This window comes from Rhizobium sp. 01L410 (assembly GCF_056400165.1).
This window is the reverse complement of the sequence record NZ_JBFTST010000011.1, coordinates 112,991-166,400: the sequence shown is the minus strand read 5'-3', so window position 1 is coordinate 166,400 and position 53,410 is coordinate 112,991. Positions and strand designations below refer to the sequence as shown.

Annotated in this window: 63 protein-coding genes and 1 riboswitch (2 of these 64 cut by a window edge); of the genes, 30 read left to right on the top strand and 33 right to left on the bottom strand. The window is 61.9% G+C overall.

What is annotated here, in order from left to right:
* Both AC1DV9_RS22845 and AC1DV9_RS22840 read right to left on the bottom strand, forming a co-directional pair.
* Positions 1-474: the 5' portion of a DUF488 domain-containing protein gene (locus AC1DV9_RS22845; RefSeq protein WP_477950147.1), read on the bottom strand. Its footprint begins 138 nt before the window's first position; only the first 474 of its 612 coding nucleotides appear in the window; its start codon is at positions 472-474; the stop codon falls past the left edge of the window.
* A 97-nt stretch (positions 475-571) separates the two neighbouring features.
* Positions 572-1,282 carry a dual OB domain-containing protein gene (locus tag AC1DV9_RS22840; RefSeq protein WP_477950146.1) on the bottom strand — a complete coding sequence of 237 codons (711 nt, stop codon included), beginning with the start codon at positions 1,280-1,282 and terminating at the stop codon, positions 572-574.
* Positions 1,283-1,470: 188 nt separating this feature from the next.
* On the opposite strand from AC1DV9_RS22840, the gene AC1DV9_RS22835 reads away from it, so the two are divergent.
* Positions 1,471-1,866, top strand: coding sequence for a DUF1236 domain-containing protein (locus AC1DV9_RS22835; protein ID WP_310294067.1), 396 nt, complete (start codon positions 1,471-1,473; stop codon positions 1,864-1,866).
* A 72-nt stretch (positions 1,867-1,938) separates the two neighbouring features.
* Here AC1DV9_RS22835 and AC1DV9_RS22830 read toward each other — a convergent pair whose 3' ends face one another.
* The 4 genes from AC1DV9_RS22830 to AC1DV9_RS22815 form a co-directional block, all read right to left on the bottom strand.
* Positions 1,939-2,982: a Gfo/Idh/MocA family protein gene (locus AC1DV9_RS22830; protein ID WP_112390115.1), complete on the bottom strand. Its 1,044-nt coding sequence runs from the start codon at positions 2,980-2,982 to the stop codon at positions 1,939-1,941.
* Positions 2,983-2,991: 9 nt separating this feature from the next.
* The gene (locus AC1DV9_RS22825; protein ID WP_112390114.1) at positions 2,992-3,777 is read right to left on the bottom strand and encodes a ThuA domain-containing protein; all 786 of its coding nucleotides are present in this window, start codon (positions 3,775-3,777) and stop codon (positions 2,992-2,994) included.
* A gap of 198 nt (positions 3,778-3,975) precedes the next feature.
* Complete coding sequence (locus tag AC1DV9_RS22820; RefSeq protein ID WP_112390113.1) at positions 3,976-4,317, bottom strand: SMR family transporter; 342 nt, start codon at positions 4,315-4,317, stop codon at positions 3,976-3,978.
* An 18-nt stretch (positions 4,318-4,335) separates the two neighbouring features.
* Entirely contained in the window at positions 4,336-4,899 is a 564-nt protein-coding gene (locus AC1DV9_RS22815; RefSeq protein WP_112390112.1) for a TetR/AcrR family transcriptional regulator, read from the bottom strand.
* Positions 4,900-5,058: 159 nt separating this feature from the next.
* Between AC1DV9_RS22815 and AC1DV9_RS22810 the strand changes: the two genes are divergently transcribed.
* The 3 genes from AC1DV9_RS22810 to AC1DV9_RS22800 are packed head-to-tail and all read left to right on the top strand — an operon-like array spanning position 5,059 to position 6,351.
* On the top strand, positions 5,059-5,448 hold the full coding sequence (locus tag AC1DV9_RS22810; protein ID WP_477950145.1) for a group II truncated hemoglobin: 390 nt from the start codon (positions 5,059-5,061) through the stop codon (positions 5,446-5,448).
* A gap of 7 nt (positions 5,449-5,455) precedes the next feature.
* Positions 5,456-5,830: a DUF423 domain-containing protein gene (locus AC1DV9_RS22805; protein ID WP_477950144.1), complete on the top strand. Its 375-nt coding sequence runs from the start codon at positions 5,456-5,458 to the stop codon at positions 5,828-5,830.
* Positions 5,827-6,351 (top strand): GNAT family N-acetyltransferase, encoded by a 525-nt coding sequence (locus AC1DV9_RS22800; RefSeq protein ID WP_477950143.1) that lies wholly within the window; start codon positions 5,827-5,829, stop codon positions 6,349-6,351. Before AC1DV9_RS22805 ends, AC1DV9_RS22800 begins: the two co-directional genes overlap by 4 nt.
* A 70-nt stretch (positions 6,352-6,421) precedes the next feature.
* Here AC1DV9_RS22800 and AC1DV9_RS22795 read toward each other — a convergent pair whose 3' ends face one another.
* The 8 genes from AC1DV9_RS22795 to AC1DV9_RS22760 all read right to left on the bottom strand — a co-directional run bounded on the left by AC1DV9_RS22795 (position 6,422) and on the right by AC1DV9_RS22760 (position 11,122).
* Positions 6,422-6,799 carry a pentapeptide repeat-containing protein gene (locus AC1DV9_RS22795; RefSeq protein ID WP_477950142.1) on the bottom strand — a complete coding sequence of 126 codons (378 nt, stop codon included), beginning with the start codon at positions 6,797-6,799 and terminating at the stop codon, positions 6,422-6,424.
* Positions 6,800-6,996: 197 nt separating this feature from the next.
* Positions 6,997-7,770, bottom strand: a complete 774-nt coding sequence (locus AC1DV9_RS22790) for a sugar phosphate isomerase/epimerase family protein (protein WP_477950141.1) — start codon at positions 7,768-7,770, stop codon at positions 6,997-6,999.
* Between the two features lie 83 nt (positions 7,771-7,853).
* A complete protein-coding gene (locus AC1DV9_RS22785; protein ID WP_477950140.1) occupies positions 7,854-8,213 on the bottom strand; it encodes a bleomycin resistance protein in 360 nt (119 codons plus the stop codon).
* 3 nt (positions 8,214-8,216) lie between these two features.
* Positions 8,217-8,531, bottom strand: a complete 315-nt coding sequence (hmuQ, locus tag AC1DV9_RS22780) for a heme-degrading protein HmuQ (RefSeq protein ID WP_477950139.1) — start codon at positions 8,529-8,531, stop codon at positions 8,217-8,219.
* Positions 8,532-8,541: 10 nt separating this feature from the next.
* Positions 8,542-8,802, bottom strand: a complete 261-nt coding sequence (locus AC1DV9_RS22775; protein WP_112390105.1) for a hypothetical protein — start codon at positions 8,800-8,802, stop codon at positions 8,542-8,544.
* Entirely contained in the window at positions 8,799-9,209 is a 411-nt protein-coding gene (locus tag AC1DV9_RS22770; RefSeq protein WP_112538962.1) for a DUF2325 domain-containing protein, read from the bottom strand. The genes AC1DV9_RS22775 and AC1DV9_RS22770 overlap by 4 nt, the downstream gene beginning before the upstream one ends.
* Positions 9,210-9,321: 112 nt before the next feature.
* On the bottom strand, positions 9,322-10,608 hold the full coding sequence (locus tag AC1DV9_RS22765; RefSeq protein ID WP_477950138.1) for an energy transducer TonB family protein: 1,287 nt from the start codon (positions 10,606-10,608) through the stop codon (positions 9,322-9,324).
* Between the two features lie 61 nt (positions 10,609-10,669).
* A complete protein-coding gene (locus AC1DV9_RS22760; RefSeq protein WP_477950137.1) occupies positions 10,670-11,122 on the bottom strand; it encodes a hypothetical protein in 453 nt (150 codons plus the stop codon).
* A gap of 144 nt (positions 11,123-11,266) precedes the next feature.
* Between AC1DV9_RS22760 and hemP the strand changes: the two genes are divergently transcribed.
* From hemP to AC1DV9_RS22725, 7 genes are all read left to right on the top strand, one after another.
* Positions 11,267-11,446, top strand: a complete 180-nt coding sequence (gene hemP / locus AC1DV9_RS22755; protein WP_112390101.1) for a hemin uptake protein HemP — start codon at positions 11,267-11,269, stop codon at positions 11,444-11,446.
* Positions 11,447-11,455: 9 nt separating this feature from the next.
* A complete protein-coding gene (locus AC1DV9_RS22750; protein WP_477950136.1) occupies positions 11,456-12,505 on the top strand; it encodes a hemin-degrading factor in 1,050 nt (349 codons plus the stop codon).
* Positions 12,506-12,515: 10 nt separating this feature from the next.
* Positions 12,516-13,448, top strand: a complete 933-nt coding sequence (locus tag AC1DV9_RS22745) for a heme/hemin ABC transporter substrate-binding protein (protein ID WP_477950135.1) — start codon at positions 12,516-12,518, stop codon at positions 13,446-13,448.
* Between the two features lies 1 nt (position 13,449).
* Positions 13,450-14,565 (top strand): FecCD family ABC transporter permease, encoded by a 1,116-nt coding sequence (locus AC1DV9_RS22740; protein WP_477950134.1) that lies wholly within the window; start codon positions 13,450-13,452, stop codon positions 14,563-14,565.
* 10 nt (positions 14,566-14,575) lie between these two features.
* Positions 14,576-15,361, top strand: coding sequence for a heme ABC transporter ATP-binding protein (locus AC1DV9_RS22735; RefSeq protein WP_477950133.1), 786 nt, complete (start codon positions 14,576-14,578; stop codon positions 15,359-15,361).
* Between the two features lie 148 nt (positions 15,362-15,509).
* Positions 15,510-15,860 (top strand): ElaB/YgaM/YqjD family protein, encoded by a 351-nt coding sequence (locus tag AC1DV9_RS22730; protein ID WP_112390096.1) that lies wholly within the window; start codon positions 15,510-15,512, stop codon positions 15,858-15,860.
* Positions 15,861-15,868: 8 nt separating this feature from the next.
* Complete coding sequence (locus AC1DV9_RS22725) at positions 15,869-16,270, top strand: hypothetical protein (protein WP_112390095.1); 402 nt, start codon at positions 15,869-15,871, stop codon at positions 16,268-16,270.
* Positions 16,271-16,502: 232 nt separating this feature from the next.
* On the opposite strand, the gene AC1DV9_RS22720 is transcribed toward AC1DV9_RS22725, so the two are convergent.
* Both AC1DV9_RS22720 and AC1DV9_RS22715 read right to left on the bottom strand, forming a co-directional pair.
* Positions 16,503-17,057 (bottom strand): RNA polymerase sigma factor, encoded by a 555-nt coding sequence (locus tag AC1DV9_RS22720; RefSeq protein WP_112390457.1) that lies wholly within the window; start codon positions 17,055-17,057, stop codon positions 16,503-16,505.
* A 9-nt stretch (positions 17,058-17,066) separates the two neighbouring features.
* Positions 17,067-17,270 carry a NepR family anti-sigma factor gene (locus AC1DV9_RS22715; protein WP_112390456.1) on the bottom strand — a complete coding sequence of 68 codons (204 nt, stop codon included), beginning with the start codon at positions 17,268-17,270 and terminating at the stop codon, positions 17,067-17,069.
* 265 nt (positions 17,271-17,535) lie between these two features.
* On the opposite strand from AC1DV9_RS22715, the gene AC1DV9_RS22710 reads away from it, so the two are divergent.
* The 4 genes from AC1DV9_RS22710 to preA all read left to right on the top strand — a co-directional run bounded on the left by AC1DV9_RS22710 (position 17,536) and on the right by preA (position 22,622).
* On the top strand, positions 17,536-18,330 hold the full coding sequence (locus AC1DV9_RS22710; protein WP_112390455.1) for a response regulator: 795 nt from the start codon (positions 17,536-17,538) through the stop codon (positions 18,328-18,330).
* A gap of 192 nt (positions 18,331-18,522) precedes the next feature.
* Positions 18,523-19,518, top strand: coding sequence for a sensor histidine kinase (locus tag AC1DV9_RS22705; protein WP_310294888.1), 996 nt, complete (start codon positions 18,523-18,525; stop codon positions 19,516-19,518).
* A 413-nt stretch (positions 19,519-19,931) separates the two neighbouring features.
* Positions 19,932-21,293: an NAD(P)-dependent oxidoreductase gene (locus AC1DV9_RS22700; protein WP_477950132.1), complete on the top strand. Its 1,362-nt coding sequence runs from the start codon at positions 19,932-19,934 to the stop codon at positions 21,291-21,293.
* Positions 21,294-21,308: 15 nt separating this feature from the next.
* Positions 21,309-22,622, top strand: a complete 1,314-nt coding sequence (gene preA / locus AC1DV9_RS22695) for an NAD-dependent dihydropyrimidine dehydrogenase subunit PreA (protein WP_477950131.1) — start codon at positions 21,309-21,311, stop codon at positions 22,620-22,622.
* A gap of 223 nt (positions 22,623-22,845) precedes the next feature.
* Here preA and ftrA read toward each other — a convergent pair whose 3' ends face one another.
* A complete protein-coding gene (gene ftrA, locus AC1DV9_RS22690; RefSeq protein WP_477950130.1) occupies positions 22,846-23,826 on the bottom strand; it encodes a transcriptional regulator FtrA in 981 nt (326 codons plus the stop codon).
* Between the two features lie 68 nt (positions 23,827-23,894).
* Here ftrA and AC1DV9_RS22685 point away from each other — a divergent pair, with 68 nt between their 5' ends.
* Positions 23,895-24,302 (top strand): rhodanese-like domain-containing protein, encoded by a 408-nt coding sequence (locus tag AC1DV9_RS22685; protein ID WP_477950129.1) that lies wholly within the window; start codon positions 23,895-23,897, stop codon positions 24,300-24,302.
* Positions 24,303-24,340: 38 nt separating this feature from the next.
* Here AC1DV9_RS22685 and AC1DV9_RS22680 read toward each other — a convergent pair whose 3' ends face one another.
* A complete protein-coding gene (locus AC1DV9_RS22680) occupies positions 24,341-25,354 on the bottom strand; it encodes a zinc-dependent alcohol dehydrogenase family protein (RefSeq protein WP_477950128.1) in 1,014 nt (337 codons plus the stop codon).
* 108 nt (positions 25,355-25,462) lie between these two features.
* Here AC1DV9_RS22680 and AC1DV9_RS22675 point away from each other — a divergent pair, with 108 nt between their 5' ends.
* The 3 genes from AC1DV9_RS22675 (at position 25,463) to AC1DV9_RS22665 (ending at position 29,606) form a co-directional block, all read left to right on the top strand.
* A complete protein-coding gene (locus tag AC1DV9_RS22675) occupies positions 25,463-26,362 on the top strand; it encodes a LysR family transcriptional regulator (RefSeq protein WP_477950127.1) in 900 nt (299 codons plus the stop codon).
* A gap of 143 nt (positions 26,363-26,505) precedes the next feature.
* Positions 26,506-27,042, top strand: coding sequence for a biliverdin-producing heme oxygenase (locus tag AC1DV9_RS22670; protein WP_477950126.1), 537 nt, complete (start codon positions 26,506-26,508; stop codon positions 27,040-27,042).
* Positions 27,039-29,606 (top strand): HWE histidine kinase domain-containing protein, encoded by a 2,568-nt coding sequence (locus tag AC1DV9_RS22665; protein ID WP_477950125.1) that lies wholly within the window; start codon positions 27,039-27,041, stop codon positions 29,604-29,606. Before AC1DV9_RS22670 ends, AC1DV9_RS22665 begins: the two co-directional genes overlap by 4 nt.
* A gap of 3 nt (positions 29,607-29,609) precedes the next feature.
* On the opposite strand, the gene AC1DV9_RS22660 is transcribed toward AC1DV9_RS22665, so the two are convergent.
* Positions 29,610-30,254, bottom strand: a complete 645-nt coding sequence (locus AC1DV9_RS22660; RefSeq protein ID WP_477950124.1) for a TetR family transcriptional regulator C-terminal domain-containing protein — start codon at positions 30,252-30,254, stop codon at positions 29,610-29,612.
* A 281-nt stretch (positions 30,255-30,535) separates the two neighbouring features.
* Between AC1DV9_RS22660 and AC1DV9_RS22655 the strand changes: the two genes are divergently transcribed.
* The 4 genes from AC1DV9_RS22655 (at position 30,536) to AC1DV9_RS22640 (ending at position 33,979) form a co-directional block, all read left to right on the top strand.
* Positions 30,536-31,789 carry a Zn-dependent hydrolase gene (locus tag AC1DV9_RS22655; protein ID WP_477950123.1) on the top strand — a complete coding sequence of 418 codons (1,254 nt, stop codon included), beginning with the start codon at positions 30,536-30,538 and terminating at the stop codon, positions 31,787-31,789.
* A 52-nt stretch (positions 31,790-31,841) separates the two neighbouring features.
* Positions 31,842-32,039: a hypothetical protein gene (locus tag AC1DV9_RS22650; RefSeq protein WP_112390444.1), complete on the top strand. Its 198-nt coding sequence runs from the start codon at positions 31,842-31,844 to the stop codon at positions 32,037-32,039.
* A gap of 102 nt (positions 32,040-32,141) precedes the next feature.
* A complete protein-coding gene (hydA, locus tag AC1DV9_RS22645) occupies positions 32,142-33,596 on the top strand; it encodes a dihydropyrimidinase (RefSeq protein ID WP_477950122.1) in 1,455 nt (484 codons plus the stop codon).
* Positions 33,597-33,601: 5 nt separating this feature from the next.
* Positions 33,602-33,979 (top strand): hypothetical protein, encoded by a 378-nt coding sequence (locus AC1DV9_RS22640; RefSeq protein WP_477950121.1) that lies wholly within the window; start codon positions 33,602-33,604, stop codon positions 33,977-33,979.
* Between the two features lie 2 nt (positions 33,980-33,981).
* On the opposite strand, the gene AC1DV9_RS22635 is transcribed toward AC1DV9_RS22640, so the two are convergent.
* Positions 33,982-34,395 carry a cupin domain-containing protein gene (locus tag AC1DV9_RS22635; RefSeq protein ID WP_477950120.1) on the bottom strand — a complete coding sequence of 138 codons (414 nt, stop codon included), beginning with the start codon at positions 34,393-34,395 and terminating at the stop codon, positions 33,982-33,984.
* A gap of 99 nt (positions 34,396-34,494) precedes the next feature.
* Between AC1DV9_RS22635 and AC1DV9_RS22630 the strand changes: the two genes are divergently transcribed.
* The 6 genes from AC1DV9_RS22630 to AC1DV9_RS22605 all read left to right on the top strand — a co-directional run bounded on the left by AC1DV9_RS22630 (position 34,495) and on the right by AC1DV9_RS22605 (position 43,447).
* Entirely contained in the window at positions 34,495-35,277 is a 783-nt protein-coding gene (locus tag AC1DV9_RS22630) for an ABC transporter ATP-binding protein (RefSeq protein WP_112516358.1), read from the top strand.
* 201 nt (positions 35,278-35,478) lie between these two features.
* Positions 35,479-36,363 (top strand): ABC transporter permease, encoded by an 885-nt coding sequence (locus tag AC1DV9_RS22625; RefSeq protein WP_112516356.1) that lies wholly within the window; start codon positions 35,479-35,481, stop codon positions 36,361-36,363.
* Positions 36,360-37,487 (top strand): ABC transporter permease, encoded by a 1,128-nt coding sequence (locus AC1DV9_RS22620; protein ID WP_477950119.1) that lies wholly within the window; start codon positions 36,360-36,362, stop codon positions 37,485-37,487. Before AC1DV9_RS22625 ends, AC1DV9_RS22620 begins: the two co-directional genes overlap by 4 nt.
* Before the next feature lie 57 nt (positions 37,488-37,544).
* Positions 37,545-38,516 (top strand): ABC transporter substrate-binding protein, encoded by a 972-nt coding sequence (locus AC1DV9_RS22615; RefSeq protein ID WP_477950118.1) that lies wholly within the window; start codon positions 37,545-37,547, stop codon positions 38,514-38,516.
* Between the two features lie 420 nt (positions 38,517-38,936).
* Positions 38,937-40,130 carry an efflux RND transporter periplasmic adaptor subunit gene (locus AC1DV9_RS22610; RefSeq protein WP_477950117.1) on the top strand — a complete coding sequence of 398 codons (1,194 nt, stop codon included), beginning with the start codon at positions 38,937-38,939 and terminating at the stop codon, positions 40,128-40,130.
* Positions 40,131-40,141: 11 nt separating this feature from the next.
* Entirely contained in the window at positions 40,142-43,447 is a 3,306-nt protein-coding gene (locus AC1DV9_RS22605; RefSeq protein ID WP_112445868.1) for an efflux RND transporter permease subunit, read from the top strand.
* Between the two features lie 216 nt (positions 43,448-43,663).
* Here AC1DV9_RS22605 and crcB read toward each other — a convergent pair whose 3' ends face one another.
* Together crcB and AC1DV9_RS22595 are read right to left on the bottom strand one after the other, a co-directional pair.
* Positions 43,664-44,095 carry a fluoride efflux transporter CrcB gene (gene crcB, locus AC1DV9_RS22600; protein WP_477950116.1) on the bottom strand — a complete coding sequence of 144 codons (432 nt, stop codon included), beginning with the start codon at positions 44,093-44,095 and terminating at the stop codon, positions 43,664-43,666.
* Positions 44,096-44,147: 52 nt separating this feature from the next.
* Positions 44,148-44,210, bottom strand: a riboswitch (Fluoride riboswitch).
* A gap of 104 nt (positions 44,211-44,314) precedes the next feature.
* On the bottom strand, positions 44,315-45,067 hold the full coding sequence (locus tag AC1DV9_RS22595; RefSeq protein WP_477950115.1) for an SDR family oxidoreductase: 753 nt from the start codon (positions 45,065-45,067) through the stop codon (positions 44,315-44,317).
* 111 nt (positions 45,068-45,178) lie between these two features.
* Here AC1DV9_RS22595 and AC1DV9_RS22590 point away from each other — a divergent pair, with 111 nt between their 5' ends.
* The gene (locus tag AC1DV9_RS22590; RefSeq protein ID WP_477950114.1) at positions 45,179-46,120 is read left to right on the top strand and encodes a LysR substrate-binding domain-containing protein; all 942 of its coding nucleotides are present in this window, start codon (positions 45,179-45,181) and stop codon (positions 46,118-46,120) included.
* Between the two features lie 10 nt (positions 46,121-46,130).
* Here the strand turns inward: AC1DV9_RS22590 and ureG are convergent, their stop codons facing one another.
* The 11 genes from ureG to AC1DV9_RS22535 all read right to left on the bottom strand — a co-directional run.
* Positions 46,131-46,742, bottom strand: a complete 612-nt coding sequence (ureG, locus tag AC1DV9_RS22585) for an urease accessory protein UreG (RefSeq protein WP_112390432.1) — start codon at positions 46,740-46,742, stop codon at positions 46,131-46,133.
* Positions 46,743-46,818: 76 nt separating this feature from the next.
* Positions 46,819-47,490 (bottom strand): urease accessory protein UreF, encoded by a 672-nt coding sequence (locus AC1DV9_RS22580; protein ID WP_477950113.1) that lies wholly within the window; start codon positions 47,488-47,490, stop codon positions 46,819-46,821.
* Between the two features lie 6 nt (positions 47,491-47,496).
* The gene (locus tag AC1DV9_RS22575; RefSeq protein ID WP_477950112.1) at positions 47,497-48,066 is read right to left on the bottom strand and encodes an urease accessory protein UreE; all 570 of its coding nucleotides are present in this window, start codon (positions 48,064-48,066) and stop codon (positions 47,497-47,499) included.
* An 81-nt stretch (positions 48,067-48,147) separates the two neighbouring features.
* Entirely contained in the window at positions 48,148-49,017 is an 870-nt protein-coding gene (locus tag AC1DV9_RS22570; RefSeq protein ID WP_112390429.1) for a GGDEF domain-containing protein, read from the bottom strand.
* Between the two features lie 314 nt (positions 49,018-49,331).
* Positions 49,332-51,041 carry an urease subunit alpha gene (ureC, locus tag AC1DV9_RS22565; RefSeq protein ID WP_310293988.1) on the bottom strand — a complete coding sequence of 570 codons (1,710 nt, stop codon included), beginning with the start codon at positions 51,039-51,041 and terminating at the stop codon, positions 49,332-49,334.
* 3 nt (positions 51,042-51,044) lie between these two features.
* Entirely contained in the window at positions 51,045-51,668 is a 624-nt protein-coding gene (locus AC1DV9_RS22560) for a Urease operon accessory protein (protein WP_477950168.1), read from the bottom strand.
* A gap of 16 nt (positions 51,669-51,684) precedes the next feature.
* Positions 51,685-52,101, bottom strand: coding sequence for a lysozyme inhibitor LprI family protein (locus tag AC1DV9_RS22555; protein ID WP_112390427.1), 417 nt, complete (start codon positions 52,099-52,101; stop codon positions 51,685-51,687).
* 33 nt (positions 52,102-52,134) lie between these two features.
* Positions 52,135-52,440, bottom strand: coding sequence for an urease subunit beta (locus AC1DV9_RS22550; RefSeq protein ID WP_477950111.1), 306 nt, complete (start codon positions 52,438-52,440; stop codon positions 52,135-52,137).
* A gap of 10 nt (positions 52,441-52,450) precedes the next feature.
* Positions 52,451-52,705 carry a DUF1272 domain-containing protein gene (locus AC1DV9_RS22545; RefSeq protein ID WP_310293984.1) on the bottom strand — a complete coding sequence of 85 codons (255 nt, stop codon included), beginning with the start codon at positions 52,703-52,705 and terminating at the stop codon, positions 52,451-52,453.
* 10 nt (positions 52,706-52,715) lie between these two features.
* A complete protein-coding gene (locus tag AC1DV9_RS22540; protein WP_112390424.1) occupies positions 52,716-53,018 on the bottom strand; it encodes an urease subunit gamma in 303 nt (100 codons plus the stop codon).
* Between the two features lie 21 nt (positions 53,019-53,039).
* A protein-coding gene (locus AC1DV9_RS22535) for an urease accessory protein UreD (protein ID WP_477950110.1) crosses the window boundary here: on the bottom strand, positions 53,040-53,410 show its final stretch. Its footprint extends 451 nt past the window's final position; only the last 371 of its 822 coding nucleotides appear in the window; its start codon lies off the right edge, out of view; it ends in the stop codon at positions 53,040-53,042.

The following is a 53,410-nucleotide window of genomic DNA, read 5'->3' as shown; positions in this document are numbered from 1 at the left end:
GCTCTCGACGTCGCTGTGGTCAAGGAACTCCCCCGTGCTCAGAATGTGCCTTACCGTGCTTCCCTTCTCGTGAAGCACGCGCCCGACCAGTAGGCAGCGATGACACTCGAGCGGATCATGCTCGGAACACATCATCGCAATTCTGTAACGCCGCGAACCCGAGATAACACGCTCCAAGCCCTGCGCGAATTCCGGCGTCCGTGCCATCTTCTCGTAGTCCGCAACGCCATCGCAGAAAAAGCTGCTGTCCTTGGGCCGGCCCCCAAGCTCATTTCCAAGATAGGCATAGGCTATCCCATCGGCTTTCAATTCCTCCTGAAGGTCCTCCCGATTGAAATGCGGATAGTATCGGGAATAAGGAGCCGTTCGAACGTCCGCGACAGCAGTAACTGACGCACCTCTCAAAAGAGACAGGAAATCTTCATAGGATAGGTTTGAATGACCAACAGTCAGGACTTCGCCAGCGGCGCTCATCGCCTCATCTCCCTGTCAAACGGGAATCGAGCATACTCATCGTTTTGCCAAGAAGATCACCATACATCCGTTCCAGGCACAACTAACGGCGCCGCTCCTAAAGACAATACACCCCGTTAATTTGCGTTGCACACGAATGCGGATCGCCGGTCATCGGCCTGCTCAGCCCAAGTCGGACATGCACCTTGGAGCTGTTCTTTGCGTCAGAATTCAAGCCGTCTGCCCCGCGGGCTTTGGCGGCCTCCGCCGGAACTGAAAAGTCATATTCAATGCCGTTCTGCTTGATCAGCGCGCGAAGTTTTCTCTTGTTGCCATCGATTTTCTCAAAGAAATGAATATCAGCAGGCAAGACTTCAATAGCATCCAGTGAGTTCGTCATCGCATTCGCTGGAACAAACGATTTCCCGTTCGTTTTCCGGACCAATTGCTCGCCGAAGGAAGCTTTAAGGTTGGCTGATATACCGGCCTTCACGGCAGCCGCCACATCTGCCAACGTGAGCTTTCCCGATCTGCCATGAGGCTGATCGACGAGAAACATCCGATCTTCTGTTGCATGAGGAAAAGGAAAATCTTTGGGTGGAAGGCCAAGCTCCACCTGAACCACGTTCCCTACCTCGAACAATTTCCCCGGGCCAACGTATTTCGAGTCCCAAAAACGGGAAAACTCAACCGAAGCGTTTGCCCCAGGCGGCTCGGGGCGAATCATCATGTTGCGATCGATGTCCCACCCTGCCACGCAATATCGGATGCCGTAGTATGTGTTTCCATACTGAGTCACATCGGTAATGATCAGATTGTACGTCGCCATTATGCCCTCATATAAGTTGCAATGAGATGAGCATCGCTCAGCGGACTTTCAAGTAGAGGAAATTGAAAATTCGCGGCATAGTAGTCTTCACGCCATATGACCACCGCACGGAAAGCGTGACTCCCTGCGCGGAACAACAAATAGGATGCACCGTTTCTCCCCCGCAAACCGAGCTAAGGAGAAATACAATGTACAAGGTTCTACTTGTCTCCAGCGCATTGGCGCTGTCGTCCCTGGCCACGAATGCGCTGGCTGATGGTGCGGTCACCGGGGCTGCCGGTGGTGCGGTAACGGGTGCGATTGTCGGCGGCCCGATCGGCGCTGCCGTGGGTGGTGTCGCAGGCGCCGTCGCCGGTGCCGTGATCGATCCGCCGCCGCGCGAAGTCGTGACCTATGTCGAGGCCCAGCCCGCTCCGCCGCAGGCCGTCATCGTTCAGCAGCCGATCGTCGTCGGCAAGCCGCTTCCGGCCGAGGTACAGGTCGTTCCGGTGCCGGAGAACCCGAAATATGCCTATACGGTGGTCAACAACCAGCGTGTGATCGTCGAGCCCGAGACGCACCGCGTCGTGCAGGTGATCCAGTAACGCGAAGACCAAAGCTGGAAACAGAAAAGCCGCCCTCAACCCGGGCGGCTTTTTTTGCTTGTGGCGCGGAAATCAGACCTTCAATTCCCGCCGCTCGCGCTCGGTGACGACTGACAGGTCGATCACCTTCTGCAGGTTGGCGGCATGGCGGAAGTTGGGATCGGGCTGAACGCCGGTCATCACCGCTTCTGCGAAACGCTGATAGTTGGTCGGAACCGCGGGAACCTCGATATCCTTCCAGGTCGCCGTCTCGACATCGTCTCCGAAGCAGCCGCGCAGCGACGAGCCGTTCGGATTGTGATTGACCTCGAGGCTGCCACGCTCGCCGTAGATACGCAGTTTCAGCTCATTCAGATGCCCGGTCGCCCAGCGGCTGGCATGCACGACCCCGAGCGCGCCATTGGCGAAATCGACCGACATGGTAAAACTGTCATTGGCATCGAGCATATATTCGCCGATCTGGCCGCCCGGCGCCTTGTTGAAGGTCTTCAGGCGGGCAAAGACGTGGTCGATATCGGTCGCCGCGCCATAGGCCGCGAAGTCGAGAATATGGATGCCGACATCGCCGAGCACGCCGTTCGAGCCGTGGCCGGTCGAAAGGCGCCAGAGCCAGGTCGATTCCGTGCGCCAGTCGCCCCAGGCCCGCGACACCAGCCAGCTCTGCAGATAGGACGCTTCCACATGCTTGATGGTGCCGAGCTCACCGGCCAGCACCATTTCGCGGGCGCGCTGCAGCGGCGCGACATTGCGGTAGGTGAGGTTCACCATGTTGATGACGCCGGCCGCTTCCGCAGCTTCGGTCATCTCCAGCGCCTTCGGATAATTCTCCGCCAGCGGCTTTTCGCAGAAGACGTGCTTTCCGGCGGCGATCAGCGCCATGGTCGTCGGGTGGTGGATTCTGTCAGGCGTCACATTGGTCGCCGCGTCGAATTCGCCCCAGGCGATCGCTTCGTCGAGGGTCAGGAAACGCTTTTCGATGTTGAACTTGTCGGCGAATGCCGCAAGGCGGACGGTGTCGGTGTCGACAGCACCGACCACCGTCACACCGTCAATGCGGGTGAAGTGGTCGAGCTGGTTCTTTGCCATCACGCCCGTTCCGAGAACGAGTAGTCGCATGGATGTTCCTCAGCGGTAACCGGCTTCGCCGGCCTGGTGCAGTCTCGGGCCGCGTTCTTCGATCGGCTCCAGGGCCTTCTCAACCGGCACATTTGGGGCATCGTGGATGGCAGTCAACGCGCCAGCCGGGTTATGCGCCCATTTTACGCCGTTGATCAGCACCTTCTTGACGTTGGCGTCGTGATAGGTCGGGTAGGTCTCGTGGCCCGGGCGGAAGTAGAAGATGTTGCCAGCGCCGCGGCGCCAGGTCATGCCGGAGCGGAACACTTCACCGCCCTGGAACCAGGAGATGAACACCGTTTCCAGCGGCTCCGGAACGGAGAACTGCTCGCCATACATTTCCTCGTTTTCGAGGACGAAATTCTCGTCGAGACCGGCGGCAATCGGATGGCGCGGGTTGATGACCCACAGGCGTTCGCGCTCGCCCGCCTCGCGCCACTTCAGCGCGCAGGGCGTACCCATCAACCGCTTGAAGATCTTCGAGAAATGGCCGGAATGCAAAACGAGAAGACCCATGCCCTCCCAGACGCGCTTGGCAACGCGCTCGACCACCTCGTCGGACACCGCGCCGTGATCCTTGTGTCCCCACCACAGCAGCACGTCGGTCTCGTCGAGACGCGACTGCGGCAACCCATGCTCGGCTTCCTGCAGCGTCGCCGTCGTAGCGCTGATCGCAGGGTCGCTGTTCAGCGCCTTGGCAATCGTCGTATGCATGCCTTCCGGGTAGATACCCCTGACGATCTCGTTGGTATTCTCGTGAATATTCTCTCCCCAGACGACGGTACGAATGGCCATTGCCGGTGCTCCTCTAAGCTTCGGGGGTTATCAAAACTGGCGGGTCGAGAAGAATTCAAAGCGCTTTGGAAAATTGAACAAAACTGCGCCTCGCCTCCTCCAAGTCACAAGAAGACATAGACCTTTGGCCGCAATTTGACAAAGGGGAAAATTAGCCGCCGGGGCACGCCGCGGAACGTCGGCTCAAACCCATGAAAATCAATGGGAAACCGATTTGGAGAACAGATTGACGACGAGAACGCCCGATATGATGAGGCCAAGCCCGATCATCGCCGGCAGGTCGAGACGCTGCTTGAAATAGATCAGTCCGACGGCCGAAATCAGCACGATTCCCAAAGCGCTCCAAATCGCATAGGCGATGCCGACGGGGATCGATTTCAGCGTCAGCGACAGCAGATAGAAGGCCGTCGCATAGCAGACGACAAGCACCGCGCTCGGCAGCAGCTTGGTGAACTGCTGCGACATCTGCAGCGCCGTCGTGCCGATGACTTCGAGCACGATCGCGAGGAAAAGCAGCGCATAGACGGCAGCCGGGCTCATGGTCTTCTATCCCTGGAATTATCGCTTGGTCAGTTCGGTCAGCCGCGCAATCAGCGCCCGGCGCTCGGCAAGTCCGAGATCGTGGCTCTCGGTCGTATCGGAGAGCCAGAGCCCATCGGCCGCGAACCGAACGATCTGCGCATCGACGGAAGAATCGGTACCGACATATTCATCGGCGCGCGCCTGCACCCATTCGCGCCAGCGCTGGCGGAGCCGCGGCTCGGCGAGCATGGCAATCGTCACCTGCGCCCAATGGCGCGATTCATCGCGATCGCTCTGGATATCGGCAACGGCCAGCAGATAGGCGCGGGTGAAGCGGCCGTGCGAGACCGCATCGCGGCGCATCAGCTCCTCGATATCGGCATCGAAGCGTTCCAGCAGACTTTCGAACAGTGCATCGAGCAGCGCATTCTTCGTCGGGAAATGATGCAGCAGCCCACCCTTGCTGACGCCCGAGGCGCCAGACACCGCATCCAGCGTCACCGACGCCATGCCGCTCTCCGTCGCCAGACGTGCGGCGACATCCAGCAGCTGCCGGCGGACGAGTTCGGGTTGTTTCTTGCGGTGATGTGCGAGTGCCATGCGTTCTAAAAATACCGTCTGGACGGTTTTGTCAATTAAAATCGATGTAGAGCGTTGGTATCGCAGGCGTTTGGACCAAATGCCGCGCCTTGGTCTTCCCGTGTTGCGCGCCGATGCGTGCCGGTGCATGAAGACTGCGGGGTATCGAGGGATGGTTCAGTGACGGAAGAGGCGATCACGCTTTATCAGGCGATCGGTGGCGACGAGACGGTCAAGGCTTTGGCGCATCGCTTTTACCAGCTGATGGATACGCTGCCGGAGGCCAGGCACGTGCGCGCCGTCCATCCGCCGAGCCTCGCGGGCAGCGAAGAGAAATTCTACGAATACCTGACCGGCTATCTCGGCGGCCCGCCGCTTTATACCGACAAGCGCGGCCATCCCCGCCTGCGTAGCCGCCATTTCGTCGCCGAAATCGGCCCCGTCGAACGCGACGAGTGGCTGCTCTGCTTCCGCCGGGCGATGGATGAGACAATCGCCAATCCCAAACTCCGCGACATCATCTGGCCGCCGATCGAACGGCTGGCCTTCCACATGCAGAACAAGGAATAGCGCCGCCATGATCAGCAACGAACGCATTGCGCCGTTCTTCTTCCTCTTCGCCGGCCTCTTCGGCGTCGCAGGCGTCGGCTTGGCCGCAGTCGCGGCTCATGGCGGCGGCGATGCCAGCCTCGCGGCCTCGGCGTCTGCCATGTGCCTGGCGCACGCGCCCGCCTTGCTCGGCCTCGCGCTGGCGGGCGAGAAGCTCAAAACCGCCTGGCTGGCCGGTTTGCTGATGATCGTTGGCACCGCGCTCTTCGCCGGCGATCTTGTGTCGCTGCGCTTTGCCGGATCCGGCCTGTTTCCCTATGCCGCGCCATCAGGCGGCTGGGCGATGATGCTCGGCTGGCTGGCCATTTCCGTCGGCGGTTTCCTGCGCCGGCCGGTCCGGTGAACGGCGTCACCATCCGCAATGCCCGGGCCGGTGAGCTCAATGCGCTGCGCGCCATCGAAATGGACGCGGTTGTGGCGCTCATCGACGCCGGCGTCCCCTTCCCCGGCGAACCGCATCCGCTGTCGTCTGAACAGCTTGCCACCTACTGCGCGGATGGTCTGCTGATGGTGGCCGTCGACGGGGACGACACGCCTGTGGGTTTCGTCGCGGCGGAAGAGATCAGCGGCATGCTTTACATCGCCGAGATCGATGTGCTCCGTCGATTGCAAGGCAAGGGCATCGGATGGTTGCTGATGCAGGCTGCGATCAATGCCGCGCGAAGCCGGGGCCTATCCGCCGTCGTGCTGACAACAGACCGCTTCGTGGTGTTCAATTATCCGTTCTACCGGTCGCTGGGATTCGAGGAGCCTGAGGCCGAAAATATGCCTGCGGGTCTGCGGGCGATCCTTGACGCCGAGGTCGCGAACGGCATGGGTGCGGAGAGGCGCGCGGGTATGGTGCTGCAGCTTCCGGGTATTTGATTTTAACTCGGCGCCCCTCATCCCCGGCGCAACGAGTTACACGCATTTCAGACCTGAAGACGGACCTTTGTCATTTCGCCTTTTCATAGGCGTCGAAGAGATCGGTAACCAGAATTCCGTTGATCCGCATCCCAGTCAAATCGGCGTCTCTGATGTCCGAATTCGCCAATGTGGCACCGCTTATGGTCAATCGCGACAGGTTTGCATTGGTGACAGCCGCTCCAGACAGATTGACGTTATTAAAGCGCGCAGCTTCAAGGTTGACGTCGTCGAAATCAGCTTCGCCTAAATTGGTGTCGATGAATTTCGCTTTCGTCAGAACAGCATAAAATCGTGCGTCAGCGAGATAGACGCCATCGAAATTGGCGCCCGACATATCTGCCCGCTCGTAGCGTACCCCCTGCATTTGAGGGCCGTCAAAGGGATTGTTTCCTTGCTGATCAGTCATTGCCGTCTCTCCTCCAGCCGATCATGATGACCATTCAGAGAGTGCATAGTTTTGGTGGAGCTTCAACACTCTCGATAAAAGCAAAACTTGTTGTTCTGCTTTTTACGACGCCGCATAGCTGGCTGTTTCGCAGTACAGGCGTATCCGAAATCGACGAAAAACCGCCAACGCAACTTCTCGATAATCGCGCGAAATCCTCACCCCGAATGGGCCATGAACTTGCTGAGATAGGCAAAACTCGTCTGCGCAAATTCGAAGGGCTTGCGCGGGCTGTCATGCTCCACCACCAGCGTCCGCGCACCCTTCGCCAGCGCCAGCCGCCAGAGCGAGGGCCACATCAGCGTGCCGGCGCCGACATCGGCCCAGCCGTCCTCATCGGCGTTTGCCCCTTCGGGCGCCCTGTCCTTCACATGCGCCGAAACCAGCACCTTGGCATAGCGCTGCAGCCACTCGGCCGGATCGACGCCGGCGCGGGACATCCAGGCGATATCGGCCTGCCAGACGAGCGGGCTGCCGCGGGCCGCTTCGAACATCACTTCGAAGCCGTAGCGGGCGGTCGACAGCAGCGCAAAGCCCGCCGTCATGTTGTGATAGCCGATGGAAATGCCGTGCGGCCTGTATTGCTCTGCCAGCCGCCCGAGTTCGGCGCCGAGCCGCTGCCAGCCGCCGGTGGTCTCCGGCGGCAGGAAATTTGAGGATTGCGGCACGAAGAGCTGGGAGATGCCGCAGGCCTGACAGGCCTCCGTGACCTGGCCGGGCTCGTCGCGCAGGAACTCGAAGCCGATATGGGCCGTCGGCGCCGTCAGCGCGTGCCGGGCAAGCGCCTCACCGAGATCATCGGCCTCCCGCAGATGATGGCCGAGCGGCTCGACCGATTGGAAACCCGCTCTGGCGGCTGCCGAAAGCTGGGCATCGAGTGATCCGAGTTCACGCAGCGAGAAAAGTTGCAGGGAGAGGGTCGGCTTGGTCATTGTGACAGGATAGCACGGCAAGTGGCTCCGGCCATAGCGTACCCCTCCGCCAGACAAACATGCCGCAGGGCCGGTTTTACGCCTCAGCGGCCGGGAATGCGGGCGAACCGTAGCAAGTTGCCATGCGGATCATGGATGAAGAATTCCTCCATGTTCCACGGCCGGACCTCGAGAGCCGTCAGCGTCGGCACGGCTTTTTCGGAATATTCCCGGTGCAGTGCACCGATCCGGCCGCCTCGGAGATAGACGGCGCTGCTTTCGCAAAATGCACGATTGCCGGTCAGCCGGAAATGCAGCTCCATCTCCTGCCGGTGAACGATCAGATAGTCTGCCGTCTCATAGGTCGCGGCAAAGCCCAGCTGGTCGCGGTAGAAGGCCAACGTTTCCGCAATATCAAGCGACGGCAGGATCGGCAGAACTTCGATGCGCTGCGGATCGTCCATGTCTCAGATGCCCTCGAGGACGGTAAAACCTTCGAAAACCGGCGGCCCCTTGTATATCGCCTTGCGGTCACCGGCATTGCGATGCGCGGCGCGAAAGCTCTCGGACTTCGTCCAGTTCAGAAAGTCCTCTTCGCTCGCCCAAAGCGTATGCGAGGAAAACAGCGTATAGCCCTCCTCCACATTCGCCTTGCCGCGCAGCAGACGGAATTCGACGAAACCGGGAACCGTGGACAGGCTGGAATCGCGGTTGCGCCAGACATCCTCGAATTCGCTCTCCGATCCCTCGGTCACCTTGAAGCGGTTCATTGCGATATACATTGCGCCGTCCTCAGCCCTTGGCACGCTTGCCGCTTGGGAAAGCGACGACATTATTGCCGTTCGCCGCTTCACGGCCAAGCGGCTTTTCCGGCTCCACACCCGGCATCCGCGTTTCCCAATAGGGGAACTCGGTGACATTCGGGTAGTCGGCCTGGCGTTCTGCATTCTTCATCAGAAGCTCATAGAGTTCGGGCACAAGGCCGTCGCCGTTCTGTGCGGCCAGCTTGTGCAGGCCGATCATCATGAAGCCCTCGGGGCGCTGGTCTTTCATCGGGCGGTGTCTCGTTCGTTCATGGTGTTCAAGGCCCGCTCGAGGCTGGACTTGCTGCCGCTGCGCAGCGGGATGAAGGCCTTGCCGAATTTCTTGCAGCCGGTCTTCACGCGCACGCAGGCATCGTGGCTGATACAGTCGATCGGGCAGAACACGCAGTCGACCGATGGCAGAACGGTGTCGATGCGCGAGACCGCTTCGCGCAAGCCCCCGTCGTGGTGGATCAGCTCGGCGCCGAAGCTGCTGGCGATCTCGCGAAGATGTGCCACCTGGCAATCCCGGCCGCCGACATAGAGAAAACTGCGGCCGTCCAATTTGGATCGTCCGGACGGCTGCTGCGTCTGCGCTGCCGCATCCGCGCTGACGCGGATGTCCCGGTTAGATCCCTTCTTCGCCTTCCGAGCCATTTACCACCCGTTCGCTCGTTGATCGTCACACGATTCCAGTGTGCAAGCGGGACCTTATTAAACTTGAGTTTTAGAGTAAAGTATAAAGTTGACTCTTTTGATCATATTTATTTCAGCGGCCGGTAACCTGGACTTCCTGGGTGAAGGTCCAGCTCGGCTTACCCCATTCGGACGGCAGCGGCGGGAATGGCGAAGCGCGCTGCACGCCGGAGACAACCGCCTGATCGAGCTCGGGAATTCCGGAACTGCGGGCAACAGACAGGCCGCTCAGCGAGCCATCGCCGCCGATCGTCAGGCGAACCCTGACACTCATCGACGCGCTCATCCGCTTGTATTCGGACGGCACCTTCACGGCGCGGCGGATGCGCGATTGCACCTTGCCCGGATAGTTGGCGACAGCAGCACTGCCTGCCCCGCCCGAGCTACCTGCCGAGCGTGAGTTCCGGTCGGCATTGGCCACTTCCTCGCCGTCGCTGGCCCCGCGGCGCGAATCCTGCTTGTTCTCGCCTTGCGATCCCGCAGCCTTCTTCACCACCTTCTTCGGCGGCTCTTTCTTCTCGACTTTGGGCTTTTCGGCCGGCTGCACCGCCTTCGGCTTGGCAACTGGCGTCGGCGTTTCCTCGGGCTGAACAGGATCGGGGAGCGCTTCGGCCGTCTCGACGGACTCGACCGGCTTCACCTCTTCGGGAACCTCGGTCGCCATTGGCTGGACGACGGAAGTTTCGGCCGGAACGTTGGAGGTCAGAATCTCCGGCTCGGCGGCCGTCACCGTTTCAGGCGAAACCCGCGTCACTTCCTCTGTTGGCTGAACGGGCTGCGCTTCAACCGGCTGCGCCATCTCGGGCTGCACTTCGGTCGGCTGAACCTCCGTCGGCTGCACGGTTTCCGGCTGGACGCTTTCGGCGACCACCTCCTCCGGCTGCGGCTCGACCTGCAGATCGGGATCACCGGCAGAAGCCTGGTCGGCTTCGGAATCACCAACAATGATGACACTGACCGCCTCGCCGGCCTCCTCCTCAGGCTCATGCGGCGCGACGACGAAGCCGATGGCCAGCGCCGTGAAGACAATCGCGTGGAAGGCAAAGGACGTCAGGCACGCGACGACGACGTTGCGCTTGGCAGGCTTGGCGCCCGCCTCCTGCTTTTCGATCGCTGAAGCGTCCATCGCCGGAGCGTCGGCGGCACCGGCCTTCGGTCCCTGCGCATGTTCCGGGAAGGAGCCGATATGGGCGAAGCGCGTATAGTGGACGACGGTTTCGGCGGCCGGCTGGCGCGGCGCGTTGCGCAGTTCCGGCATCTCGTGTCCGGGATGCAGCCCCGGCAGATTGTCGTTCGATGTGCCGGCATCCTGCTCGGCAAGGAACGCGTGCCGCGATGTGGATTTCGCTGAAACTACCATCTGCCTTGCCTCGGCCAGTTTGAAACTGAAGCCTGCCGGAAATCATCTCCGGCGGTCTGTCTTACCCTTCGAAGGGCACAGAAATCTGCGAGCGGGTGACTAGACCTTTCATGCATGCACCGGCAGCCGGCCCATCACAAACCGGCGTGTCGTTGATGATGATGCGGGTCACCGCCTCGCATTTCATGTTGGGCATGTCGAACTGGCGCACGCGCTTCTTGCCCTCGGGCAGATCGCGAAAATCGAGAACGGTGATCTTATCGACCGCGTTCCTGTCGTTGAAGAAGGCCAGCTCGAAGGAGATCTTGTTGACCGGCGCAGCCAGCTTGTTCAGCGCCACGAAGGTCATCATGCAGCCCTTCTGCGATGGCGCCAGCGCGTTCAGCTCGACTTCGAGAGCGTTGGCCGGAGCTGCCGGAGCAGCAGCGGCGGCATCCTGTGCATAGGCAGGAAGAACGCTTCCAACGACCATCAATCCGCCCGCCACAAACGATGCAAAACTGCGTGCCGCCATCACCACTTCTCCATGCGATTTCGAAAACTTGAGTTGATAACTCTTCTATTGCGTCTTTAAAAAATGGTGACTATGAAAGTCAAGATAAATGTATCTAGGCCGCCGGAAAACAAGCCGCGGCAAAAGCGGAAATTGCCAACCGAAATGATGGTTGAAAAGCCTGACACCTTTAAGCATGCGCCGTTCGTCAAGGACGCGGCGGAAGTGCGCACGATCGAAAGCGGAGACATCTTCCGCGGCGCGAACGAGATCATGATCCGGCATGACGGCGTGGTCTATCGCATGAAAATTACCCGCCAGGGCAAGCTCATTCTCAATAAGTAAGGGTAGACCATGACCGAGAACACCAGACCGGCACCGGCCGAAATTCGCGCGTTCCGCGCCGAGAATCCGAAGATGCGCGAGCGCGATATCGCCGCTCAGCTGAAGATTTCGGAAGCAGCCCTCGTTGCCGCCGAAGTCGGCATTTCCGCCACCCGCATCGATGCCAGCGCCGCCAAGCTTCTGGAGCGCGTGGCGACACTCGGCGAGGTCATGGCCCTGTCGCGCAACGAAAGCGCCGTGCACGAGAAGATCGGCGTTTACGAGAACATCAGCGTCGGCCAGCACAATGCCATCGTTCTCGGCGAAAACATCGACCTGCGCGTCTTCCCGAGCCGTTGGGCCTACGCCTTTGCCGTCACCAAGAAGGACGGCGACACCGAGCGCCTCAGCCTTCAGTATTTCGACAAGACCGGCAGTGCCGTCCACAAGATCCACCTGCGCCCGGCCTCCAATGTCGAAGCCTATCACGCCATCGTCGCCGAGCTGACGCTCGAGGACCAGTCGCAGGAATTCGTCGAGCAGGAAGCAAGCTTCAGTGCCGATGAAACCGGTGAAGTCAACCAGAACGAACTGCGCGACAGCTGGAGCAAGCTCACCGACACCCATGAGTTCTTCGGCATGCTGAAGCGCCTGAAGATCGGCCGCCAGGCCGCCGTGCGCACCGTCGGCGACGACTATGCCTGGAAGCTCGACAACACCGCCACCGCAGACATGATGCATGCTTCGGTCAAGGCCGGCCTGCCGATCATGTGCTTCGTCGCCAATAACGGCATCGTCCAGATCCATTCCGGCCCGATCCACAACGTCCAGCCGATGGGTCCGTGGATCAACGTTCTCGACGAGACCTTCCACCTGCATCTGCGCCAGGACCACATCGCCGAAACCTGGGCGGTGCGCAAGCCGACCAAGGACGGCCATGTCACCTCGCTCGAAGCCTATGACGCCAATGGCGAGATGATCATCCAGTTCTTCGGCAAGCGGAAGGAAGGCACGGATGAGCGCGGCGACTGGCGCGAGATCATGGAAAACCTGCCGCGTGCAGCAAGCGTCGCCGCATAAGGAGCCGATCATGAGAATGCCTTCAAGCCTGCGCCGCATCCGCCTCTGGGAACTGGCGCTGACGGCTGCTGTCATGGCCCTGCCGCTGATCCCCTCGCCGGTCGCAACGCCCGGCTATTCCTTCGTTCGCGCCGCTCATGCGGCCGAACCGAAGAAACTCGACACCTCGCGCGTCGTCTCGGTCGGCGGCGACGTCACCGAGATCATCTACGCGCTTGGCGAGGAAAGCCGCATCATCGCCCGCGATTCCACCAGCATGTATCCGGAAGCGGCCATGAAGCTGCCGGATGTCGGCTACATGCGGGCGCTGTCGCCGGAAGGCATTCTTGCCGTCAATCCCTCGGCGATCATCGCCGTCGAAGGCGCCGGTCCGCCGGAAGCGCTGACGGTTCTGAAGAATGCCAGTGTTCCTTTCGAGACGGTTCCGAACACCTACGACCGCGAAGGTATCCTCAAGAAGATCGATCGCGTCGGCGCACTGCTCGGTGTCGAGGACAAGGCCAAGGCGCTGGAAGCCAAGGTCGGCGCCGATCTCGACGCCGCGATCGCCGATGCCGAAAAGCATCCGGAGGGCGAGCGCAAGCGCGTGCTCTTCATCCTCAGCATGCAGGGCGGCAAGATCATGGCTTCGGGAACCGGCACGGCTGCCGATGGCATCATCAAGCTCGCTGGCGCCGTCAATGCTGTCGGCACCTTCCCGGGCTACAAGCCGCTGACCGACGAGTCGATCATCGAGGCCAAGCCTGACGTCATTCTGATGATGAACCGCGAAGGCGGCCATGCGGCCGCCAACGACGATCTCTTCAAACAGCCGGCGATCGCGCTGACGCCTGCGGCAGAGAAGAAGGCCGTCATCCGTATGGACGGCCTGCATCTGCTCGGCTTCGGTCCGCGCACGGCAAGTGCCGTCCGCGAACTGAACACGGCGATCTACGGCGGCTGATATGGCAGTGCAGGATGTGATGACGGACGGCAAGCGTTCCATGTTTTCGATCGCCGCATTGCGCGAAAGCCACCAGGTCGGCGATCGTACGCGGATCGCGGCCCTCGTCATCGCCCTGCTCGTCATCGGCTCCGTCTTTTCGCTGCTATTCTCGGTAACCACAGGCGCGTCGGACGCGTCGATGTTCGACGTGCTGGCCAATCTCGGCGGCCAGGCCGATGCGCTGACCACCCGCGACCGGATCATCATCTTCGATATCCGCATGCCGCGTGCCATCCTTGGCTTCCTGGTCGGCGGCTCGCTCGCCGTGTCAGGCGCCGTCATGCAGGGTCTGTTCCGCAATCCGCTGGCCGATCCCGGCCTCGTCGGCGTCTCCTCCGGCGCCGGCTTTGGTGCCGTGATCATGATCGTGCTCGGCGGCTCGATTGCCATGCCGATGTTCAATCTGCTCGGCATCTATGCCCTGCCGCTCGCAGCCTTCGGCGGCGGTCTCGTCACGACGTTGCTGCTCTACAGGGTCGCCACCAGCAACGGCCAGACCTCGATCGGCACCATGCTGCTCGCCGGCATCGCGCTCGGCGCTCTCACCGGCGCCCTGACCGGCCTTCTGACATACGTGGCCAACGACCAGCAACTCCGCGACCTGACATTCTGGGGCATGGGCTCGTTGGCGGGCGCCACCTGGATGAAGATCGCCGCAGCCGCGCCGATCATCCTAGCCTCCTACATCGTGCTTCCCTTCATGGCCCGCGGCCTGAACGCCATCACGCTTGGCGAGGCAGCCGCCTTCCACATGGGCGTGCCGGTCCAGCGGCTGAAGAATATCGCCATCGTCACCGTGGCCGCCGCGACCGGCGCCTCGGTTGCCGTCAGCGGCGGCATCGGCTTCGTCGGCATCGTCGTACCGCATGTGCTGCGCATGGTGATCGGACCCGACCACCGCTATCTGCTGCCCGCCTCCGCCCTGCTCGGCGGTTCGCTGCTGATCTTCGCCGACGTGCTAGCGCGCACCATCGTCGCCCCGGCCGAACTGCCGATCGGCATCATCACGGCTGCTGTCGGCGGCCCGTTCTTCCTCTGGATCCTGCTGCGCCAACGCTCGCGGCTTGCCCTCTGAGAGCATTTCCATGATCGAGCTTTCCAACGTCTCCGTCGATCTGTCGGGCAAGACCATCGTCCACGGCGTCAGCTTCACCGCCCGCGCCGGCGAGCTGACCGCGATCGCCGGCCCGAACGGCTCCGGCAAGACGACGACGATGAAGGCGGTATCGGGCGAATTGCCCGCCCAGGGATCGGTCAGGATCAACGGCGCCGAAGTCGGCGATATGCAACCCTGGAAGCTCGCAGCCATCCGCGGCGTGCTTCCGCAGGCAAGCGCCATCTCCTTTCCCTTCACCGTCCGCGAAATCGTCCGCATGGGCCTGACGACAGGCGTCAACCTTCACCCGGAACGCGCCGAGGAAACCGCCGCCCGCGCGCTCGGTGCCGTCGATCTCCACGGTTTCGAGGGCCGCTACTATCAGGAACTGTCGGGCGGCGAGCAGCAGCGCGTGCAGCTCGCCCGCGTTCTCTGCCAGATCGCCTACCCGGTGCCTCACGGCAAGCCCTGCTGGCTGCTGCTCGACGAACCCGTCTCAAGCCTCGACATCAGCCACCAGCTGACGATCATGCGGCTTGCCCGCCAGTTCTGCGAGGCCGGCGGCGGTGTCATCGCCGTCATGCACGACCTCAACCTGACGGCACTCTTTGCCGATCAGATCGTCCTGATGAAATCCGGGCGGCTGGCAGCCGCAGGCAGCGTCAGCGAGGTCCTGACCGATCAGAACATGCAATCGGTCTTCGGCTGCGCGCTGCGCATCAATCAGGTGCCTGCCGACGGCACGCCCTTCGTGCTTGCCCACAGCGCGCTCTGAGGCTTTTCCCGGAACCTTTCCCGGTCTTTCGCGTTCTCCGTGTCGATGATTTGGGTCATTGCCGGGCGCTTCTTCAAGACAGCAACGGCGACGGCCTGTGATTTTAAACAGGCGGCGCATGTGCACGCCCAAAAACATGGAGAAAATCATGGCTTCATCCATCCTCCAATCCGTTCGCGGCAGCCGCAAGGGCAATGGCACGCTTCACAGCATCGAAAGCACGATCGAAGATCAGATCGAGCACCTCCGCGACGAGATCGACGCCCTGACCAAGCTGGCCGCCAAGAGCTCTCGCCGCCAGTCTGACAAGCTGCGCTATCAGGCCTCCGCAGGCTACGACGAGATTGTCGGCCGTGGCGAAGACCTGCTGCGCGATCTGCAGGACGGCTACCTGCGCGGCGCATCCGAAGTGCGCGACACGGTGCGCAAGCATCCGGTTGCGACCATTGGGGCTGCGGCCGCATTCGGCCTCGTCCTTGCTCTCCTCGCCCGCCGCTAGGAGGCTCGATGCTCTTTCCTCTACTCAGTATGCTGGTAGGAAACGGCGTTCACCGTACCGTTGCGCGGACCAAGCGCAACGGTATTTTCATTGCCATTGCAGCCCTGTTCCTGCTGACGGCCTATGCGCTTGCGGTCACCGCAGGCGCGATCTGGCTTGCGGGTATCTATGGCCCAGTCGGGGCAGCTCTGTTTCTGGCCGCCTGCGCCGTGTTCATCGCCGTGGTGGCGCTGATCGCCATGGTGATCATGAATGCGCAGGAAAAACGTCAGGCCAGGGATCGCCGCCTGGCGCTCGAATCCGCAGCCGCCGCCGGCATCGGCCTGATCCGCTCGCAGCCGCTTCTGACCGCTGGGATCTTGATGGCGCTTGTGGCATCGAATTTGGTTGGGTCCAAGAAGGACGATTGATCCTTTAGTTGCCGTCTCATCCGGGAGCCCCCTCATCCGGCCCTACCGGGCCACCTTCTCCCCAGGGGGAGAAGAGACGGAGGCCTCGCAACAACGTCCCTTCTCCCCTCGGGGAAAGGTTGCGGCAGCTGGATGAGGAGCCTCCGGGTGCAAACCTTTCCAATCGACGCAAAACAAAAAAAGCCGGCGCCTTTTCAGGCAGCCGGCTTTTTCCTCCCAAGTATTTCTTTTATCAGAAGGCAAAGGCCTTCGATGTCAGTGGCGCCGATGTTGCATCCGGGCCGAAGTCGGCTTCGCCGGTGATCTGCAGCAGTTCCTGCAGCCGCTGACGGGCGCGGTTGACGCGGCTCTTGATCGTGCCGACGGCGCATTCACAGATTTCCGCGGCCTCTTCGTAGGAAAAGCCCGAAGCGCCGACGAGAATGATCGCTTCACGCTGGTCCGGCGGCAGCTGATCGAGCGCCTTCTTGAAGTCCTGCAGATCGAGCGCGCCATATTGCGACGGATGCATCGCCATGGACTCGGTAAACAGGCCGTCGCTGTCCTGGATTTCGCGGCCGCTCTTGCGCATCTGGCTATAAAGCTCGTTGCGCAGGATCGTGAACAGCCAGGCCTTCATGTTGGTGCCCATCTCGAAATGGTCCTGCTTTGCCCAGGCCTTCATGATGGTGTCTTGAACGAGATCGTCGGCGCGGTCATGGCGGCCGGTCAGCGAGATGGCGAATGCGCGCAGGCTTGGCAGGGCTGCCAGCATCTCGCGCTTGAAGCTCGGTTGCTCTTTTTCCATCAGCTCACCCTATTCTGCCAGCTTCGCCGAGGCCATTTCGGCCTGGTCGAGCTTTTCGAGCAAATCAAGGAACCGGTCTGGAATGGCCTCATCCTGCGCCGCCGCGTAAAGCGAGCGAAGCTTCACACCGATCTGGTTGTTGGGATCGAGAATGTCGCTCGCCCTTACATCCAGCCGCTGCTGATCTCTTTCTTCATTCTGCTGTGTAGCCATCAAATCGTCACTTCTCGCCTGTTGTCTGTAAAACCGGGCAGCTTTTCCGTTGAAAGCGACTATCGACACCGATAGCACCAGCTGCCTGTTGGGCAGTTGATGCCGATACGCTGCCTAAGTCCTGCTTCAAGCTGGTGCGCCCTTTATTCGTCGGCAGGATAATGCGGCTGTCTGAAAAAAGTTCCGCAAGCTCCGGAACTTTTTTACCCGTCTCACGTTTCTGCCTCATTAGCGCCAGTTACCGGCCTACAGACGGGAGTTTTTAATGACACTTTCTACTCGAATTGCGCCGCACCTTCCTTATCTGCGTCGCTATTCCCGGGCTCTTACCGGCACTCAGACCTCTGGCGACGCCTACGTAGCCGCAGTGCTTGAGGCAATCATCGCCGACCTATCCATTTTCCCGGATACCGCGAACGACCGTGTTGCACTCTACAAACTGTTCACCAAACTGTTTGGTTCCACGGCAGTCCAGATTCCGGAACCGGCGTCTCCCTACGCCTGGGAACAGCGCGCGACCGTCAATCTTGCCAAGGTTTCTCCCCGCGCCCGCCAAGCCTTCATTCTCGCATCGGTCGAGAACTTCCGCGTCGGCGAAATCGCCGAGATCCTGGAGATCGCCGAACAGGACGTGATGGGCCTTCTGGACACCGCCTCGCAGGAAATTTCCCGCCAGGTGGCGACCGATATCATGATCATCGAAGACGAACCGCTGATCGCGATGGATATCGAGCAGATGGTCGAAAGCCTCGGCCACCGCGTCACCGGCATTGCCCGGACGCATACCGAGGCGGTTGCGCTTTACAACAAGACCAAGCCAAGCATGGTTCTCGCCGATATCCAGCTTGCCGACGGCAGTTCCGGCATCGATGCGGTGAATGACATTCTGAAGACCTCGAACGTGCCGGTGATCTTCATCACCGCCTTCCCCGAACGCCTGCTCACCGGCGAGCGTCCGGAGCCGACATTCCTTGTCACGAAACCCTTCAACCCCGATATGGTCAAGGCGTTGATCAGCCAGGCGCTGTTCTTCAATGAATCCACCAAGGTTGCAGCCTGATACCGGGTTTCCGGATGACGGAACAAAGCAATAGCCGGGGCGTTCCAGCATGACTGGTGCACTCCGGCGGCTTTAACTGTTTCTGCAACGCTTGGTTATAAACTGACCGGCGGGTTGGCTGATGGGCCAACTTCTATCCAGCTGCACCAGACGGATCGAAGGAAAGGCGGCTTGGTGAATACGACAGAACCATTGACCGGCAAGCCGTTCCGCACGGATGGCAAGGCCGCAATGATGGAGCGGGCGCTGCGCAGCGCAGGAATCTCGATTGTCTTCCAGGACTCAAGGCTTGAGATGGCCTATGCCGAGAATCTCCCCGCTCATTTCCAGGATTTATTCAGACCCGGCATGACGGACGCCGATCTGTTCGGCAGCGCCTATGGCGAGTATCTGCATGCATTGAAAATGAAGGTGCTCGACACCGGGCTCGCCACGACCGCTGAGATCGAAGTCAATGTCGGCGGCGAGATGCGCAGCTACGAGCTGAAGGTCGAGCGCGCCAGCGAACGCGACAGCCATGGCGTGCTGACGGTGCTTTCCGAAGTGACCGAAACTCGCCACCGCGAGAAGGTGCTGAAGTCGCTGCTGCGCGAACTCTCGCACCGCTCCAAGAACTTGCTGGCCATCATCCAAGGCATCGCCACACAGACGGCGCGAAACACGCTGTCGCTCGATGGTTTCCTGGTAAAATTCCGCGGCCGCCTGCAGTCTCTCTCAAATTCGCAGGACCTGATCACCGATTCCAGCTGGCGCGGCGCCTATCTGTTCGAACTCGCCCAAAAACAGTTCGCGCCCTACTGGCCGGAGACTGCTGGCTCGCTGCCGATCTATGGAATCAACGCGCATATGACGCCGAACGCGGCCGTCCATCTCGGACTCGCGCTGCACGAGCTCATCGTCAACTCCGCCTCCTTCGGCGCCATCGCCGGCGGCGCGGCGTCGATCACGCTGAACTGCCGCGAGGCGGAACTGAACGGCAGGCGGGCGATCGAAGTCACCTGGGCGGAAGCGCTGCCTGATAAGACCGAGATCCATGAATTCAGCGAAAACAGCTTCGGCAAGACGGTTCTGGAACGCGTGGTGCCTTCCTCTATGAATGGCAAGGCAGAACTGAAGCTGATCCCCGGGCGCATCGAATACTCGCTGCTCGTCCCCGAGACCGAATTCGAAATCCTCAAGCGGGCATGAAATAACGCCCTTCCTCCGTCAGCTGCAAACCTGACAAAGTAAAACAGCCAGTGCGAGGGCGGCGCACTGGCTGTTTTTACTCACCGGGAGGGGACCGTGAGTAAGATCCGGATGATGGGTTGGGGGCGCGCATGTTGGGTCGATGCGGTCATCATCTGGATATCCCAATAACGGCGCCGTTAACCTTTGGTTCCAACGCTGCGGAAAAAAAGTGGACTTTTGTGAATCTTTTTTTGCCTGGCCCTAGGCGCCCCGCCCCAGGCAGCATTTCCGCTCACGATACAAAAACAAAAAGCAACATGAAATCAGCCCAATAGCCTGCAAAATATTCCAAAATTTTACCATTTGATAAATTTTTAGACCTGAGTTACGCTTTCCCTCACAGGCCGTTTACCAATAATGAGGGAACTTCAATGGAACGTCTGGAAACTGGGATTCATGCCGGCCGGCTTTCGCCCGCCGAGTATGACGCGAACTTTTCCGATCTTCATCCGCGCCTCGACAAGCATGAAGCGCTGGTTGCTTCCGACCGCTGTTATTTCTGCTACGACGCGCCGTGCATGACGGCCTGTCCCACCTCCATCGATATCCCGCTGTTCATCCGGCAGATATCGACAGGCAACCCGCTGGGTTCGGCGAAGACGATCTTCGACCAGAACATCCTCGGCGGCATGTGCGCCCGCGTCTGTCCCACCGAAGAGCTCTGCGAACAGGCCTGCGTGCGCAACACGGCAGAAGAGAAGCCTGTCGAGATCGGCCGCCTGCAGCGCTACGCGACTGACGCCGCGATGAACGCCGGCCGCCAGTTCTACGATCGCGCCGCTTCCTCGGGCAAGAAGATCGCCGTCGTCGGCGCCGGCCCGGCCGGTCTTGCCGCCGCCCACCGCCTTGCGGTCAAGGGCCACGACGTCGTCATCTACGACGCCAAGCCGAAATCCGGCGGCCTCAACGAATATGGCATCGCCACCTACAAGTCGGTGGACGACTTCGCCCAGAAGGAGGTCGATTACGTTCTGTCGATCGGCGGTATCGAGGTCAGGAACGGCGAGCAGCTCGGCCGCGACTTCTCGCTCTCCGATCTGCAGCAGCAATATGACGCCGTCTTCCTCGGTCTCGGTCTTGCCGGCGTCAATGCCCTGAAGGTCGATGGCGAGAGCCTGCCGGGTGTCGAAGACGCCGTCGATTTCATCGCCGGTCTGCGCCAGTCTGCAGACAAGGGCGCGATCGCCATCGGCCGCCGCGTCGTCGTTCTCGGCGGCGGCATGACGGCGATCGACGCCGCCGTCCAGGCAAAGCTGCTCGGCGCCGAAGAGGTGACGATCTGCTACCGCCGCGGCAAGGAACACATGAACGCCTCTGAGTTCGAGCAGGATCTCGCCAGCTCCAAGGGCGTCATCATCCGACACTGGCTGGCGCCGAAATCGATCGTCGCCAACAACGGCAAGGTCGCCGGCATCGAGGTCGAATATACCGCTCTCGCCGAGGGCCGCCTGGTGACGACGGGCGAAACCGGCGTCATCGCCGCCGATCAGATTTTCAAGGCGATCGGCCAGACCTTCGAGGCCTCCGGTCTCGGCGCACTGCGTATGGAAAACGGCCGCATCACCATCGATGCCGAAGGGCAAACCTCGATCGAAGGCGTCTGGGCCGGGGGCGACTGCGTGCTCGGCGGTGACGACCTCACCGTCTCGGCCGTGGCGCAGGGCCGCGATGCCGCCGAATCGATCAACCGCATGCTGACTGCAGGTTTGCAGCCGGCCGTTGCCGTCGCGTGAAGGGGAGAATGAACAATGGCTGATCTCCGCAATAATTTCGTCGGCATCAAGTCTCCAAACCCGTTCTGGCTGGCCTCCGCGCCGCCGACCGACAAGGCCTACAATGTCGAGCGCGCCTTCAAGGCAGGCTGGGGCGGCGTGGTCTGGAAGACGCTTGGCGAGGAAGGCCCGCCTGTTGTCAACGTCAACGGCCCGCGCTACGGCGCAATCTGGGGCGCCGACCGCCGCCTGCTTGGCCTCAACAATATCGAGCTGATCACCGACCGCGACCTCTACACCAACCTGCGCGAAATGAAGCAGGTGAAGATGAACTGGCCGGATCGCGCCCTGATCGCCTCGATCATGGTGCCCTGCGAGGAGGAAAGCTGGAAGGCGATCTTGCCGCTGGTGGAAGAAACCGGCGCCGACGGCATCGAACTCAACTTCGGCTGTCCGCACGGCATGTCCGAGCGCGGCATGGGTGCTGCGGTCGGTCAGGTGCCGGAATATATCGAGATGGTGGTGCGCTGGTGCAAGCAATATACCCGCATGCCCGTCATCACCAAGCTGACGCCTAATATCACCGACATCCGCAAACCGGCCCGCGCTGCGAAATCGGGCGGCACCGATGCAGTCTCGCTGATCAACACGATCAACTCGATCACCGCTGTTAATCTCGACACCTTCTCGCCGGAACCCTCGATCGACGGACGCGGCAGCCATGGCGGCTATTGCGGCCCGGCGGTCAAGCCGATCGCGCTCAACATGGTAGCCGAGATCGCCCGCGATCCTGAAACCTACGGCCTGCCGATATCCGGCATCGGCGGGGTGACGACATGGCGCGATGCCGCCGAGTTCCTGGTTCTCGGCGCCGGCAACGTGCAGGTCTGCACAGCGGCGATGACCTACGGCTTCAAGATCGTCCAGGAGATGATCTCAGGCCTCTCCGACTGGATGGACGCCAAGGGCCACCGCACCCTCGACGACATTACCGGCCGCGCCGTTCCCAATGTCTCCGATTGGCAGTATCTGAACCTCAACTACATCGCCAAGGCGAAGATCGACCAGGACGCCTGCATCAAATGCGGCCGCTGCCACATCGCCTGCGAGGACACCTCGCACCAGGCGATCACCCAGTTCGTTGACGGCGTCCGCCACTTCGAGGTCATGGAAGACGAATGCGTCGGCTGCAATCTCTGCGTCAACGTCTGTCCCGTCGAGAACTGCATCACCATGGAAGCCCTGCCAGCAGGCGCGCTGGACGAACGCACGGGCAAGACCGTCGATCCGAACTATGCCAACTGGACGACGCATCCGAACAATCCGATGGCGAGACAGGCTGCGGAATAGAGATTGGCGCGCCGCGGAGAATTTTGCTCCGCGGCGTTCCCCTCCACCTCCCTCATTCCTGTGCTCGTCACAGGAATCCAGTCGCCGCGCGTCCGCGCGGCGGGGAGACCTCTTCCCAAAAGCACGAGAGTCATTCACGGCGCAGACGCGCCGTGGCTGGTTTCCTGTGACATCCCGTGGGCGAAGCCCTAAGGCCACAGGAATGACGGTGACCGGGGAGCGCTCACCCGGCAAACGTCTTCCGGTACGCCCCCGGGCTCGTTCCCAGCCGCTTGCGAAAATGGTGCCGCATCGTTGCCAGCGTCCCAAACCCGCTGGCGGCGGCGATGTCGTCGAGCGAGGTGGCGGCCGGCTTTTCCAGCAGCTCCCGGGCGTGGCGCAGCCTCTCCTTCAGCAGCCATTCACCGACGCTGAGGCCTGTCGTTTTCTCGAAACGCCGCTGGAAGGTGCGCTGGCTCATGCCGGCTTTTTCGGCGAGCAGGGTGATCGGCTGTTCGGTATCGAGCCTCTCGCGCATCCATTCGATCAGCGGCCCGAGCCGGATGCCTTCGCGCTCCTGCGGCACCGGCGCATGGATGAACTGCGCCTGTCCGCCCTCGCGATGCGGCGGCAGGACGAGGCGGCGGGCGACACTGTTGGCCGCCTCCGCACCGAAATCGCCCCGCACCACATGCAAGCAGAGATCGATGCCTGCCGCGCTTCCCGCCGCCGTCAAAATGCTGCCCTCGTCCATGTAGAGAACGCCGGCGTCGAAGGTGATATCAGGATAGCGCGCCGCAATCGCGGCAACATAGCGCCAATGCGTCGTCGCCCGGCGCCCGGACAGCAACCCTGATGCCGCCAGCACCGCGACCCCGGAGCAGAGCGACATGATGCGCGCGCCGCGCTGATGGGCAGCGCGCAGTGCCGCAACGAGACCGGCAGGAACCGGCGCATCGATCGCCCGCCAGCCGGGCACGACGATCAGGTCTGCCTGTTCGAGCACGTCGAGGCTGTGATCGGTAAAGACCGTCAGGCCTCCGGCAGCCCGCAGCGGCCCCGGCTCGATGCCGCAGACCGAATAGCGGTACCAGCCATCGCCCATCTCCGGACGCGGCAGGCCGAAGACCTCGTAGGCGATGCCGAATTCGAAGGTGCAGAGGCCGTCATAGGCAAGCACCGCGACATGGGGTCCATTTGGCATGATCTTTACGTTCATCGTCATTCCGGCCAATTTCGCCAAGCCATAGCATCGGCGATAACGGGCAGCAACCCGAACGAAAGGAACCGCCCATGCCAAGCCACGTCAGCGAAACCCCTGCCGCCTCGCCGGAAGCCACCACCGCCTATTATGCCCGCAAGCTCGCCTTCGAGACGGATTGCTGGGACGTCCACGCATCGCTCGCCGCCGGCAATACCGATTTCGTGCTGCTAGACGTCCGCTCGCCCGCGATGTTTGCCGCCTCGCACATCCCCGGCGCCATCAACCTGCCGCAAGGCAAGATGACGGCGCATCGCATGTCGGAATGGGCGGAGGAGACGCTCTTCGTCGTCTATTGCGCCGGTCCGCATTGCAACGGCACCGACAAAACAGCGCTCCGCCTCGCCCGGCTCGGCAAGCAGGTGAAGGTGATGATCGGCGGCATGACCGGCTGGGCCGATGAAGGCTTCCGCTTCGAGAGCGAAGCGGCTGCGGCCTGATGATGGAAGGCTCCCGCGCGATTGCGGGAGCCGGCTTCTCAGAATTCGATGACGAGCTTGCCGAATGGGCCGCGGTCGAGATGCGCCAGCGCCTCCGGCAGTTCCTCGAAAGCGTAGCGATGATCGATGACCGGCTTGATGCCTGAAACATCGACGGCGCGGATGAGATCCTCGAGCGCCCGGCGATGGCCGACGCTGATGCCCTGCACCGTCGGTGATTTCAGAAGCAGCGGCCCGACGGGACCGGACACCTCGAAACCGTCGAGTACGCCGATGACATGGATATGCCCGCCGACGGCAACCGCCTTCAGCGCTTCGCCGAAATTGGCACCACCGGCGATTTCCAGAATGTGATCCGCACCGTAGTCACCTGTCAGGCCATAAAGCGTCTCTACCCAGTTCTCACGTCCGAAACCGTGGTCGGCTCCGATGGAGCGGGCACGATCGAGCTTCTCCGCGCTGCCTGATGTGATGAAGACCTCGGCGCCATGCGCCTTGGCGATCTGCACGCCGAACAGCGCAACGCCGCCGGTTCCCTGGATCAGCACCTTCTGCCCGGCCTTGAGATGGCCGCGCTCGATCAGCGCGAACCAGGCGGTCAGGCCGGCGCAGGGCAAGGTGCTGGCCTCGGCCGCATCGAGGCTGTCCGGCGCCTTGGCGAACCAGTCTTCGGAGAAGGTCAGATAGTCGGAGAGCACGCCGGGATAGAAGCCACCGAGCGTGCGGTAGGGCGGGTTGCGCGCATTCCCGGCATTTGCGCCATCGATCCAGCCTGGAGAAAAAGTCGAGATCACCCGGTCACCCGGCTTGAAGCGCGTCACACCGGGGCCGACGGCTTCGACGACACCCGCCATATCGGAGGCCGGCACGAAGGGAAATTGCAGCGGCAGCCCCATGCCGGTCTCGAGCACCAGCTTGTCACGATAGTTCAGCGAAACGGCCTCGGTCCGCACCAGAACATCGCGCCCCGAGGGAGCGTCCATCCGTCCTTCCGATATCGTCAGGTTCTGCGGACCGATGCCATCGATCGTCCACTGCCTTATCTTGGTCATCGCATGTGCTCCTTTGCATATTCAGCGAAGAGAGCGATGCTATCGTTGAAAAGATGGCGGCAGTTGCGATATAAATTCCCAAGATAGGTTCCCTTGAGGATACAATTCATGGAAAAGCTTGGTGGTATCTCCGTCTTCGTCGAAGTCGTGGAAGCAGGCGGATTTTCAGCCGCCGCAAGCGGCCTGAACCTGACGCGATCCGCTGTCGGCAAGACAATCGCCCGCCTCGAAGAGCGCCTCGGCGTCCGCCTTTTCCACCGCACCACCCGCTCGCAGAGCCTGACGGAAGAAGGCCGCTTCTTTTACGAGCGCTGCCTGAAGGCTCTGGAAGAGATCAAGATCGGCGAAGCGCTTCTGGAGGCCGGCAAGCAGACCGTGCGCGGCAAGCTGCGTGTCTCCATGCCAGTCATCTTCGGTCGGCAATGCATTGCGCCGATCCTGATTTCACTGCTCGACGACCATCCCGAACTGGAACTCGACCTGTCCTTCAACGACCGGATCATCGATCTTCTTGAAGACGGCTACGATCTGGCGATCCGCAACGGGCCGCTCAAGGACGATCAGGACATGATGGCGCGGCTCGTCGCCCACCAGCGGCTGACCGTCTGCGCCTCGCCCGATTACCTCGCCAAACACGGCACGCCGCGCACGCTGGAAGATGTCCCCAAACACGTCGGCATCATCTATGGCCGGCAGGACAAGCACCGCACCTGGGTGTTCCCGACCGACGACGAACCCTGGCGGCAGGTTCTGCCGAAATCGCGGATGCGGCTCGACGATCTCGCCACCATCTGCGACGTGGCGATCGAAGGTGCCGGCCTCGTTTGGCTGCCTTGCTGGATGGTGCGCGAGCATGTGGCCGCCGGGCGCCTGGTGCGGGTGCTGACAGATGTGCGTCCCGTCATTTTCCAGTCGCACGCGATCTGGCCGCGCTCGCCCGTCATGCTGCCGAAAGTCCGCCTCGCCATCGATGCGTTGGTTGCGAGATTGCCCGGCCTGATGGAGTGACGTTTTGAAATTTACCAAGCCGCTGAAGTGGCTGAATTTTTTATTGTATTCACTGGAAATCATGAAATGCTGCCGTATATCGCCATGATGATGCGCCGTACGGGGCGGTGCATCGGCCACCATCAACCGGATTTGCAATAACCATGTCACTTCGAACTGCGCTGCGCGCCGGCACCAGCGATTGCCACGCTGATGTCGATCAAATCTTCGGCCGGTTCGGTCTCGGACGTGAAGCAGAATACAGAGCCTTCCTCTCCGCCCACGCCCGCGCCGTTCCAGCCGTCGAGATAGCGCTGGAAAAAGCCGGCATCGAGCGGCTGATCCCGGACTGGAGCGAGCGCCGTCGCCGCGGTCTGCTGTCAGACGACCTCTCTGCGATGAATGTTCCGCTGCCGCCCGCCCTCGATGCGCCTCCGATGCAGGACGATGCAGCGCTTCTCGGCGCCGTTTATGTGCTTGAAGGCTCGAAGCTCGGCGGCGCGATGCTGGCCAAGGCCGTCGGCAAAGGGCTGCCATCCGCCTATCTCAGCCCCTTCGGCCCCAAGGGCGGCATGAAGGCCTTCATGGATATGCTCGATAATGCAGGCGCCGATGAAGCGGGTGCCGTCGAGGCTGCCCGCGCCGTCTTTGCACTCTTCCGCAAGGCTGCCGAGATGGAACTGGAGATGGCCGCCTCGTGAGCGAAACCTTCGACCGCGTCGACCTGACGAACTGCGACCGCGAACCGATCCACCGCCTCGGCGCCATCCAGCCGTTCGGCTTCCTGCTCGTCTCCTCGGCCGATTGGCTGGTTGCCCGCGCTTCCGAAAATCTCGAACAGTTCATCGGCGTCAGCTACAAGGATGTACTCGGCCGCCCACTGTCCGAAGTGATCATGCCGCAGACGCTGCATACGCTTCGAAACCGTCTTGCCGTCATTAGGGGCCCTGATATCGTCGAGCGGCTTTTCGGCGTGCAGTTTTCCGAGAACGGTCCTGCCTTCGACGTGGCGCTCCACATCAGCGACGGTCAGGTCATCATCGAGGCCGAGCCGTCGCAGGATGGCGCCCAGGGCGGCGCGACCATGTCGATCCGCAGCATGATGGCCCGTCTCGACCAGGCGCAGACGCTGGAAGCCTTCTACCGCGAGGGCGCCCGCCAGGCCCGCGCGCTGACCGGTTTCGACCGCGTCATGGTCTATCGTTTCGACGAAAAGGGATCGGGCGAAGTCGTCGCCGAAGCGGCCCGCCCCGGCATCGGCTCCTTCCTCGGCCTGCACTATCCGGCCTCCGACATCCCGGTTCAGGCCCGCGCGCTCTATGTCCGCAACCTCTTCCGCGTCATTGCCGATATCGATGCGACGCCTGTTGCCATTCATCCGGAGCTCGACGAGCACAGCCGCCCGCTGGATCTGTCGATGTCGATCCTGCGCTCGGTCTCGCCAATCCACATCGAATACCTGAAGAATATGGGCGTCGGCGCATCGCTGTCGATCTCGATCATCGTCGACGGCAAGCTCTGGGGCCTGTTTGCCTGCCATCATTATTCCGCCCGCCTGCCCTCTTTCGAGCGCCGCTCGACCTCCGAGCTTTTCGGTCAGATGTTCGCCTCTCGCCTCGAAAGCCGTGAACGGCGGCTGGCGCTGGAATTCGAAACCAAGGCCCGCCAGATCGCCGACAGGCTGCTGACCTCGGTCGCCGACAATGCCAGCCTGCTCGACGACCCAACCTGGCTGATCGATGCGCTCTCGGACGCAATCCCCGCCGATGGCATCGGCGTCTGGATCAACGGCCGCTCGGCGCTGACCGGGCTTTCGCCGACGCAGGAGCAGTTTTCCGGCCTGGTCAAGATCCTCAACCGCACATCCTCCGGCCGGGTTTTCACCACCGATCATCTGCAGGAACTCTGGCCGGACAGCGATATCGACGGCACCGTCGCCGGATTGATGGCGATCCCGATTTCGCGCTCGCCGCGTGACTATGTGATCCTATTCCGCCAGGAGATCGTCCGCACCGTCCGCTGGGCTGGCGACCCGCACAAACCGGTCGAATACGGCCCGAACGGCCCGCGCCTGACACCGCGCAAGAGCTTCGAAAGCTGGTCGGAACTCGTCCGGGGACGCTCGCACCCCTTCACCCCGGCTGAAAAGCGCGTGGCCGACACGATCCGCGTCACGCTGATCGAGGTCATCCTGCGCCTTGCCGACGAGGCGAGCGCCGTGCGCCAGCAGGCAAACGAACGCCAGGAAATCCTGATCGCCGAGCTGAACCACCGTGTCCGCAATATCCTCAGCCTGATTAGCGGCCTAATCCGCCAGTCGCGCACCAGCGATGGCGATATCGGCGAATATGTCGGCCAGCTGGAAGGCCGCGTTCAGGCGCTATCACGCGCCCACGACCAGATCACCCGGGATCATTGGGCCCCGGCTTCGCTGCGCTCGCTGCTGCAGGCCGAAGCCGCCGCCTATCTCGGCAAGAATGCTGCGCGCGTGGTCATGCGCGGCGAAGAAGTGCTGCTCGGCCCGCAGGCCTTCTCGACGGCGGCCCTTGTCTTCCACGAACTCGTTACCAACAGTGCCAAATACGGCAGCCTCTGCGACAGCGGAACGGTCAGCGTCGCCTGGACCGAGGACGACACGGGCAATCTGCTGGTCGAATGGCGCGAGAGCGACGGTCCGCCGGTAAAGGCGCCGAAACGGCAGGGGTTCGGCACCACCATCATCCGCCACTCGATCCCCTACGATCTCGGCGGTAAGGCCGAGGTGCGCTATGAGCCCAAGGGGCTGCAGGCGGATTTCACCATCCCGGCGAAATATGTTACCTTCGCCGACGGACCGGTCTCGATCGTCCCGGAAGTGCGTCAGCAACCGGCGGCTAAGACCGCGACGATCATTTCCGAGAAACCGCTGCAGGGCTGCGGCATCCTGCTGGTCGAAGATAACCTGATCATTGCCATGGACGGCGAGGATATCTTCCTGCAGCTCGGCGCCAAGGATGTGACGCTTGCACCGAGCGTCTATCAGGCTCTCGAATATGTGGCGGAGAAGCATTTCGATCTCGCCGTGCTCGACGTCAATCTCGGCGACGAAACCAGCTTCCCGGTCGCCGAGAAACTGGTGCAGGCAGGCACGCCGCTTGTCTTTGCAACGGGTTACGGCGAGGCGGTCGCCAAGAACTTCAGCGGCGCCAATATCCTGCAGAAGCCCTACACGATCGAAAGCGTGGCGGCGGCACTCGACAAGATGATGCCGTTGAAGAAGGCCTGACACTCAGAGCGGCTGTACCATTAGCCCGCCGACGAAAAGTTGCTCCAGAAACCGCGCGGCATCCTCGAAACGCCCAGCGCCGGAATGCTCCTGGCCGAGCACTGCCCGCACCTGTACATCGAAGTCGGCGTAATGCTGGGTCGTCGACCAGATCGAGAAGATCAGGTGATAGGGATCGCATTTGGCGATCTTGCCGGCCTTGGCCCAGACGCGGATCACCTCCGCCTTCTCGTCGACCAGGCTCTTCAGCGGCCCCTTCAGCTCGTCCTCGATATGCGGCGCACCCTGCAGGACCTCATTGGCGAACAGCCGGCTTTCGCGCGGAAAATCACGCGCCATTTCCAGCTTGCGCCGGATGTAGCTGCGGATTTCGGATTCCGGATTGCCTTCGGCATTGAAGGCCCTGAGCGGCTCCAGCCAGGTAAAGAGTACCCTGTCGATCAGCGCCCGGTGCATCGCTTCCTTGGTGCGGAAATAATAGAGCAGATTGGGCTTCGACATGCCTGCGGCGGCAGCGATCTGGTCGATGGTCGAGCCGCGGAAGCCGCTGACCGAAAACACATCCAACGCCGCTTCGAGGATCTGCTCTTCCTTCTCCTCCTGGATTCGCGTCCGGCGCTGGGTCCTCGCTGCTCTCGGAATGGCCATATGGCTCTCGTTTCCCTCACAAATTCAACTGCTTCACTCAAGTTTTCAGAAGCAGTTTCCGGCTCGCAAATTTGTCAGTATTTTTGCTGTTTTACGTCTTGAGCCCGGCGCCGGAAGCTGTAATGTTTACCAATCGGTCAAATTATCCGTCAGATGCAAAATAAAGGCAACGGCGGATTTTCCAGCGCAAAGAAAACAAACAATCGCGCCGGGAATTGACCAAGGGAACAGACCGGACATGCTCAGCGCATGACTGATGAAAACAGGCGAGGACTTCAGATATGGTGGCAGCACCAGGCGAAAACATGCGCGTCAACGGCGACCGTCTGTGGGACAGTCTCATGGACATGGCGAAGATCGGCCCCGGCATTGCCGGCGGCAACAATCGCCAGACGCTGACGGACTCGGACGCAGAAGGCCGCAGCCTCTTCAAGACCTGGTGCGATGCCGCCGGCATGACCATGGGCGTCGACAAGATGGGCACGATGTTCGCAACCCGCCCCGGCACCGATCCTGACGCCCTGCCGGTTTACGTCGGCTCTCACCTGGACACCCAGCCGACTGGCGGCAAATATGACGGCGTTCTCGGCGTACTAGCCGCGCTTGAAGTCGTGCGCACCATGAACGATCTCGGCATCAGGACGAAGCACCCGATCGTCGTGACCAACTGGGCCAATGAGGAAGGCGCGCGTTTCGCGCCCGCCATGCTCGCTTCCGGCGTATTCGCCGGCGTGCACAGCATCGACTACGCCTATGGCCGCAAGGATCCTGAGGGCAAGACTTATGGCGACGAGCTGAAGCGCATCGGCTGGCTCGGCGACGAGGAAGTCGGCGCCCGCAAGATGCACGCCTATTTCGAGTATCACATCGAACAGGGCCCGATCCTCGAAGCCGAAAACAAGCAGATCGGCGTCGTGACGCACTGTCAGGGCCTGTGGTGGCTGGAATTCACCCTCACCGGCCGTGAAGCCCATACCGGCTCGACGCCGATGAACATGCGCGTCAATGCCGGCCTCGCCATGTCGCGGATCATCGAGATGGTTCAGGGCGTGGCGATGGGCGAACAGCCCGGCGCCGTCGGCGGTGTCGGCCAGGTGTTCTTCTCGCCGAATTCCCGTAACGTGCTGCCCGGCAAGGTGGTCTTCACCGTCGACATCCGGACGCCCGATCAGGCCAAGCTCGACCGCATGCGCGCAAAGATCGAGGGCGAAGCCGCCAAGATCTGTGAAGCGCTCGGCGTCGGCTGTTCGATCGAAGCCGTCGGCCATTTCGACCCCGTTACCTTCGATCCCGTCCTCGTCGGTCGCGTCCGCGATGCCGCTGAAAAGCTGGGTTACTCCCACATGAACGTGATCTCCGGCGCCGGCCACGACGCCTGCTGGGCCGCCAAGGTGGCGCCCTCCACCATGGTCATGTGCCCCTGCGTCGGCGGCCTCAGCCACAACGAGGCGGAAGAGATTTCCAAGGAATGGGCGACGGCGGGTGCGGATGTGCTGTTCCATGCGGTGGTCGAGACGGCGGAGATTGTGGTGTGAAACAATTGCGCCTATATTCCGAAGGAAAATTGCCGCCAACGGAGGCCGGTGAATGTCGACCGACAACCTCATACTTGAGCACTTGCGTGCCATCCGGGGCACCGTCGAACGGCTCGCCGACGACATGCAGGTCGTCAAGCAGCGTCTCGGCATCCTCGAACATCAATATGCGACCATTTCGACACGGCTCGACCGCATCGATGAACGCGTCTTGCGGATCGAAAAGCGGCTTGATCTCGTCGAGGCATAGCCCCCTCGAGCATTTACCGAACATCACCGGACTGCTTCGCACGCAACCTCTCCACTAGGGGATGCGATCGGTCACCTGACTCAATAAGAACAGGGAACAGCCATGACCACAGTCATCAAGAATGGAACCATCGTCACCGCCGACCTGACGTATAAAGCCGACGTGAAGATCGAAGGTGGCAAGATCGTCGAGATCGGGCCGAATCTTTCGGGCAACGAGGTGCTGGACGCCACGGGCTGTTACGTCATGCCCGGCGGCATCGATCCGCACGTCCATCTCGAAATGCCCTTCATGGGCACCTATTCCTCCGACGATTTCGAGAGCGGCACGCGGGCGGCGATGGCCGGCGGCACCACCATGGTCGTCGATTTCTGCCTGCCCGATCCCGGCCAGTCGCTGCTCGATGCGTTGAAGCGCTGGGACAACAAGTCGACCCGCGCCAATTGCGACTATTCCTTCCACATGTCGGTGACCTGGTGGGGCGAGCAGGTCTTCAACGACATGAAGACCATCGTGCAGGAAAAGGGCATCAACACCTTCAAGCACTTCATGGCCTACAAGGGCGCGCTGATGGTCAACGACGACGAGATGTTCGCGTCGTTCTCGCGTTGCGCCGAACTCGGCGCGCTCCCCCTCGTTCACGCCGAAAACGGCGATGTCGTCGCCGCCATGCAGCAGAAGTTGATGGACGAAGGCAACAACGGGCCGGAGGGACACGCCTATTCGCGCCCGGCCTCGGTCGAGGGCGAAGCCACCAACCGCGCCATCATCATCGCCGATATGGCTGGCGTGCCGCTCTATGTCGTCCACACCTCCTGCGAACAGGCCCATGAAGCGATCCGCCGCGCCCGCCAGAACGGCATGCGCGTCTATGGCGAGCCGCTGATCCAGCACCTGACGCTCGACGAGACCGAATATTTCAACAGGGACTGGGACCACTCCGCCCGCCGCGTCATGTCCCCGCCCTTCCGCAACAAGCAGCATCAGGACAGTCTCTGGGCCGGTCTCTCCGCCGGTTCGCTGCAGGTCGTGGCGACCGACCACTGCGCCTTCACCACCGACCAGAAGCGCACAGGTCTCGGCGACTTCCGCAAGATCCCGAACGGCACCGGCGGCCTCGAAGACCGCATGCCGATGCTCTGGACCTATGGTGTCGCGACCGGCCGTATCACCATGAACGAGTTCGTGGCGGTGACCTCGACGAATATCGCCAAAATCCTCAACGTCTATCCGAAGAAGGGTGCAATCCTCGTCGGCGCCGATGCCGATATCGTCGTCTGGGATCCGAAGCGCTCCAAGACGATCTCGGCTAAGAGCCAGCAGTCGGCGATCGATTACAACGTCTTCGAAGGCAAGGAAGTCACCGGCCTGCCGCGCTACACGCTGACCCGCGGCGTCGTCGCCATCGAGGAATCGACCATCAAGACGCAGGAAGGCCACGGCCAGTTCGTCAGGCGCGAGCCCTTCCAGGCCGTCAACAAGGCGCTCTCCACCTGGAAAGAGCTGACCGCACCCCGCAAGGTCGAACGCACCGGCATCCCGGCGAGCGGGGTGTGATATAGATGCGCGGCCAAGTCATTCTGACAATTGTTTCATTGGCCGCGCTCTCCACCGCGGCTTTCGCCGATACGCTGCCCATCAAGGGCAGCTACGGCAACAAGGACGGCTGCGCCTACGCCAAATCGGGCGAAAGCACCGGCTCCGACAACTTCTTCCTGCTGACCTCGGAAGCGATCACCACGGCCGCCTCCTATTGTGAGATCAAGAAGGTGCTGAAGACCGAGGGCAAGAATTTTACGGCCACGGTCTCCTGCCAGGCCGAGGGTGAGGAAGGCGAGAGCGAGGACACGGCGAAGATCACCTCCGGCCCCAAGGGCTACACGATCGGCTTCACCTCGGACGCCGCCATCAAGTGGGGGCCGCTGCCGCTATGCAAATAGCCTCAATCCGGCACGATCCTGTCGAGTTCCGGGAGCAAGACGACGCTCTCCTGCTCGTTGGGATCTGTCCGCGCGATGATAGCCGTGCAGGGCGTGCTGCTCAGATTGGCGGGCAGATGCGGAACGCCGGCCGGGATGTAGAAGAGCTCGCCGGCATGGACGATGACATGGTTCTCGAGATTGTCGCCATACCAGGTATGCGCCTCGCCGGAGAGCATGTAGATCGCCGTCTCGTGCGCCTCATGCAGATGCGCCTTGGCCCGCACGCCGGGCGGGATCGTCAGGAGATGCATGCAGATGCCCTTGGCGCCGACCGTTTCCGCGGCAATGCCTTCGAAATAGCTGAGCCCCTGCTTGCCGTCATAGGCGTGGCTGGGGCGAACAATGTGGCAGGTGGGCTTTGACTTAGCGTCCATTCTCATCCTCCATGGACTTTGCCGCGGCGTGTGAAACCGGGCGGCAGCATAACACGCAAACCGCGCAGGCGCGGGGAAAACAGGACTGGTAACATCTCGATGCAAGCAGCCTCCGTCGTATCCGCCAAGGATCTCTGTCTCACCTTCCAGACGAATGACGGGCCGGTGCATGCGCTGAGCAATGTCAATCTCGACGTCAACAAGGGCGACTTCGTCTCCTTCATCGGCCCATCCGGCTGTGGCAAGACGACGTTCCTGCGCGTCATCGCCGATCTGGAAAAGACGACATCAGGCGAGATCAGCGTCAACGGCATGACGCCGGAAGAAGCCCGCAAGGCCCGCGCCTACGGCTACGTCTTCCAGGCGGCCGCGCTCTATCCCTGGCGGACGATCGAGAAGAACATCGCCCTTCCCCTTGAAATCATGGGCTACTCGAAAGCCGACCAGAAGAAGCGCATCTCTGAGGCTCTCGAGCTCGTCGAGCTTGCCGGCTTCGACAAGAAATTCCCCTGGCAGCTGTCAGGCGGCATGCAGCAGCGCGCCTCGATCGCCCGCGCACTCGCCTTCGACGCCGACCTGCTGCTTATGGACGAGCCCTTCGGCGCGCTGGACGAAATCGTCCGCGACCATCTGAACGCCGCTCTGCTGAAGCTCTGGGCCCGCACCAACAAGACGATCTGCTTCGTCACCCACTCCATTCCGGAAGCGGTCTACCTCTCCACCAAGATCGTCGTCATGTCCCCCCGCCCCGGCCGCGTCACCGACATCATCGACTCGACGCTGCCGAAGGACCGCCCGCTCGGTATCCGCGAGACGCCGGAATTCCTGGAGATCGCGCATCGGGTGCGCGAGGGTTTGAGAGCGGGGCATAGTTATGAGTGAGACCTTGGCATTCGTGGCCACCCCCCTCTGCCCTGCCGGGCATCTCCCCCACAGGTGGGGAGATTGGCTGGGCGCACCCACTCGTTCCAACATTGATGTCTGGCGCGAAGCCGGCCACGAGTCGATCTCCCCCCTTGCGGGGGAGATGTCCGGCAGGACAGAGGGGGGTAACCCCACCCACTCAACTCAGAGGATGTCCGCATGAAACCCGACACCCTCAAGGACAAGATCGTCCCGGTCCTGACCATCCTCGCCGCCCTCGTCGTCATCTGGTACATCGCCGCCGTGTTCATGAACGCGCCGTTCCAGCGCGACATGGACCAGCGAAACAACATCACGCCGACGACATCCGAATTCATCTCCGCCACGCTCTCCCAGCCGAAGCCGATCCTGCCTGCCCCGCATCAGGTGGCGCAGAATGTCTTCGAAAACACCTTCCTCAGAAAGCTCTCCAGCAACCGCAGCCTCGTCTATCATGCCGGCGTGACGCTTTCCTCGACGGCGCTCGGCTTCGCGCTCGGCACCATGCTCGGCATCCTGATTGCCGTCGGCATCGTCCATATCAGGGCGCTGGACCGCAGCCTGATGCCATGGATCATTGCCTCGCAGACGGTGCCGATCCTGGCGATCGCGCCGATGGTCATCGTCGTGCTCGGATCGATCAACATCACCGGACTGATCCCGAAAGCGCTGATCTCGACTTATCTCTCCTTCTTTCCTGTCGCCGTCGGCATGGTGAAGGGGCTGCGCTCGCCCGAAGTCATGTATCTCGACCTGATGCGCACCTATAATGCCAGTGCTGCGCAAACCTTCTGGAAGCTGCGGGTGCCGGCCTCGGTTCCCTTCCTCTTCACCTCGATGAAGGTCGCGATTGCCGCCAGCCTCGTCGGCGCCATCGTAGGCGAATTGCCGACCGGTGCCGTCGCCGGGATCGGCTCGAAGCTGCTCGCCGGTTCCTATTACAGCCAGACCATCGACATCTGGGCGGCGCTGGTTGCGGGTTCCGTGCTGGCGGCACTGCTCGTGGCGATCGTCGGGCTCGCCGCCAAGATCGTCGATCGCGCCATGGGCGGGAGGCCGGCATGAAGTATCTGACGCTTTCCTGGCAAAGCGCGCTGGCGCTGCTCTTCTGTATCGGCGCCATCGTTTCGCTGCCGCTTCTGGCGAACGGCGCCCCCGCCCCGTTCAGCAGCCAGACCACGACGCTTGTCGTCATCATTATCGCCGCCGCAGCGCTGATTTCGCTGCCGGCGCTGCCACCGCTCTATTCGGCGACCGTGCTGCTGCTGGCCTCCTTCGATGCCGCCTGGCTGCTCCTGTCAGGCATCACGGGCAACGAGGGCATGGCGACGAAAGCTTTCTTCCTGCTGATCGCTGCCGCCTGGCTGCTCGCCTGGCGCTGCGTCACGCTGCTGTCGGATGTGAAGCCGTTGTCGAATACCGGCAAATCCTTCCTGCGGCTGTTGATCCCGGCAATCTTCGGCGCCTGGATCCTGATCCTCTGGGAGGCGGCAACGCGCGGCGGCGGCATCCCCTTCGTCATCCTGCCGCCGCCGAGCACCATTGGTGTGCGGATCGCCAATTCTCTGCCGATCCTCGGCGAGGACGTGCGCCAGACGATCTTCAAGGCCGTGCTGTTCGGCTATGTCGTCGGCTGCGCCTCCGGCTTCATCGTCGCGATCCTCGCCGACCGCGTCGCCTTCCTGCGCCGCGGCCTGCTGCCGATCGGCAACATGGTCTCGGCCCTGCCGATCATCGGCGTCGCACCTATTATGGTCATGTGGTTCGGCTTCGACTGGCCGTCGAAGGCCGCCGTCGTCATCATCATGACCTTCTTCCCGATGCTGGTGAACACGGTGGCGGGTCTCTCCGCCTCCGGCGCCATGGAGCGGGACCTGATGCGCACCTACGCATCCGACTACTGGCAGACGCTGCTGAAGCTCCGGCTTCCGGCGGCCATGCCGTTCATTTTCAACGCCCTGAAGATCAACTCGACGCTGGCGCTGATCGGTGCCATCGTTGCGGAATTCTTCGGAACCCCTATCGTCGGCATGGGCTTCCGCATCTCCACAGAGATCGGCCGCATGAATGTCGACATGGTCTGGGCCGAGATCGCCGTCGCGGCGGTGGCTGGCTCGGTTTTCTACGGCGTCGTCGCCCTTGCCGAACGGGCGGTGACTTTCTGGCATCCGTCTATCCGTGGTGGCTAGGCGTCGCTTTGTTCCCGCAAATGGGATTGGGGCATAACTTCAGAGGGAAAAAAGAAAATGAAGAAGTTGATGGTTGCAATGATGGCGAGCGCCATGTCGCTCGCCGCCGTCCACGCGATGGCGGCCGACAAGGTGACGCTGCAGCTGAAGTGGGTCGCGCAGAGCCAGTTCGCCGGCTATTACGTCGCCAAGGACAAGGGCTATTACGAAGAAGAAGGCCTCGACGTCGACATCAAGCCGGGCGGCCCTGACATCGCCCCGGAACAGGTGATCGCCGGCGGCGGCGCCGATGTCATCGTCGACTGGATGGGCGGCGCGCTGGTGGCCCGCGAGAAGGGCGTTCCGCTCGTCAACATCGCCCAGCCCTACCAGAAGTCGGGCATGGAAATGATCTGCCGCAAGGACGGCCCGATCAAGACCGAAGCCGATTTCAAGGGTCATACGCTCGGCGTCTGGTTCTTCGGCAACGAATATCCGTTCTTCGCCTGGATGAACAAGCTCGGCCTGAAGACCGAAGGCGGCGCCGATGGCGTGACCGTGCTGAAGCAAAGCTTCGACGTCCAGCCGCTGCTGCAGAAGCAGGCCGACTGCATTTCCGTCATGACCTACAATGAATACTGGCAGGCAATCGATGCCGGTCTGAAGCCTGAGGATCTGACCGTCTTCAACTACAGCGCCATGGGCAACGATCTTCTCGAAGACGGCCTCTACGCCAATGAGGACAAGCTGAAGGACCCGGCTTTCAAGGAAAAGATGGTCAAGTTCGTCAAGGCCTCGATGAAGGGCTGGAAATACGCCACCGAAAATCCGGATGAAGCAGCAGGCATCGTCGTCGATGCCGGCGGCCAGGACGAAAACCACCAGAAGCGGATGATGGGCGAAGTCGCCAAGCTGATCGGCGACGGCAGCGGCAAGCTCGACACGACGCTTTACGACCGCACCGCCAAGGCTCTTCTCGACCAGAAGATCATCACCAAGGAGCCATCCGGCGCCTGGACACACGACATCACCGACGCCGCTTCCAAGTAAGCGGAATAGGCGACATCACGGAGAACGCGCGGAGAGATCCGCGCGTTTTCTGCTTTTTTAACGCCGATTGAAATTATTTGGCGTGCGCATGTCGCATCTGCCATGTCTCGATCGTCTTCAGATTATACGTTGCGATCAATCATCGGAATGCAAACATAACCTGACGGTGATTGATCTATACGTAAACGGTAATTAATGTGCCGCTCATGGGGAATTGTTTTCTAGCGGTCTTGTACGTCGCGCAAACCGATACCACGTACAAAACCAGATTTGCCGGACCGGGGACTTCTCTGTATGAGAGACGGCAAATGCGGGAATACCTCTGAGTAGTTAGACAGAGACGGGAATGGCCTGTTCGCAAGCTGCAGCATCGCTGCGCCGATTTTGGCCGACCATTTTGACATAATTGGATGACGACGCATGGCACGCACGCTTGAAATACTACGCGCCTCCACCCTTTTGATCGCCATCATGGCGGTATCGCCGGTCTTTGCCCAGGAGGCCGAAACGGCCACCACGAAGCCGAAGCAGAACCTTCCGGCGATCGTCGTCACCACGGCGAAGACCCGCGCGCTCGTCGATCGCGTCGTTGCCACAGGCACCGTCAAGGCCGTCGAGGAAGTCTATATCCAGCCGCAGGTCGAGGGCCTGTCGATCAGCTCGCTGAATGTCGATGTCGGCGACAAGGTCGCTGCCGACAGCACGATCGCCACGCTGAACCCCGATTCCCTGCTGTTGCAGAAGAGCCAGATGCAGGCGACCAAGGCCAAGGGCGAGGCATCGCTTGCCCAGCTTCGCGCCCAGCTGGTCGAAGCCCAGGCCAATGCCTCCCAGGCCCGTCAGCAGCAGGACCGCGCCCAGGAAATGGTCAAGAAGGGTACCGTCTCGACTGCAACGGTCGAACAGGCCGATGCGGCTGCCGCCTCCGCCAATGCCCGTGTCAGCTCCGCGGAGCAGGCAATCGAGGTCGCCCAGGCCGATCTGAAGGTCACCGACAGCCAGATCGCCGATGCCGACCTGAAGCTCGCTCGCACCGACGTGAAGACGCCCGTTACAGGCACTGTGGCGGCCAAGAACGCCAATGTCGGCGCCATCGCATCCGGTACCGGCGATCCGATGTTCACCATCATCCGTGACAACGATATCGAACTCGTCGCCGAAGTCGGCGAAAACGACATCATGAAGATCCAGCACGGCCAGAAGGCGACGATTTCGCTTGCCGGCAGCCGCGAGAAGCTCGCAGGCTCTGTGCGCCTGGTCTCGCCGACCGTCGATCCGACCACCCGGCTCGGCCTGGTGCATATCCTGATCGACGACGACAACAAGGCGCGCTCCGGCATGTATGGCAGCGCCGAAATCATCGTCAACACGGCTGAGAACGTGGCACTGCCGCTGTCTGCCGTGCTCACGACGAACGAGGGCTCGTCTGCCCGCAAGGTCGAGAACGGCGTGGTGAAATTCGCCGCCGTAGAGACCGGCATCCAGGACGGTGCCTTTGTCGAAATCACGAAGGGCCTGAAGGACGGCGAGGAAGTCGTTGCCAAGGCCGGTGCCTATGTTCGCGACGGTGATCACATCACCCCTGTCCGCGAACAGCCTGCTGCTTCCAACTGAGAGACGGCCCGATGAACTTTTCAGCCTGGTCCATCCGAAACCCCGTAGCGCCGCTGCTGCTCTTCGGCCTGCTGCTTTTTGTCGGCATCCAGTCGTTCAACAAGCTGCCGATCACGCGCTTCCCGAATATCGACGTGCCGCTGGTCTCGATCGTCGTGACACAGAGCGGCGCCTCGCCCGCCGAACTCGAAATGCAGGTGACCAAGGAGATCGAAGACGCGGTCGCCTCGATCACCGGCATCGATGAAATCCAGTCGACGGTGACGGACGGCCAGTCGCAGACGGTCGTCATGTTTCGCATGGAAGTGCCGACCGAACAGGCCGTGCAGGACACCAAGGACGCGATCGACCGCATCCGCAGCGATCTTCCGGCCAATGTCGAAGAGCCGATCGTCTCCAAGGTCGATGTCGAGGGACAGGCGATCCAGACCTTTGCCGTCTCCTCGCCCGACATGACGCTCGAGGAACTCTCCTGGTTCGTCGACGACACGATCAAGCGCTCGCTGCAGGGCCAGAGCGGCATCGGCCGCGTCGACCGTTACGGCGGCGCCGAGCGCGAAGTGCGCATCGAGCTCAACCCCGACAAGCTGAACGCCTACGGAATCACCGCGGCCAGCGTGAACCAGCAGCTGCGCGGCACCAACGTCGACCTCGGCTCCGGCCGCGGCCAGGTGGCAGGCAGCGAGCAGGCGATCCGCGTCCTCGGCGACGCCCGCAATGTCGCCGAACTTGCCAACACCACGATCGCGCTGCCGAACGGCCGCTTCGTCAAGCTGACCGATCTCGGCGCCATCAAGGACACCTATCAGGAACCGAAATCCTTCTCGCGCTTCGACGATACGCCCGTCGTCACCTTCGGCGTCTTCCGCTCCAAGGGCGCCAGCGAAGTCAGCGTCGCCGAGACGGTGGCGCAGAGCCTCGACAAGGTGCGGGCGGAAAATCCGAATGTCGGCATCGAGCTGATCAACGATTCCGTCTATTTCACCTATGGCAACTACGAAGCCGCCATCCACACGCTGCTCGAAGGCGCGCTGCTGGCCGTCATCGTCGTCTTCCTGTTCCTGCGGAACTGGCGCGCAACGCTGATCTCGGCGATCGCGCTGCCGCTGTCGGCGATCCCGACCTTCTGGATCATGGACCTGATGGGTTTCTCGCTGAACCTCGTCAGCTTCCTGGCCTTGACGCTGGCGACGGGTATTCTCGTCGACGATGCGATCGTCGAAATCGAAAACATCGCCCGCCATATCAAGATGGGCAAGACGCCCTATAGGGCGGCGATCGAGGCGGCCGACGAAATCGGTCTCGCCGTCATCGCCACGACGTTTACGATCATCGCCGTCTTCGTGCCGGTGTCGTTCATGCCGGGCATTCCCGGCCAGTACTTCATCCAGTTCGGCCTGACCGTCGCCTTCTCGGTGTTCTTCTCCCTTGTCGTCGCGCGTCTGATCACGCCGATGATGGCCGCCTATCTGATGCGCGCCGAAGACGGCCAGGAAGATCACCACGATAACGATGGCGCCTTCTTCCGCGGCTATACCCGGCTGATCCGCGCCACCACCGGTCACTGGTGGAGCCGTTATGCGACGCTGATCGCCGCCATCGGCTTCCTCATCGGATCGGTCTTCCTGCTGTCGCAGGTTCCGGGCAGCTTCCTGCCGCCGGAAGACGCCTCGCGCATCGTGCTCTCGGTCGAGCTGCCGCCGAATGCGACACTCGATGACACCGACAAGACCAGCAACGCGATCTATGAGCGCGTCAAGGATATCGACGGCGTCGAAAGCGTCTTCGTTCTCGGTGGCGCTTCGCCGAAGGGCGATCTCGAGCTGCGCCGCGCGACGATCACCCTTTCGCTCCACAAGCTCGATCAATCGCTGGTCAAGAAGCTGGTCAACGACGTGCTCGGCTCCATCCCGGTCATCGGTCCGCATCTGCCGAAGGTCGAGGTTCATGGCCGCGTGCGCCCGCAGTGGGATATCGAAAAGGAAGTCTTCGCCAAGGTGAAGGACATTCCTGACGTCCGCATCCTGAAGCTCAACGACCGCGGCGAACGCGACCTGTCGTTCAACTTCCTCTCCAAGAACGATCAGGACCTCAACGAGGCCGTCGGTCTTCTGGAATCGAAGCTGCGCGCCGATCCGCTGCTCGCCAATGTCAGTGCCGATGGCGCCCTGCCCCGTCCGGAACTGCAGGTCCGCCCGCGCAAGGATCAGGCCGCCCGTCTCGGCATCACGCCGCAGCAGATCTCCGAGACCATCCGCGTCGCCACCATCGGCGACGTCGATGCCGCACTCGCCAAGATCTCGCTCGACGACCGACAGATCCCGATCCGCGTCCAGGCATCGCTCGACATGCGCCGCGATCTCCAGGCCATCCGCGCCCTGAAGATCCAGACCGCCAGCGGCGGCAGCGTGCCACTCTCGACGGTCGCCGACATCGACTATTCGGAAGGTGTCAGCTCGATCAAGCGCAACAACCGCTACCGCGTCGTGGCGATCGGCTCCGACCTGCCGCAGGGCGTGGCGCTGGATACGGCCTCGGCCCGCTTCCTCGAGATCGTCAAGGATACCAAGATCCCGTCCACGGTGCAGCTGGTCGAAAGCGGCGACACCAAGGTGCAGAAGGAAATGCAGCAGAGCTTCGTCAACGCCATGTTGATGGGCCTGATGCTGGTGCTTGCGGTGCTGATCCTGCTCTTCAAGAACGTGATCCAGCCCTTCACCATCCTGTTCTCGCTGCCGCTGGCAATCGGCGGCGTGGCGGTCGGCCTGCTGGTCACCAACAATCCGCTGTCGATGCCGGTTCTGATCGGCATCCTGATGCTGATGGGCATCGTCACCAAGAACGCCATCCTGCTCGTCGATTTCGCCATCGAGATGCGCCGTCACGGCCTGTCTCGCGTCGAAGCCATGGTGGAGGCCGGCCGCAAGCGTGCCCGCCCGATCATCATGACCTCGATCGCCATGTCGGCCGGCATGCTGCCCTCGGCCATGGGTGTCGGCGAAGGCGGCTCGTTCCGTGCGCCGATGGCGATTGCCGTGATCGGCGGTATCATCGTCTCCACGGTGCTGTCGCTCGTCGTCGTCCCCTCCTTCTTTTTGATCATGGACGATCTCTCCCGCCTGCTCGGCTGGATGTTCGGCCGCCTCGTCGGCAAGAAGGATGTGGAAGAGCCCACCTTATCCCGCGAAGAACTGACGGAAGCCGTCGGCTCGTTGAAGGACCGGGTGAGCGCGATCGAAAACCCGGAAGCCAAGCAGAAGAACGCCAACAGCAACGGCAAGAACGTGCTCCGGCTCCCGCCCTTTGCGGCGGAGTAACGGGGACGTCTCTTACAAAAAGGCCGGGCTCAATGCTCGGCCTTCTTGTTTGCGGGATGGCGCACAGACCACCGCGTTTCCCTCATCCCTGTGCTCGTCACAGGGATCCAGCCGGCCCAAGTCCTTGGGCCGAAAAGACTCTTCCCGCCACGCAGACGCGCGGCGACTGGATTCCTGTGACAAGCACAGGAATGAGGGCATTTTGGTTGCCGCCCCTCACACCTCTTCCTCCACCCTCAACTGCGCCACCTGCTTCTCCCCGCCGTTGAAATAAGACGCAATCAAATGCCCAGCCGAAACGGCAGCGACGCAAAGCACCACCGAGACGGCGATATTCACCCCTGCCCGCATCATGGCGCCCGAACGGATCAGATCGAGCGTCTGCAGGCTGAAGGACGAGAAGGTGGTGTAGCCGCCACAGAGACCGATCATCACGAAGAGCCGCATGTTCTCCGACACCGGAAAACGGCCATGCGCCAGCGTCAGCGTGCCGAACAGGCCGATGATGAAGGAGCCGGTGATGTTGATGAGGATCGTCCCCCAAGGCAGGTTGCCGCTGATCGGCGTCGCCAGGACAGAGATCAGGTATCGCGCCAGGGTGCCGAGAGCGCCTCCAGCCATGATGATCAAGCAGGTATAGAGTGACATGCACGCCTCATTGTATCGGCGGGCAGTAGACACACTCCCACCGTCGATTGAAATCGCGGTAGGAGTCATCAGCCATCACGGCGGTTATCGGGGGCACTCCATCCCCATCGCGAATAGGCTAATCGCGGCAGGCCGGAGATGCAACAGGCCCAAGCCGCGTCATTTTGCATCGCTGTGGCCGCGTCTGGCCACAGCGTCGATATCACCTGCCGGAACGCATCAGGCCGAAAAGCCGCCATCGGCGACAATCTCGGCGCCGGTGACGAAGGCGGCGCCAGGGCTTGCGAGATAGGCGACGACGCTGGCGATCTCGTAATCCTTGCCGTAGCGGCCAACGGCGATGCCGGGACCGACGATCTGCGAAATCGGTCCGCCATCCGGGTTCATGTCGGTATCGGTCGGGCCGGGATGGACGGTGTTGACGGTGATCCCCTTCGGCCCGAGATCGCGAACCAGACTGCGATTGAACCCGGCGACGGCGCCCTTGGTCAGCGTGTAGAGCGAAGCGGTCGGAAAGGCCGCGTAACGCACCATCGACGAGCCGATATGAATGATGCGGCCGCCGGGCTTCATCCAGCGCACGGCCTCCTGCGTCGCCACGAACATGCCGGTGACGTTGACGGCAATCATCCGTTCGTAATCCGAAAATGTCGTCACCTCGATGGCGCCAGCGAGCGCGATGCCGGCATTGTTGACGAGAATGTCGATTGCGCCGAAGGCTTCCCCGGTCTTTGCCACCGCGGCCCGCACGGCAGCGGGATCGCCGGCATCGGCCTGGATTGCGATGGCTCGTCCGCCACCAGCCTCGATATCCTTGACGACAAGCGCGGCGCGGTCGGGCGACGCATGGTAGGTGATGGCAACCGCCGCCCCATCCGCCGCCAGCCTTCTGGCGATGGCAGCGCCGATCGAGCGCGAGCCGCCAGTGACGAGTGCTGCCTTGCCTGACAGGGGTTTCGATAGATCGGTCATTGTCTAAGCTCCAGGTGTCGTTTCGATGGAGCGGAATATGGCCAGTCTATTCCATTGCGATTAGCGGGTAATGGATTTAATAAATTTCAAGCAATCGTTGAAAGTGAAGAGATGGAATCTCTGATCAACCTGGAATCCTTCGTCAGGACCGCGGAGCTCGGCAGCTTCTCCGCCGCGGCGCGACGGCTGGCGATGACGCCCGCTGCCGTCAGCCGCAACGTCGCCGTGCTCGAGGCCAATCTCGGCATCCGGCTCTTCCAGCGCAGCACCCGCAGCCTGACGCTGACCGAAGCCGGCGAGCGCTTTCTGCAGGCGATTGGCGACAATCTCTCCGGCCTGCAGAATGCCATCGCCTCGGCGGCATCAGATGAAGCGGCGCCTTCGGGCACGTTGAGAGTGAGCATGAGCCCGACGCTCGGCATCGGTTATATCCTGCCGTTGCTGCCGGATTTCCTCGCGCGCTATCCGCTGATCCGGCCGGAATGGATGTTCGAGAACAGGCAGGTCGACTTGATCGCCGAGGGCTATGATGCGGCGATCGGCGGCGGCTTCGAGCTGGCGCCGGGCGTGATCGCCCGCACCCTTGCCCCTGCCCACATCATCGCCGTCGCCTCCCCCGCCTACATGCGGGGGAGATCACCACCCGAGGAACCGTCGGACATGGCCAGGCTCGACGGCATCGTCATGCGTGCCAACCGCACCGGCAAGATCCGCATGTGGCAGATGCGCAATGTCGCCGGCGACGAGCAGACGGCGGCGCCCAGAGAGCGGGTCGTGGTCGATGATCCGGCAGCCATGCGCGAGGCCGCGCTGATGGGCATCGGCGTGGCGATGATCGCCAAGCCGGACGCGCTGCCGCATCTGGAATGTGGCGATCTCGTCCGTGTTGTCCCGCAATGGTATGTCGATGCCGGACCGGTCTCGATCTACTATTCGGGCAGGAAACTTCTGCCGCTGAAGACCCGCGTCTTCATCGATTTCGTTCTCGAAGCCTCGCGGCGGGAAAACTGGGCAGAACGCTTCACCGGAAGCCTCGGCGAGCATGGCCCCTGACGCTTCCGCGTCAGAGCCCGCCATGCTCCTTGAGGAAGCTGACGATCGAGCCGATACCATCGCCGCGCTTCATGTCGGAGAAGACGTAGGGGCGGGTTGCCCGCATGCGCGTCGCGTCCCGGTCCATCACATCCAGATCGGCACCGACATAGGGCGCCAGATCCTTCTTGTTGATGACAAGAAGGTCCGACTTGGTGATCCCAGGCCCGCCCTTGCGGGGGATTTCCTCGCCCTGGCAGACGGAAATCACATAGATAGTGATATCGGCGAGGTCAGGAGAAAAGGTCGCCGCCAGATTGTCGCCGCCGGACTCGATGAAGACGACGTCGAGATCGGGGATGCGCTGGTTCAGCCCGGCGATCGCCTGCAGATTGATCGTCGCATCCTCGCGTATGGCGGTATGCGGGCAGCCGCCGGTTTCGACGCCGACGATGCGGTCCGACGGCAGCGCCTGCATGCGCATCAGCGCTTCGGCATCCTCGGTCGTGTAGATGTCGTTGGTGACGACGGCGACAGAATAATCGTCACGCATCGCCTTGCAGAGCTTCTCCGTCAGCGCCGTCTTGCCGGAGCCGACAGGCCCGCCGATGCCGACGCGGAGAGGTCCGTTTCTCGATTTCATAGGTGTTACTCCAATTCACCCGATGATAGCGCCCGGCTATCACGCCTGCCACCGGCAAATGACGCAGATGCCTGCCTTACGAGCGGAAAAGTCTGGTGCTCTGGGTCTCGTGCCGCAGCGTCGAGATATCGGCCTGAACGGCCGCCGAACCGAGATCGTCGGTCGTCGCGGCCGAGGCCTTTCTGGCGATCTCTGCAATGACAGGTTCGAGCTTCGCCAGTATGCCGACGCCATCCTTCTGACCGCCGACACCGAGGCGGATACCGGCCGAGACGGCCTGCGAGACATAGGCATGAAGGAAAGCGGCCAGCGCCTTGTCTAGCGCGACGTCATGGGCGCCTGCGATGGCGCCGACGGCAACAGGATAGGCCACATGTTGCGGCAGCCGCTCGAAGACAGGATCGGGCCAGGCCCGCGCTGCCGTGAGGAAGGCATCGCCGAGCAGCATCGTTTCCTGATGCCGTTCCCGAGAGCCGGCGAGCGCTTCGGCAAGTGCGGCGAGATCGCCGATCGCAGCGGCATCGCCCTGCCCGCGCCATGCAGCGGAAAAGATCACGGCATCGTTCCAGATGCCGCCATGGGTCAGCAACGTCGAAATCCACGTCTCGAGTCCCGCGGCATCGGTGACGAGGCCGTCATGAACCGCGCGCTCCAATCCGCCCGAATAGGCGAATGAGCCGACCGGGAAGGCCGGCGACAGCCACGCCATCAGGCGCAGCAGCGCCTGGAGATCATCCGCTTGCGTCATCGCCGCTCAGTCGTGAGAGTGATGGTGTCCGTCACCATGCTTGTGGTCGTGATCATGATGATCATGATCGTGGTCGTGGCCATGCTTATGGTCATGGTCGTGCCCATGATGATCGCCGTGATCGTGACCATGGTGATCGTGCCCATGGCTGTGATAGGCGCCGCGGGCAGGCTGGAAGGGCTCGGTGACTTCGAGAACCAGCGCGCCAAGACCCTGCAGCATGGTGCGGATCACGTGGTCGCGGAGGATCAGGATGCGGTCTTCCTCGATCTGCGCGGCCAGATGCCGATTGCCAAGATGCCAGGCAAGCTCGATCAGATGAACACCATTCTTGCCGCGGATTTCGAACAGCTTCTCATCCGCCGCCAGGATCTCGATCAGCTCGCCGTCGTCGCGCACCAGAAGGTCGCCATTGGCGAAGAGCACGGGATCCTTGAGATCGAGCATCACCATGCCGCCGCTTTCCAGATGCAGCAGCTTGCGGCGCAGGTGGCGCAGATCATGTGGCAGCTTCACCTGCTCGATCGGGTGGGAGGACGGTGTACCGGCGGGAAGATAGGATGTGACGCGTTGCATGGGACTTATCCATTTTGCAGAGACCGTGACCTTGCAAAATAGCGGGCGGCGGCGCAAGCGCCAATCCCGCCCGGGGAGTGGCTAAATGCCGTAGGCGCGCTGCGCGCCGTCATAGCCGGCATCGTCGTCGCCCTGAACGGCAAGACCGTTCTCCACCAGGCGGCTATGCCAGGCGTGGTGCAGACCTTCGCTCTCGTGGACGACGCGGTTTCGCCCGAGCGCCTTGGCGAGATAGAGCGCCTTGTCGGCCGAGGCATAGACCGCCTCCTTGTTCCGTCCCGGTTCGAGATCGGCGATCCCGGCCGAGATGGTGATCGGCACGGTGCAGCCGTCGGCGGTGATCGGCTGGCAGGCGATCTGTGTCTTCACCTGCTCGACGCGCTCAAGCCGCGCCGCCAGCGGAAAGCCGGTGACGATGACGCCGAATTCCTCGCCGCCGAGGCGGGCGACCACCGAGCTGTCGTTGAAGGCCGTCGCCAGGATTGCCGAGATGGCGATGATCACGGCATCGCCGCAGGCATGGCCGAAGCGGTCGTTGATCGCCTTGAAGCGATCGACGTCGAAGATGACCAGCGACGCATCGGCTTCAACCGTTGCCAGCGCCTCGGTAAAGGCGCGGCGGTTCAGCAGGCCTGAGAGCATGTCGGTGCGGCTGAGCTTTTCGAATTCCGCCCGCGAGATCGTCAGGTGATGCAGCGCAAAGCCCGCGATCAACGACAGGAGACCACAGGCCGCCCCGCCGAACAGCCATGAAAACACGATCCCGAGGCTCAGCGAATGGGCAAGCGACAGCGGCAGCAGATCGAAGAAGGAAAGCGGCGGCAACACGATCAGCATGATGACGGCGGAGAGGATGATGGCGGAAAAGCTCATCTTCAGCGCGAAGCTGAAAATGGTGCCGCGATGCTGAAAATTGCCGAGCCCCATCTGGAGCATCATCCAGTTTTTCATGCGAATCGACCTCCAGCCCCGGCACCCCATGGCATTTGATTAGAATGCATTTGCTGCCGGGTTCTTAAGCCGATCGTTAAGATTTGAGCGAGTTCGGCCGAATTAATGAAGTTGCATTTTCACGGGCAGGCCGCACCCGCCCTCAACCTGAATCAGAACTGCTGAACGCCTGATTAAATCTCTGATATCACGCGCATTTCATTCCACACCGATGCGCTGACGAAAGCCACGTTTCGAGCACGAAGATTTCCCGGAATTTCTGCAACCACCCGGAGAATGCCGTTAACGAAACGCTTTCGGCAGCCCTCCGTGCCTCAGAACAGGAAGTAGCGCTGTGCCATCGGGAGAACGGTCGCCGGTTCGCAGGTCAACAACTCGCCATCGGCCCTGACTTCATAGGTCTCTGGATCGACCTCGATATGCGGCGTCAGGCTGTTGTGGATCATCGACGCCTTGGAAATTCCGCCGCGCGTGTTCTTCACGGCGACGAGATTCTTGGCAACACCGAGCCGTCCCTTGAGGCCTGCATCCAGCGACGCCTGCGACACGAAGGTGACCGACGAGGTGGTGCGCAGCTTGCCATAGGCGGCAAACATCGGCCGGTAATGCATCGGCTGCGGGGTCGGGATCGAGGCGTTCGGATCCCCCATGGGCGCCGCCGCGATCGAGCCGCCGAGCAGCACCATCTCCGGCTTGACGCCGAAGAAGGCGGGGTTCCACAGAACCAGGTCGGCGCGCTTGCCGACCTCCACCGAGCCGATCTCGTGGCTGAGGCCCTGAGCGATTGCCGGATTGATCGTGTATTTCGCGATATAGCGGCGGACGCGGAAATTGTCGTTCTCGCCCTTTTCTTCCGGCAGGCGGCCACGCTGACGCTTCATCTTGTCGGCCGTCTGCCAGGTGCGGATCGCCACTTCGCCGACCCGGCCCATGGCCTGGCTGTCGGAGGAGATGATCGAGAAGGCGCCGATATCATGGAGGATATCTTCGGCGGCGATCGTCTCCTTGCGGATCCGGCTTTCGGCGAAGGCGATATCTTCGGGGATCGACGGCGACAGATGATGGCAGACCATCAGCATATCGAGATGCTCGGAGATCGTGTTGACCGTGTAGGGCCGCGTCGGGTTGGTGGATGACGGGATGACGTTCGACTGGCCGCAAATCTTGATGATATCGGGCGCGTGCCCGCCACCGGCACCCTCGGTATGGAAGGCATGGATGGTGCGGCCCTTGAGCGCCCCGATCGTGTCTTCCACGAAACCGCTCTCGTTCAGCGTATCGGTGTGGATCATCACCTGGATGTCATATTCGTCGGCCACCGAAAGGCAGCAGTCGATCGCCGCCGGCGTCGTACCCCAATCCTCATGCAGCTTCAGCGACGAGGCACCTGCCAGCACCATCTCTTCGAGTGCAGCAGGAAGCGACGCGTTGCCCTTCCCCGCCAGCGCCAGGTTCATCGGAAAGCCGTCGAAGCTCTCGATCATCCGCTCGATATGCCAGGCACCGGTGCAGGTCGTTGCGAGCGTGCCATGCGCCGGGCCGGAGCCGCCGCCCAGCATGCAGGTGATGCCGGACATCAACGCCTCCTCGATCTGCTGCGGGCAGATGTAATGGATATGCGCATCCATGCCGCCGGCCGTGACGATCTTGCCCTCGCCCGCGATCGCTTCCGTCGATGGGCCGACGATGATGTTGACGCCCGGCTGCGTGTCGGGATTGCCCGCCTTGCCGATCGCCACGATGCGCCCGTCCTTCAGCCCGATATCGGCTTTCACGATCCCCGTGTGATCGATGATCACCGCATTGGTAATCACGGTATCGACCGCGCCCTGCGCCCGCGTCGCCTGGCTCTGTCCCATGCCGTCGCGGATCACCTTGCCGCCGCCGAACTTCACTTCCTCGCCATAGGTCGTGAAGTCCTTTTCGATCTCGATGAATAGCTCGGTATCGGCCAGCCGCACCTTGTCGCCGACGGTCGGTCCGAACATGCTGGCATAGGCGGCGCGGGAGATCTTGTGGGGCATATGTCAGGCTCCTTGGGAGGAAGAATGAGGTGGTTCGGCGGCGTATCGTTTCAGCCGCCCGGCAGCGATATATCCATCGACAAGCTGCCGCTCGGCAGCAAATGGGTGGCCGTCCCAGCCTGCATGACCGAACCCCGCAAGCCCGATATCGGCGCCGGGGAACCGGCGGAAGGCTTGGGCTATCGCGATCAAGCCGGTGCTCGGCACGACGTAAGGCTCGGGGTGAAAGGCGGCGAGCGCGTCGTCCACCGCCTCATGAATCACTTTCTCAACGACCACATGCCGTTTGCCAGCTTCCTTGCAGAAGGCCTTGAACTGACTCGTGTAATCGTCGCAGAAGTCGTCGAGCTCGGGATGAGAGATAGCGAGCGGCGCCCGCATCTCCGCAAATTTTTCCGGATCGCGCACGCACCAGATTTCCGACGCTTCGACGACGCCGGGCAGTGTCCGCCAACCGGTATCGCCGGTCATTGCCTTGCCCGGACGGCCGGTATTGCAGACAGCGACCGCATCGGTGCGGCCAGGGCTTGCAGCATAGGACCGGCATTCGTTGAAGCGGATGACGAAATCGGCCGCAGTGATCGCCGCGCGCCCCTCGTCTCCCACCTCACCGTTGCCGACGATCATGATCTTCTGTCCCACGTCAGTTGCCGCCCAATGCGTCGGCAAGCGCCTTCAGTTCCTTGGTTCTGGTATCGCTGAGATTGGCGAGGCACCCGGCCACCAGCATCGGCTCCATCGTCCCGCCGCGGGCCTGAAAGCCTTCGGCCTCGCATTGCGCGTCGCGATAGGAGATCCAGGCACGCTGCGCGGTGAGCAGCGCCTTCTCGGCGCCGCGATCGTTCTCGTCCAGGTCCTCGTCGGTCGCAGCCGCCGCAGTGCGCGTTTCCTTCCACTGGGCGTTCAGCGCCTTGTCGGCCTCGCCATAGCGATCCTGCTCGCAGCTTGTCATCTCCGCCTGCGTCTCAGGGTTCTTGCAGTCGGTCTCCTCCTGCGCGAATGCGCCCGAAGCCATTATTACGCCGCCCGCCAATGCAAGCAGGCCGATCACCAAACGCATCATTTCCTCCCGTCTTCTGTTATTTTTTGTGCTTCAAAGCTTGCCCATGACCAGCTGGCGGAAGCCATAGACTTCGCGCTTGCCCGACAGCGGGATCAGCGTCACCTCGCGGGTTTGCCCCGGCTCGAAGCGGACGGCGGTACCGGCGGGAATGTCCAGCCGCATGCCGTGCGTCTTCTCGCGTTCGAAGGAGAGCCCCGCATTGGTTTCGGCAAAATGATAATGGCTGCCAACCTGCACCGGGCGATCGCCGGTGTTCGACACGACCATCGTCAGGGTCGGTGCGCCGGCATTGAGTTCGATGTCGCCGCTTGCGGCAATGATTTCGCCTGGGATCATGTCTTTCTCCTCACGCAGCCTTCTGGGGCGCGCAGCCCTCGGCCTTCAATACACGTTTGGTCGACGCCGGGTTGTTGGCGAGCTTCCCGGCCGGGCGGACCGGGCGGCGGGTGAATTCGCCACCGCAGTTCGGGCACTTGCCGCCGAGCACATCTTCGGCGCAAGCAGCACAGAAGGTGCATTCGAAGCTGCAGATCATCGCCTCCAGACTTTCGGGCGGCAGGTCCTTGTCGCAGCATTCGCAGTTCGGACGCAGTTCCAGCATCGCGGCCTCCTTAGCGGATCGGTTCGTGGACGGTGACGAGCTTGGTACCGTCAGGAAATGTCGCCTCGACCTGCACGTCGTGGATCATCTCGGCGATGCCTTCCATCACCTGATCGCGGCCGACGACATGAGCGCCGGCCTCCATCAGATCGGCGACGGAACGCCCGTCACGCGCGCCTTCGACGACGAAATCGGTGATCAACGCGATGGCTTCCGGATGGTTGAGCTTGACGCCGCGCTCCAGCCTGCGGCGCGCCACCATTGCCGCCATGGAGATCAACAGCTTGTCTTTTTCTCTCGGAGTGAGGTTCATCGTTCATCCATTCCAGCTGAATTACAGGTTCCAGACTTTCGGCACCGGCGCGCCGTTGCGCAAGGCGGATATGATCGGAATCAGGATTTTTCTAAGCGCGAAACCATCGGCTGCCGCGGCGCGCACGACAAGCTTGCCATTCCACGAACTGACGCCCGCCATATGCCCTTCGAGCAGCGGCCGAACCTTAGCGAGATAGCTGTCGGCCAGCGGACCGGCATAGAGCATCGTCGCAAACGCCACCTGCCCGCCCAGAACCGGCTGCAGCGCTGTCAGCGCGCCGACCGCGCCATCGAGCCGGAGTTCCTCGGCATGAATAAGCTTGCCCGCGCGGCGAATGCGCCAGCGGTCGCGAAACAGCCCCGTCTCCATCGCCTCGCCCATCGCCTTGC

What these genes read in the sequence shown, in the direction of transcription:
- AC1DV9_RS22840 (WP_477950146.1), bottom strand. Translation starts at nt 1,282, where the DNA reads ATGGCGACGTACAATCTGATCATTACCGATGTGACTCAGTATGGAAAC.
- AC1DV9_RS22835 (WP_310294067.1), top strand. Translation starts at nt 1,471, where the DNA reads ATGTACAAGGTTCTACTTGTCTCCAGCGCATTGGCGCTGTCGTCCCTG.
- AC1DV9_RS22830 (WP_112390115.1), bottom strand. Translation starts at nt 2,982, where the DNA reads ATGCGACTACTCGTTCTCGGAACGGGCGTGATGGCAAAGAACCAGCTC.
- AC1DV9_RS22825 (WP_112390114.1), bottom strand. Translation starts at nt 3,777, where the DNA reads ATGGCCATTCGTACCGTCGTCTGGGGAGAGAATATTCACGAGAATACC.
- AC1DV9_RS22820 (WP_112390113.1), bottom strand. Translation starts at nt 4,317, where the DNA reads ATGAGCCCGGCTGCCGTCTATGCGCTGCTTTTCCTCGCGATCGTGCTC.
- AC1DV9_RS22815 (WP_112390112.1), bottom strand. Translation starts at nt 4,899, where the DNA reads ATGGCACTCGCACATCACCGCAAGAAACAACCCGAACTCGTCCGCCGG.
- AC1DV9_RS22805 (WP_477950144.1), top strand. Translation starts at nt 5,456, where the DNA reads ATGATCAGCAACGAACGCATTGCGCCGTTCTTCTTCCTCTTCGCCGGC.
- AC1DV9_RS22795 (WP_477950142.1), bottom strand. Translation starts at nt 6,799, where the DNA reads ATGACTGATCAGCAAGGAAACAATCCCTTTGACGGCCCTCAAATGCAG.
- AC1DV9_RS22790 (WP_477950141.1), bottom strand. Translation starts at nt 7,770, where the DNA reads ATGACCAAGCCGACCCTCTCCCTGCAACTTTTCTCGCTGCGTGAACTC.
- AC1DV9_RS22785 (WP_477950140.1), bottom strand. Translation starts at nt 8,213, where the DNA reads ATGGACGATCCGCAGCGCATCGAAGTTCTGCCGATCCTGCCGTCGCTT.
- hmuQ (WP_477950139.1), bottom strand. Translation starts at nt 8,531, where the DNA reads ATGTATATCGCAATGAACCGCTTCAAGGTGACCGAGGGATCGGAGAGC.
- AC1DV9_RS22775 (WP_112390105.1), bottom strand. Translation starts at nt 8,802, where the DNA reads ATGAAAGACCAGCGCCCCGAGGGCTTCATGATGATCGGCCTGCACAAG.
- AC1DV9_RS22770 (WP_112538962.1), bottom strand. Translation starts at nt 9,209, where the DNA reads ATGGCTCGGAAGGCGAAGAAGGGATCTAACCGGGACATCCGCGTCAGC.
- AC1DV9_RS22765 (WP_477950138.1), bottom strand. Translation starts at nt 10,608, where the DNA reads ATGGTAGTTTCAGCGAAATCCACATCGCGGCACGCGTTCCTTGCCGAG.
- AC1DV9_RS22760 (WP_477950137.1), bottom strand. Translation starts at nt 11,122, where the DNA reads ATGGCGGCACGCAGTTTTGCATCGTTTGTGGCGGGCGGATTGATGGTC.
- hemP (WP_112390101.1), top strand. Translation starts at nt 11,267, where the DNA reads ATGATGGTTGAAAAGCCTGACACCTTTAAGCATGCGCCGTTCGTCAAG.
- AC1DV9_RS22750 (WP_477950136.1), top strand. Translation starts at nt 11,456, where the DNA reads ATGACCGAGAACACCAGACCGGCACCGGCCGAAATTCGCGCGTTCCGC.
- AC1DV9_RS22745 (WP_477950135.1), top strand. Translation starts at nt 12,516, where the DNA reads ATGAGAATGCCTTCAAGCCTGCGCCGCATCCGCCTCTGGGAACTGGCG.
- AC1DV9_RS22740 (WP_477950134.1), top strand. Translation starts at nt 13,450, where the DNA reads ATGGCAGTGCAGGATGTGATGACGGACGGCAAGCGTTCCATGTTTTCG.
- AC1DV9_RS22735 (WP_477950133.1), top strand. Translation starts at nt 14,576, where the DNA reads ATGATCGAGCTTTCCAACGTCTCCGTCGATCTGTCGGGCAAGACCATC.
- AC1DV9_RS22730 (WP_112390096.1), top strand. Translation starts at nt 15,510, where the DNA reads ATGGCTTCATCCATCCTCCAATCCGTTCGCGGCAGCCGCAAGGGCAAT.
- AC1DV9_RS22725 (WP_112390095.1), top strand. Translation starts at nt 15,869, where the DNA reads ATGCTCTTTCCTCTACTCAGTATGCTGGTAGGAAACGGCGTTCACCGT.
- AC1DV9_RS22720 (WP_112390457.1), bottom strand. Translation starts at nt 17,057, where the DNA reads ATGGAAAAAGAGCAACCGAGCTTCAAGCGCGAGATGCTGGCAGCCCTG.
- AC1DV9_RS22715 (WP_112390456.1), bottom strand. Translation starts at nt 17,270, where the DNA reads ATGGCTACACAGCAGAATGAAGAAAGAGATCAGCAGCGGCTGGATGTA.
- AC1DV9_RS22710 (WP_112390455.1), top strand. Translation starts at nt 17,536, where the DNA reads ATGACACTTTCTACTCGAATTGCGCCGCACCTTCCTTATCTGCGTCGC.
- AC1DV9_RS22700 (WP_477950132.1), top strand. Translation starts at nt 19,932, where the DNA reads ATGGAACGTCTGGAAACTGGGATTCATGCCGGCCGGCTTTCGCCCGCC.
- preA (WP_477950131.1), top strand. Translation starts at nt 21,309, where the DNA reads ATGGCTGATCTCCGCAATAATTTCGTCGGCATCAAGTCTCCAAACCCG.
- ftrA (WP_477950130.1), bottom strand. Translation starts at nt 23,826, where the DNA reads ATGACGATGAACGTAAAGATCATGCCAAATGGACCCCATGTCGCGGTG.
- AC1DV9_RS22685 (WP_477950129.1), top strand. Translation starts at nt 23,895, where the DNA reads ATGCCAAGCCACGTCAGCGAAACCCCTGCCGCCTCGCCGGAAGCCACC.
- AC1DV9_RS22680 (WP_477950128.1), bottom strand. Translation starts at nt 25,354, where the DNA reads ATGACCAAGATAAGGCAGTGGACGATCGATGGCATCGGTCCGCAGAAC.
- AC1DV9_RS22675 (WP_477950127.1), top strand. Translation starts at nt 25,463, where the DNA reads ATGGAAAAGCTTGGTGGTATCTCCGTCTTCGTCGAAGTCGTGGAAGCA.
- AC1DV9_RS22670 (WP_477950126.1), top strand. Translation starts at nt 26,506, where the DNA reads ATGTCACTTCGAACTGCGCTGCGCGCCGGCACCAGCGATTGCCACGCT.
- AC1DV9_RS22660 (WP_477950124.1), bottom strand. Translation starts at nt 30,254, where the DNA reads ATGGCCATTCCGAGAGCAGCGAGGACCCAGCGCCGGACGCGAATCCAG.
- AC1DV9_RS22655 (WP_477950123.1), top strand. Translation starts at nt 30,536, where the DNA reads ATGGTGGCAGCACCAGGCGAAAACATGCGCGTCAACGGCGACCGTCTG.
- AC1DV9_RS22650 (WP_112390444.1), top strand. Translation starts at nt 31,842, where the DNA reads ATGTCGACCGACAACCTCATACTTGAGCACTTGCGTGCCATCCGGGGC.
- hydA (WP_477950122.1), top strand. Translation starts at nt 32,142, where the DNA reads ATGACCACAGTCATCAAGAATGGAACCATCGTCACCGCCGACCTGACG.
- AC1DV9_RS22640 (WP_477950121.1), top strand. Translation starts at nt 33,602, where the DNA reads ATGCGCGGCCAAGTCATTCTGACAATTGTTTCATTGGCCGCGCTCTCC.
- AC1DV9_RS22635 (WP_477950120.1), bottom strand. Translation starts at nt 34,395, where the DNA reads ATGGACGCTAAGTCAAAGCCCACCTGCCACATTGTTCGCCCCAGCCAC.
- AC1DV9_RS22630 (WP_112516358.1), top strand. Translation starts at nt 34,495, where the DNA reads ATGCAAGCAGCCTCCGTCGTATCCGCCAAGGATCTCTGTCTCACCTTC.
- AC1DV9_RS22625 (WP_112516356.1), top strand. Translation starts at nt 35,479, where the DNA reads ATGAAACCCGACACCCTCAAGGACAAGATCGTCCCGGTCCTGACCATC.
- AC1DV9_RS22620 (WP_477950119.1), top strand. Translation starts at nt 36,360, where the DNA reads ATGAAGTATCTGACGCTTTCCTGGCAAAGCGCGCTGGCGCTGCTCTTC.
- AC1DV9_RS22615 (WP_477950118.1), top strand. Translation starts at nt 37,545, where the DNA reads ATGAAGAAGTTGATGGTTGCAATGATGGCGAGCGCCATGTCGCTCGCC.
- AC1DV9_RS22610 (WP_477950117.1), top strand. Translation starts at nt 38,937, where the DNA reads ATGGCACGCACGCTTGAAATACTACGCGCCTCCACCCTTTTGATCGCC.
- AC1DV9_RS22605 (WP_112445868.1), top strand. Translation starts at nt 40,142, where the DNA reads ATGAACTTTTCAGCCTGGTCCATCCGAAACCCCGTAGCGCCGCTGCTG.
- crcB (WP_477950116.1), bottom strand. Translation starts at nt 44,095, where the DNA reads ATGTCACTCTATACCTGCTTGATCATCATGGCTGGAGGCGCTCTCGGC.
- AC1DV9_RS22595 (WP_477950115.1), bottom strand. Translation starts at nt 45,067, where the DNA reads ATGACCGATCTATCGAAACCCCTGTCAGGCAAGGCAGCACTCGTCACT.
- AC1DV9_RS22590 (WP_477950114.1), top strand. Translation starts at nt 45,179, where the DNA reads ATGGAATCTCTGATCAACCTGGAATCCTTCGTCAGGACCGCGGAGCTC.
- ureG (WP_112390432.1), bottom strand. Translation starts at nt 46,742, where the DNA reads ATGAAATCGAGAAACGGACCTCTCCGCGTCGGCATCGGCGGGCCTGTC.
- AC1DV9_RS22580 (WP_477950113.1), bottom strand. Translation starts at nt 47,490, where the DNA reads ATGACGCAAGCGGATGATCTCCAGGCGCTGCTGCGCCTGATGGCGTGG.
- AC1DV9_RS22575 (WP_477950112.1), bottom strand. Translation starts at nt 48,066, where the DNA reads ATGCAACGCGTCACATCCTATCTTCCCGCCGGTACACCGTCCTCCCAC.
- AC1DV9_RS22570 (WP_112390429.1), bottom strand. Translation starts at nt 49,017, where the DNA reads ATGAAAAACTGGATGATGCTCCAGATGGGGCTCGGCAATTTTCAGCAT.
- ureC (WP_310293988.1), bottom strand. Translation starts at nt 51,041, where the DNA reads ATGCCCCACAAGATCTCCCGCGCCGCCTATGCCAGCATGTTCGGACCG.
- AC1DV9_RS22560 (WP_477950168.1), bottom strand. Translation starts at nt 51,668, where the DNA reads ATGATCGTCGGCAACGGTGAGGTGGGAGACGAGGGGCGCGCGGCGATC.
- AC1DV9_RS22555 (WP_112390427.1), bottom strand. Translation starts at nt 52,101, where the DNA reads ATGCGTTTGGTGATCGGCCTGCTTGCATTGGCGGGCGGCGTAATAATG.
- AC1DV9_RS22550 (WP_477950111.1), bottom strand. Translation starts at nt 52,440, where the DNA reads ATGATCCCAGGCGAAATCATTGCCGCAAGCGGCGACATCGAACTCAAT.
- AC1DV9_RS22545 (WP_310293984.1), bottom strand. Translation starts at nt 52,705, where the DNA reads ATGCTGGAACTGCGTCCGAACTGCGAATGCTGCGACAAGGACCTGCCG.
- AC1DV9_RS22540 (WP_112390424.1), bottom strand. Translation starts at nt 53,018, where the DNA reads ATGAACCTCACTCCGAGAGAAAAAGACAAGCTGTTGATCTCCATGGCG.